This is a genomic window from Corallococcus sp. AS-1-6 (assembly GCF_020037015.1).
Classification (GTDB): domain Bacteria; phylum Myxococcota; class Myxococcia; order Myxococcales; family Myxococcaceae; genus Corallococcus.
In genome coordinates this window covers 57,672-114,631 of the sequence record NZ_JAIQDE010000010.1, presented here as the reverse complement: position 1 = coordinate 114,631, position 56,960 = coordinate 57,672, and the positions used below count along the sequence as shown (strand labels likewise).

General features: G+C 70.0%; 48 protein-coding genes and 2 tRNA genes (1 of these 50 only partly in view). 35 read left to right on the top strand and 15 right to left on the bottom strand.

Annotated features, from left to right (window positions below; translation table 11 throughout):
• From menD to K8612_RS15880, 6 genes are all read left to right on the top strand, one after another.
• Positions 1–1,540 carry the 3' portion of a 2-succinyl-5-enolpyruvyl-6-hydroxy-3-cyclohexene-1-carboxylic-acid synthase gene (gene menD, locus K8612_RS15905; protein ID WP_223762864.1) on the top strand. The gene continues 230 nt to the left of window position 1, outside the view, so only the last 1,540 of its 1,770 coding nucleotides appear in the window; the start codon falls outside the window, past its left edge; it ends in the stop codon at positions 1,538–1,540.
• Complete coding sequence (gene menH / locus K8612_RS15900) at positions 1,531–2,382, top strand: 2-succinyl-6-hydroxy-2,4-cyclohexadiene-1-carboxylate synthase (protein WP_223762863.1); 852 nt, start codon at positions 1,531–1,533, stop codon at positions 2,380–2,382. Before menD ends, menH begins: the two co-directional genes overlap by 10 nt.
• Entirely contained in the window at positions 2,379–3,299 is a 921-nt protein-coding gene (locus K8612_RS15895) for a 1,4-dihydroxy-2-naphthoate polyprenyltransferase (RefSeq protein ID WP_223762862.1), read from the top strand. The genes menH and K8612_RS15895 overlap by 4 nt, the downstream gene beginning before the upstream one ends.
• Before the next feature lie 9 nt (positions 3,300–3,308).
• Positions 3,309–4,463: an o-succinylbenzoate synthase gene (gene menC / locus K8612_RS15890; protein ID WP_223762861.1), complete on the top strand. Its 1,155-nt coding sequence runs from the start codon at positions 3,309–3,311 to the stop codon at positions 4,461–4,463.
• A 41-nt stretch (positions 4,464–4,504) separates the two neighbouring features.
• Positions 4,505–5,968, top strand: a complete 1,464-nt coding sequence (menE, locus tag K8612_RS15885) for an o-succinylbenzoate--CoA ligase (RefSeq protein ID WP_223763027.1) — start codon at positions 4,505–4,507, stop codon at positions 5,966–5,968.
• Between the two features lie 107 nt (positions 5,969–6,075).
• Positions 6,076–7,401, top strand: a complete 1,326-nt coding sequence (locus K8612_RS15880) for a cytochrome P450 (RefSeq protein WP_223762860.1) — start codon at positions 6,076–6,078, stop codon at positions 7,399–7,401.
• A gap of 69 nt (positions 7,402–7,470) precedes the next feature.
• On the opposite strand, the gene K8612_RS15875 is transcribed toward K8612_RS15880, so the two are convergent.
• A complete protein-coding gene (locus K8612_RS15875) occupies positions 7,471–7,671 on the bottom strand; it encodes a hypothetical protein (protein ID WP_120619305.1) in 201 nt (66 codons plus the stop codon).
• Positions 7,672–7,778: 107 nt separating this feature from the next.
• The gene (locus K8612_RS15870; RefSeq protein WP_223738142.1) at positions 7,779–8,573 is read right to left on the bottom strand and encodes a hypothetical protein; all 795 of its coding nucleotides are present in this window, start codon (positions 8,571–8,573) and stop codon (positions 7,779–7,781) included.
• Between the two features lie 443 nt (positions 8,574–9,016).
• Between K8612_RS15870 and K8612_RS15865 the strand changes: the two genes are divergently transcribed.
• Positions 9,017–10,657, top strand: coding sequence for a bifunctional 3-(3-hydroxy-phenyl)propionate/3-hydroxycinnamic acid hydroxylase (locus K8612_RS15865; protein WP_223762859.1), 1,641 nt, complete (start codon positions 9,017–9,019; stop codon positions 10,655–10,657).
• Between the two features lie 7 nt (positions 10,658–10,664).
• On the opposite strand, the gene K8612_RS15860 is transcribed toward K8612_RS15865, so the two are convergent.
• Both K8612_RS15860 and K8612_RS15855 read right to left on the bottom strand, forming a co-directional pair.
• Complete coding sequence (locus K8612_RS15860; protein ID WP_223738144.1) at positions 10,665–11,408, bottom strand: iron-containing redox enzyme family protein; 744 nt, start codon at positions 11,406–11,408, stop codon at positions 10,665–10,667.
• Positions 11,409–11,419: 11 nt separating this feature from the next.
• Positions 11,420–13,567, bottom strand: a complete 2,148-nt coding sequence (locus K8612_RS15855) for a hypothetical protein (protein WP_223738145.1) — start codon at positions 13,565–13,567, stop codon at positions 11,420–11,422.
• A 398-nt stretch (positions 13,568–13,965) separates the two neighbouring features.
• Between K8612_RS15855 and K8612_RS15850 the strand changes: the two genes are divergently transcribed.
• The 17 genes from K8612_RS15850 (at position 13,966) to rsmI (ending at position 29,847) form a co-directional block, all read left to right on the top strand.
• Positions 13,966–14,517, top strand: a complete 552-nt coding sequence (locus K8612_RS15850; protein WP_223762858.1) for a sensor histidine kinase — start codon at positions 13,966–13,968, stop codon at positions 14,515–14,517.
• Positions 14,518–14,696: 179 nt separating this feature from the next.
• A complete protein-coding gene (gene icd, locus K8612_RS15845) occupies positions 14,697–15,992 on the top strand; it encodes an NADP-dependent isocitrate dehydrogenase (protein ID WP_223738147.1) in 1,296 nt (431 codons plus the stop codon).
• Between the two features lie 29 nt (positions 15,993–16,021).
• On the top strand, positions 16,022–16,963 hold the full coding sequence (gene mdh, locus K8612_RS15840; RefSeq protein WP_223738148.1) for a malate dehydrogenase: 942 nt from the start codon (positions 16,022–16,024) through the stop codon (positions 16,961–16,963).
• Positions 16,964–17,191: 228 nt separating this feature from the next.
• Positions 17,192–19,069 carry a succinate dehydrogenase flavoprotein subunit gene (sdhA, locus tag K8612_RS15835; RefSeq protein ID WP_306799659.1) on the top strand — a complete coding sequence of 626 codons (1,878 nt, stop codon included), beginning with the start codon at positions 17,192–17,194 and terminating at the stop codon, positions 19,067–19,069.
• A gap of 88 nt (positions 19,070–19,157) precedes the next feature.
• Positions 19,158–19,964, top strand: a complete 807-nt coding sequence (sdhB, locus tag K8612_RS15830) for a succinate dehydrogenase iron-sulfur subunit (protein ID WP_223738150.1) — start codon at positions 19,158–19,160, stop codon at positions 19,962–19,964.
• Positions 19,965–20,232: 268 nt separating this feature from the next.
• On the top strand, positions 20,233–21,393 hold the full coding sequence (gene sucC / locus K8612_RS15825; RefSeq protein ID WP_223738151.1) for an ADP-forming succinate--CoA ligase subunit beta: 1,161 nt from the start codon (positions 20,233–20,235) through the stop codon (positions 21,391–21,393).
• Positions 21,394–21,425: 32 nt separating this feature from the next.
• Positions 21,426–22,322, top strand: a complete 897-nt coding sequence (gene sucD, locus K8612_RS15820) for a succinate--CoA ligase subunit alpha (protein WP_120546388.1) — start codon at positions 21,426–21,428, stop codon at positions 22,320–22,322.
• 42 nt (positions 22,323–22,364) lie between these two features.
• A complete protein-coding gene (ndk, locus tag K8612_RS15815) occupies positions 22,365–22,787 on the top strand; it encodes a nucleoside-diphosphate kinase (protein WP_120546387.1) in 423 nt (140 codons plus the stop codon).
• Positions 22,788–22,994: 207 nt separating this feature from the next.
• Positions 22,995–24,125, top strand: a complete 1,131-nt coding sequence (gene rlmN, locus K8612_RS15810; protein ID WP_223763026.1) for a 23S rRNA (adenine(2503)-C(2))-methyltransferase RlmN — start codon at positions 22,995–22,997, stop codon at positions 24,123–24,125.
• 102 nt (positions 24,126–24,227) lie between these two features.
• Positions 24,228–24,488, top strand: coding sequence for a 30S ribosomal protein S16 (gene rpsP / locus K8612_RS15805; RefSeq protein ID WP_014397299.1), 261 nt, complete (start codon positions 24,228–24,230; stop codon positions 24,486–24,488).
• Positions 24,489–24,511: 23 nt separating this feature from the next.
• Positions 24,512–24,796 (top strand): KH domain-containing protein, encoded by a 285-nt coding sequence (locus K8612_RS15800; protein WP_223738153.1) that lies wholly within the window; start codon positions 24,512–24,514, stop codon positions 24,794–24,796.
• On the top strand, positions 24,793–25,344 hold the full coding sequence (gene rimM / locus K8612_RS15795; protein WP_223738154.1) for a ribosome maturation factor RimM: 552 nt from the start codon (positions 24,793–24,795) through the stop codon (positions 25,342–25,344). The genes K8612_RS15800 and rimM overlap by 4 nt, the downstream gene beginning before the upstream one ends.
• Positions 25,341–26,078 carry a tRNA (guanosine(37)-N1)-methyltransferase TrmD gene (gene trmD, locus K8612_RS15790; RefSeq protein ID WP_223762856.1) on the top strand — a complete coding sequence of 246 codons (738 nt, stop codon included), beginning with the start codon at positions 25,341–25,343 and terminating at the stop codon, positions 26,076–26,078. Before rimM ends, trmD begins: the two co-directional genes overlap by 4 nt.
• Positions 26,079–26,197: 119 nt before the next feature.
• Positions 26,198–26,587: a 50S ribosomal protein L19 gene (rplS, locus tag K8612_RS15785; protein ID WP_223738156.1), complete on the top strand. Its 390-nt coding sequence runs from the start codon at positions 26,198–26,200 to the stop codon at positions 26,585–26,587.
• 101 nt (positions 26,588–26,688) lie between these two features.
• The gene (locus tag K8612_RS15780; RefSeq protein ID WP_223762855.1) at positions 26,689–28,599 is read left to right on the top strand and encodes an ATP-binding protein; all 1,911 of its coding nucleotides are present in this window, start codon (positions 26,689–26,691) and stop codon (positions 28,597–28,599) included.
• A gap of 35 nt (positions 28,600–28,634) precedes the next feature.
• Positions 28,635–29,000 carry a YraN family protein gene (locus K8612_RS15775; protein WP_171421594.1) on the top strand — a complete coding sequence of 122 codons (366 nt, stop codon included), beginning with the start codon at positions 28,635–28,637 and terminating at the stop codon, positions 28,998–29,000.
• 13 nt (positions 29,001–29,013) lie between these two features.
• On the top strand, positions 29,014–29,847 hold the full coding sequence (gene rsmI / locus K8612_RS15770; protein ID WP_223738159.1) for a 16S rRNA (cytidine(1402)-2'-O)-methyltransferase: 834 nt from the start codon (positions 29,014–29,016) through the stop codon (positions 29,845–29,847).
• 36 nt (positions 29,848–29,883) lie between these two features.
• On the opposite strand, the gene K8612_RS15765 is transcribed toward rsmI, so the two are convergent.
• The 5 genes from K8612_RS15765 to K8612_RS15745 all read right to left on the bottom strand — a co-directional run bounded on the left by K8612_RS15765 (position 29,884) and on the right by K8612_RS15745 (position 35,241).
• Positions 29,884–31,188: a hypothetical protein gene (locus K8612_RS15765; RefSeq protein WP_223738160.1), complete on the bottom strand. Its 1,305-nt coding sequence runs from the start codon at positions 31,186–31,188 to the stop codon at positions 29,884–29,886.
• Between the two features lie 78 nt (positions 31,189–31,266).
• Positions 31,267–32,298 carry a M23 family metallopeptidase gene (locus K8612_RS15760; RefSeq protein WP_223738161.1) on the bottom strand — a complete coding sequence of 344 codons (1,032 nt, stop codon included), beginning with the start codon at positions 32,296–32,298 and terminating at the stop codon, positions 31,267–31,269.
• A gap of 75 nt (positions 32,299–32,373) precedes the next feature.
• On the bottom strand, positions 32,374–33,798 hold the full coding sequence (locus tag K8612_RS15755; RefSeq protein ID WP_223738162.1) for a sigma-54 dependent transcriptional regulator: 1,425 nt from the start codon (positions 33,796–33,798) through the stop codon (positions 32,374–32,376).
• Positions 33,799–33,823: 25 nt separating this feature from the next.
• On the bottom strand, positions 33,824–34,696 hold the full coding sequence (gene encA, locus K8612_RS15750; protein ID WP_120566121.1) for an encapsulin nanocompartment shell protein EncA: 873 nt from the start codon (positions 34,694–34,696) through the stop codon (positions 33,824–33,826).
• Positions 34,697–34,752: 56 nt separating this feature from the next.
• Positions 34,753–35,241: a ferritin family protein gene (locus K8612_RS15745; RefSeq protein WP_223762854.1), complete on the bottom strand. Its 489-nt coding sequence runs from the start codon at positions 35,239–35,241 to the stop codon at positions 34,753–34,755.
• A gap of 201 nt (positions 35,242–35,442) precedes the next feature.
• Here K8612_RS15745 and murJ point away from each other — a divergent pair, with 201 nt between their 5' ends.
• The 4 genes from murJ to K8612_RS15725 all read left to right on the top strand — a co-directional run bounded on the left by murJ (position 35,443) and on the right by K8612_RS15725 (position 39,644).
• Positions 35,443–37,080, top strand: coding sequence for a murein biosynthesis integral membrane protein MurJ (murJ, locus tag K8612_RS15740; protein WP_223738164.1), 1,638 nt, complete (start codon positions 35,443–35,445; stop codon positions 37,078–37,080).
• A gap of 228 nt (positions 37,081–37,308) precedes the next feature.
• On the top strand, positions 37,309–39,315 hold the full coding sequence (locus K8612_RS15735) for a S1 RNA-binding domain-containing protein (RefSeq protein ID WP_223762853.1): 2,007 nt from the start codon (positions 37,309–37,311) through the stop codon (positions 39,313–39,315).
• A gap of 103 nt (positions 39,316–39,418) precedes the next feature.
• A tRNA-Met gene (locus K8612_RS15730) sits at positions 39,419–39,492 on the top strand.
• Positions 39,493–39,570: 78 nt separating this feature from the next.
• Positions 39,571–39,644: transfer RNA gene (locus K8612_RS15725), tRNA-Met, on the top strand.
• Between the two features lie 42 nt (positions 39,645–39,686).
• Here K8612_RS15725 and K8612_RS15720 read toward each other — a convergent pair.
• Positions 39,687–40,628, bottom strand: coding sequence for a LysR family transcriptional regulator (locus K8612_RS15720; RefSeq protein WP_223762852.1), 942 nt, complete (start codon positions 40,626–40,628; stop codon positions 39,687–39,689).
• Between the two features lie 110 nt (positions 40,629–40,738).
• On the opposite strand from K8612_RS15720, the gene K8612_RS15715 reads away from it, so the two are divergent.
• Positions 40,739–41,374 carry a pyridoxamine 5'-phosphate oxidase family protein gene (locus K8612_RS15715; protein ID WP_223762851.1) on the top strand — a complete coding sequence of 212 codons (636 nt, stop codon included), beginning with the start codon at positions 40,739–40,741 and terminating at the stop codon, positions 41,372–41,374.
• Between the two features lie 60 nt (positions 41,375–41,434).
• On the top strand, positions 41,435–42,646 hold the full coding sequence (locus K8612_RS15710) for an alpha/beta hydrolase (protein ID WP_223762850.1): 1,212 nt from the start codon (positions 41,435–41,437) through the stop codon (positions 42,644–42,646).
• 9 nt (positions 42,647–42,655) lie between these two features.
• On the opposite strand, the gene K8612_RS15705 is transcribed toward K8612_RS15710, so the two are convergent.
• From K8612_RS15705 to K8612_RS15690, 4 genes are all read right to left on the bottom strand, one after another.
• The gene (locus K8612_RS15705) at positions 42,656–43,720 is read right to left on the bottom strand and encodes a patatin-like phospholipase family protein (protein ID WP_223762849.1); all 1,065 of its coding nucleotides are present in this window, start codon (positions 43,718–43,720) and stop codon (positions 42,656–42,658) included.
• 39 nt (positions 43,721–43,759) lie between these two features.
• Positions 43,760–43,954 carry a hypothetical protein gene (locus K8612_RS15700; RefSeq protein ID WP_223738170.1) on the bottom strand — a complete coding sequence of 65 codons (195 nt, stop codon included), beginning with the start codon at positions 43,952–43,954 and terminating at the stop codon, positions 43,760–43,762.
• Between the two features lie 113 nt (positions 43,955–44,067).
• Positions 44,068–44,799 carry a 2OG-Fe(II) oxygenase gene (locus K8612_RS15695; protein ID WP_223762848.1) on the bottom strand — a complete coding sequence of 244 codons (732 nt, stop codon included), beginning with the start codon at positions 44,797–44,799 and terminating at the stop codon, positions 44,068–44,070.
• A 79-nt stretch (positions 44,800–44,878) separates the two neighbouring features.
• Positions 44,879–45,934 carry a DNA topoisomerase IB gene (locus K8612_RS15690; protein WP_223762847.1) on the bottom strand — a complete coding sequence of 352 codons (1,056 nt, stop codon included), beginning with the start codon at positions 45,932–45,934 and terminating at the stop codon, positions 44,879–44,881.
• Between the two features lie 220 nt (positions 45,935–46,154).
• Between K8612_RS15690 and K8612_RS15685 the strand changes: the two genes are divergently transcribed.
• From K8612_RS15685 to K8612_RS15665, 5 genes are all read left to right on the top strand, one after another.
• On the top strand, positions 46,155–46,967 hold the full coding sequence (locus K8612_RS15685; RefSeq protein WP_223762846.1) for a hypothetical protein: 813 nt from the start codon (positions 46,155–46,157) through the stop codon (positions 46,965–46,967).
• 117 nt (positions 46,968–47,084) lie between these two features.
• Complete coding sequence (locus tag K8612_RS15680) at positions 47,085–49,247, top strand: SPFH domain-containing protein (protein ID WP_223762845.1); 2,163 nt, start codon at positions 47,085–47,087, stop codon at positions 49,245–49,247.
• A gap of 39 nt (positions 49,248–49,286) precedes the next feature.
• Complete coding sequence (locus tag K8612_RS15675; RefSeq protein ID WP_223762844.1) at positions 49,287–54,821, top strand: DNA repair ATPase; 5,535 nt, start codon at positions 49,287–49,289, stop codon at positions 54,819–54,821.
• Positions 54,822–54,890: 69 nt separating this feature from the next.
• Entirely contained in the window at positions 54,891–55,481 is a 591-nt protein-coding gene (locus K8612_RS15670; protein WP_223738176.1) for a hypothetical protein, read from the top strand.
• A 79-nt stretch (positions 55,482–55,560) separates the two neighbouring features.
• Positions 55,561–56,160 (top strand): hypothetical protein, encoded by a 600-nt coding sequence (locus tag K8612_RS15665; RefSeq protein WP_223762843.1) that lies wholly within the window; start codon positions 55,561–55,563, stop codon positions 56,158–56,160.
• A gap of 33 nt (positions 56,161–56,193) precedes the next feature.
• On the opposite strand, the gene K8612_RS15660 is transcribed toward K8612_RS15665, so the two are convergent.
• Positions 56,194–56,886: an expansin EXLX1 family cellulose-binding protein gene (locus K8612_RS15660; RefSeq protein ID WP_223762842.1), complete on the bottom strand. Its 693-nt coding sequence runs from the start codon at positions 56,884–56,886 to the stop codon at positions 56,194–56,196.
• Between the last annotated feature and the right edge of the window lie 74 nt (positions 56,887–56,960).

Genomic DNA, 56,960 nt, shown 5'->3' with positions numbered 1-56,960 from the left:
CGCGACGAGCGGCTCCGCGGGCGCGCACTTCTTCCCGGCCGTCATCGAGGCGGCCATGGCCCAGGTGCCGCTGATCATCCTCACGGCGGACCGGCCGCTGGAGCTGCAGGGCTGGGGCGCGCCGCAGACGGTGCCCCAGGGGCGCTTCTACGGTGACTTCGCGCGGCTGTACGCGGACGTGGGCCTGCCCGAGGCAACCAGCCCCGCCATCGCGCACCTGCGGGCCACGGCCGCCCGGGCGGTGAGCACCGCGTGCCGCGCACCCCGAGGCGCCGTGCAGCTCAACGTGCCGTTCCGCGAGCCGCTGGCGCCCATCGCGCAGGACTTCGGCGCGGAGAAGCTGACGGCGCTCGCGAGGGAAGGGCGGACGGACGCGCCCCTCACCCGCATCGCGCAGGCGTCGCGGGCCCCGGACGCGGCGGTGCTGGAGGACGTGCGCGCGCGCATCGCCGCCACCGAGCGCGGCGTCATCGTGTGCGGCCCTCGCGACGAGGACGACGGCTTCGCGGAGGCCATCACCGCGCTGAGCCTGGCGACGGGCTACCCGGTGCTCGCGGAGGCCACGTCGCAGGCGCGCTACGGGGGCGGTCCGCTGACCGTGTCGCTCTACGACGCGCTCCTGCGCCATGAGCCCTTCGCGCGGAGCCACACGCCGGAGCTGGTGCTGCGCTTCGGCGGAGGCCTGACGCCCAAGTCGCCGCAGCAGTGGCTGGACGCCTCCGGCGCGGACATCACCGTCTTCAGCGACGAGGGCGCGCTGTACGACCCGGCGCACCGGGCCGCGCGGGTGGTGGAGGGCAACGCGGTGCTCGCGTGCCGCGCGCTGACGGAAGGGCTGTCGCGAGGCCCCGGCCGCTGGGCGCGGGACTTCGTGAACGCGGAGCGGGTGGCTCGCAGCGCGCTGGAGACGGCGCTCGGTGAACAGCCGGACGCGCTGACCGAGCCCCGGCTGGCGCGCGAGGTGGTGGCGGCGCTGCCGGCGAACGCGCTCTTCTTCGTGTCCAGCAGCATGCCCATCCGCGCGGTGGACGCGTTCGCCCACGGCGGCGGCGTGCCGCTGCGCGTGCTGGCGAACCGCGGGGCCAACGGCATCGACGGCATCGTGTCCAGCGCGGCGGGCATGGCCGCGGCGGCGGGCAGGCCCGCGGTGCTCCTGTCCGGCGACCTGGCGCTGCTGCACGACGTGGGCGGGCTCGTCTCCGCGGCGCGGGCGCGCGTGCCCCTGACGGTCGTGGTGGTGAACAACGACGGCGGCGGCATCTTCTCCTTCCTGCCGCTGGCGCAGGTGGCGAAGCCGGACGAGTTCGAGGCCCTCTTCGGCACGCCGCACGGCATGGACCTGTCGCACGCGGCGGCGCTCGCGGGCGCTCGCTTCGAGCGGCCCACGACGCCCACGGCCCTGCGCGCGGCGGTGCGCACCGGGCTGGAGGGAGGCCTCCACCTGGTGGAGGTCCAGGTGGACCGGGCCACCAACGTGGATGCGCACCGACACCTCTTCGCGCGGATGGCCGCCGCACTGGGAGAAGGACCATGGGCGTGACGCTCGCTTATGACATCTGGGGGGACGGCCCCCATACGCTCCTGGCGCTGCACGGCTTCACCGGCAGCGGCGCTTCATTTGAGCACCTGCGTCCGCTGCTCGGCCGCTCCGTGCGCGTGGTGGCGGTGGACCTGCCCGGTCACGGCCGCACGCCGCTGCCGGAGAAGACAGGCCGTGACGGCTTCCTGGAGACCGTGGACGCCGTGGTCCGCCTGTCCCGCGAGCTGGGCGGCCCGGTGGATCTGCTCGGCTATTCGCAGGGCGCGCGGGTGGCGCTGGGCGCCGCGGTGCGCGCGCCGGAGTGCTTCGGCCGGCTGATCATGGAGAGCGGATCGCCCGGACTGCACCGCCGCCAGGAGCGCTCCGAGCGGCGCGAGGCCGACGCGAAGCTCGTGGACTTCATCCGCGCGAAAGGCGTGGACGCCTTCGTGGAGCGGTGGGAGGCGCTGCCCCTCTTCGACGGACTGCGCCGCCTGCCGGAGCCGGAGCAGGCCGCGCTGCGCGAGCGCCGCAAGGCATGCACGGCGCAGGGGCTGGCCGGAGCGCTGGAGACCCTGGGCCTGGGCGTGCAGCCGGACTACTGGCCGGCGCTGCACCGCCAGCGCCTGCCCACGCTGCTGCTCACCGGGGCGCTGGACGTGAAGTTCACGAACCTGGCGCGGCGCATGGCGGCGGAGCTGCCGGTGGTGTGGCGCCACGCGTTCGCCGGGGTCACCCACGCCCCGCACCTGGAGGCGCCGGAGGCGTACGTGCGCGAAGTGCTCTCGTTCCTCCAGACGCCCTGGTACGAAGCGCCGCAGTTCGAACACGCCATCCTGGCGCGAGAGGCGATCCACTCGTGACGACCCTGGTGAGCACACCCCCTGATGCGGCGCGTCCCAGGCCCACGCTGAAGACGTGGCTGATGGCGGTGCGTCCGAAGACGCTGACGGCCGGCGCGGTGCCGGTGCTCGTCGCCACGGCGCTCGCGTACGGTGACGGCGTGGGGCGCCTGCTGCCCGCGCTCGCGGCGCTCGTGGGCGCGGTGCTGATCCAGATCGGCACCAACTTCATCAACGACTTCTATGACTTCAAGAAGGGCGCGGACACCGAGGAGCGCCTGGGGCCCAAGCGCGTGACGCAGAGCGGGCTCATCGCGCCGGGCACGGTGCTGCTGGGCGGGCTCGGGTGCTTCGCGCTGGCGACGCTGGTGGGGCTGTACCTGGTGGCGGTGGGCGGCTGGCCCATCGTGGCCATCGGCGTGGCGTCGCTGGTGTGCGGCTACGCGTACACGGGCGGCCCGTTTCCGCTGGCCTACCTGGGCCTGGGCGACCTGTTCGTGCTCATCTTCTTCGGCATCGTCGCGGTGACGGGCACGTACTACGTGCAGGCCGGCGTCGTGAGCCCCGCGGCCTGGTGGGCGTCGGTGCCGGTGGGCGCCATCGGCACGTGCCTCATCGTCGTGAACAACCAGCGCGACGCGAGCACGGACGTGAAGGCCGGCAAGCGCACGATGGCGGTGCGCTTCGGCCAGGGCTTCGGCCGGTTCGAGTACGTGCTGCTGCTGGTCGTCTCCTACGTCACGCCGTTCGTGCTGTACGCCCGGGGCGATGCGAGCGCCTGGGTCTTCCTGCCGCTCCTGAGCCTGCCGCTGGTGGTGCCGCCGCTGAAGCTGATGCTGAAGGCGCAGGGCGCGGCGCTCAACCCCGCGCTGGGCGGGACGGCGAAGCTCCAGATGGTGTTCGGGCTGCTGTTCGCGGTCGGGCTGTACCTGCGCTGAAGGGGCGTCATGCGCATCATCGAGGCGACGCTCACTCCGCTGCACCTCACGCTGGTCCACCCCCTGAAGACGGCGAGGGGCTCCTACGCCACGCGCGACGGGTTCCTCGTGCGGCTGCGGGACGAAGAAGGCCACGTGGGGCAGGGTGAAGCCATGCCCCTGCCCGAGTTCGGCACGGAGTCCCTGGCCATGACGCACACGGTGCTGCGCGCGTGGCTGAGCTCGCTCCGGGGGCAGACGCTGGAGGACAGCATCGAGGGCGTGGAGGCCACGCTCGTCCCGTCCGCCAGCGAGGAGGTGCGCCAGCGCGGCGCGCGGATCCGAGGCATTGATCCGGAGGAGCCCGTCCCCGCCGCGCAGCATGGCCTGGAGCTGGCGCTGCTGGATCTGGTGGCCCAGCGCAAGGGCGTGCCCCTGTGCTGGCTGCTCGCGGAGGAGGCGCGGCAGGAGGTCCTGGTGAACGCGCTGCTGAGCGCGGAGGAGCCGGAGGCGCTGGCCCAGGAGGCGCGAGCGGCCGTGGAGGAGGGCTATCAGACGCTGAAGGTGAAGGTCGCGGGCCGCTCGCTGGACGCGGACGAGGCGCGGGTCCGGGCCGTGCGCGACGCGGTGGGGCCGCGCGTGCGCCTGCGTCTGGACGCGAACGGCGGCTGGACGGAGCCCGAAGCCAACCGCGCCCTGGATCGGCTGGGCTGGTACGACCTGGAGCTGGTGGAGCAGCCCACGCCTCCGGAGGACCTGCAGGCGCTGTGGCGGGTGCAGCGCCGCGCCCCGTGCATCATCGCCGCGGACGAGACGCTCGCCACGCCCGCCGCGGTGCGCACGCTCCTCACGATGGACCTGGGCGGCGGGCCGGCCGTGGGCGCGGTGGTGATCAAGCCGATGGTGCTCGGAGGGCTGCTGCCCTCCATGGTGGTGGCGCTGCGAGCGGCCCGCCTGGGCATGCACGCGTACGTCACCAGCTCCATCGACGGCGTGGTGGCCCGGGCAGGCGCCGCGCACCTGGCCTCCGCGCTGCCGTCAGGAGAGCTGGCCTCCGGCCTGGCCGTGGGACGGCTCTTCGCGGACGAGCCCAAGGATCATCCCTATCAACCCCAGCAGGGACTCGTGCGGCTGCGCGACATGCCCGGGCTGGGATTGAACCCGGACCTCATCTGGGACCGCTAGGCCGGGAGCCGCGGCCGTTCCACGCACGGAGCTGCATGGCCATGATCTACGACTGCCCCATCCGCGGAGGCGCGCGGCAGCATCCCCATGCGGAGGCGCTGCGCTTCACGGGTCAGACCTGGACCTACCGCGCGCTGGACGAAGAGGTGACGCGCTGGACGCAGGCCCTGTCCGCGCGAGGCATCTCACAGGGTGACCGCGTGGCGCTGCTCTCCACGAGCCACCCGGCGGTGACCTTCCTCTTCTGGGCGCTGGGCCGCCTGGGCGCGATCTTCGCGCCGCTCAACGCCCGGCTCACACCGGCGGAGCTGCGGCCCCTGCTGGAGGACGTCGAGCCCCGGCTCACGCTGGCGCTCGGTGCCCTGCGCGACAGGCTCCCGGAGGCGGAGCCCCTGGAGTCCTTCCCCGACGGCGTGACGGGGGACTCCGTGCCCGAGCGCGCCTGGGACGCGGACACCTCCCGGGTCATCCTCTTCACCAGCGGGACGACAGGCCGGCCCAAGGGGGCCGTCCTCACGGAAGGCGCCTTCCGCGCCTCATGCCGCGCCTCCGCGGCGAACCTGGGCGCGCACCCCGCGCCGCGCTGGCTGGGCACGCTGCCCCTGTTCCACGTCGGGGGCCTGGCCATGCTCACGCGCACCGCCTACGAAGGCGGCTGCCTCCTCCTGCACGAGCGCTTCGACGCGGACGCCGTCAACCACGCCATCGACACGGAGGGCGCGTCCCACGCCAGCTTCGTCGCCACCACGCTGGAGCGGGTGCTGGACGCGCGGAGGGATCGCCGGCTGCCCTCGACCTTCCAGTGCGCGCTCATCGGCGGAGGTCCCGTCCCCACGGCCCTGCTCACCCGGGCACGGGCCGCGGGACTCCTGGCCCTCCAGACCTACGGCCTCACCGAGGCCTGCTCCCAGGTCACCACCGAGCGCCCCTCGGAAGCGGATGGCCGCACCGCGGGGCCGCCCCTGCCAGGGCTCGAGGTCCGCATCGTCGGGACCGACGGCGCGGCGCTCGGTGAAGGACACGAAGGGGACGTGGAGGTCCGCGGCCCCACGCTCATGGCCCGCTACTGGCGCCAGCGCGAGGCCACGCGCGACGCCTTCCATGACGGCTGGCTGCGCACCCGCGACGTGGGCGTCCTGGACGCGAAGGGGCGCCTCACCCTCCTGTCGCGCCGCACGGACCTCATCGTGCGGGGAGGGGAGAACCTCTACCCGGCCGAGATCGAAGCCGTCCTCGCCAACCACCCGGCCATCCTGGAGTCCGCCGTCGTCGGCGTGCCGGAGCCCCAGTGGGGCGAGGTCCCCGTCGCCTTCGTCGTCCTGCGCCCCGGCCACGCCCTCCCCGAGGACCTGGACGCCTGGTGCCGCCAGTCGCTGGCGCGCTTCAAGGTGCCCACCCGCTTTGTTGCAATTGAAACATTGCCTCGGAACGCCATGAGCAAGGTGGAGCGCCCCGTCCTAAGGGAACGCGCCCGGTCTCATCCCCCGTATCAGCCAGGGTCCTAGCAACCCTGTTTTCCTGATGGGTGGGGTTCACAGGACTCGCTGAGAAGACCTGTCAGGTCGGGTTATATAATATTCCGTTGTGGGGGGATCCTGAGAGGAAGCTCACGGTGAGTACCGCAGTGGAAGCAGTGAAGGTGGAAGGGCAGTCCGAGGCGATCCACATCGACACGCACGCCGGCAACGCCGCTGGCGCGATGAAGTGCCCCCATCTGGGCGCCCAGTACAACCCGTTCGCGGGGCCGCACGTCGAGGACCCACATCCGTTCTACGCGCAACTGAGGCGGGACGCGCCCGTCAGCTACAACCCCATGCTGGGGATGTGGCTGGTGAGCCGTTACGAGGACATCTGCCACGTGCTGAAGGATCCGGCGCGCTACTCGTCGGCGGACCTGGGCAACATGGGCTCCGTGCTGTCCCCGGCGACGCTCGCGGTGCTCGCCGAGGGCTATCCCCTGGCGGACAGCCTGATCAACTCGGATCCGCCCGCGCACACCCGGCTGCGCAAGCTGCTGGGGCGCGGCTTCTCCGCCCAGCGCATCTCCGCGCAGGAAGCCCCCATCCGCGCCGTCTCCGAGGAGCTCATCCAGGCCTTCGCGCGCAAGGGACACGCGGACCTGGTGACGGAGTTCGCGTACCCGCTGCCCGTGCGGGTCATCCTGGGCATGGCGGGCGTGCCCCAGGAGGACATGGCGGACATCAAGCGCTGGTGTGACGACTTCTTCCGGATGATCTTCACCCGCGTCCCCGCGGAGGAGCAGCCGCCGCTCGCCCGGAGCTGGGTCACCTTCCAGCACTACGTCGCCCGCCTCATCCGCGACCGCACGGACGAACCGCGCGACGACCTGATCAGCTACCTGGTCACCACCGACGCGGACGGCGAAGCGCTCACGCTGCCGGAGCTGATCATCGCCATCGCCGGGAGCATGCTGGCGGCGGGCCACGAAACGACCACCGCGCTGCTCGCCCAGTGCTGGAAGCAGGCCCTGCTCCAGCCCGGCCTCTGGCAGCGGCTGCGCGAGGACCGCTCGCTGGTGCCGCACCTCATCGAGGAGACGCTGCGCTTCGACTCCGTGGCGCACGGGATGATCCGCACCACCCTGGAGGACGTGGAGCTCGCGGGCGTCGCGCTGCCCAAGGGCTCGCGGCTGCTCCTGCTCTACGCGTCCGGCAGCCGTGACGCCGCGCTGCTCGCGGACGGCGACCACTTCGACATCTCCCGGCACCACCCGACGCACCTGGGCTTCGGCCGGGGCATCCACTTCTGCATCGGGGCGCCGCTCGCGCGGCTGGAGGCGCTCATCGCCACCAACCTGCTGCTGGATCAGCTCCCGGACCTGAAGCTGGAGGAGAACCCGGACTTCGGCCACACGCAGTCGCTGACCATCCGCACCATCCAGCACCTGCGCGTGAACTGGACCCCCGCCGGGACCTGAACGCCGCCCGCCCGGCTCCCGCCCCGCCCGTGGTGCCCCCACGGACGGGCCGGGTGCTTCATCCGCGGCTCAGCACTCCGACGCGGGGTGCCCCCAGGGGTTGCTGCGCGGATACTGGCGCAGCAGCGTGCACAGGCGGTGCGCGGCGACCATCGTCGCGGACGGCCGCGGCGGCTCGGCGTGCATCGCTGTCTGGCCCAACCGGGCCGCCTGCAGTGCCAGCGCGTGCTGGACTTCGGGAGACCAGCGCTTGAATTCAAGCCATTCCATGAGCCTGCTCCTCGTTGAAGGAGCGGCCATTGAACCCACTTCAAACCTGGAAATCACGACGCCCCGCGTCGGCCCGGGGCGTCAGTGACCTCCTGCTGACAGCCCACTCAGGCTTTCGAGGGGGTGGCGGGTCGGCCAATGAGCATCATCAGGCCGAAGGGGTTCCCCGGGTTGGTGAGCCGGTCGATGTCCCAGACGTAGTCGTCGCTCAGGCCGTGCGTGAGTTCGCGCATCTCCTCCACGGAGTACGTGCGCAGACAGGACACCACGCCGTCGAACGCCGCCGCGATGGGGATGAGCGGCATGAGGTAGGTGAGGGCGAGCCTGTCCGCGCGCACGGGGCGGATGAACGGCGTCGTCAGCGGCACGTTGATCAGCGCCGCCGCCGTCATCGCGATGGCCGGCCCGCGCCGCTCCACCAGTTCCATGATGGCGATGCCCCGGCGTTGGGCCACGGCGTCCGCCAGCACCTTGCGCGCCATGTCCGGCGGCAGGTGGTGGAACGAATTGCACATGATGCGGAAGCCCTTGTACGTCGCGGGCACCGCCGTCGCGTCCACCGGCGTCGTCACATAGTCGATGCGGCCGGGGTTCGCCGCCTTCGCCTTCTCGAACGCGGAGACCTCCGGGTACAGGTCCGTCAGCAGCGCCGTCGCCTGGTAGCCCTCCTGCGTCTCCAGCATCTCCAGCAGCTTCGGCACCGGCCCCGCGCTGCCGGACGCCATGTCCAGCAACTGCGTCTCGCCCATCGCCGCCATCGCGCCCTTGAGCCGCTTCACGAACTCCGAATAGCGGTCATCCGACAGGCTCCACACGTACGCGAGGAAGTCCGTCACCCCCCGGCGCAGCACCTTCGGGAACCAGGGCTGATCCTCCAATTCAAAAAGTTGCAGTCTGGGCATAATCGCTGGGCGCTCCAAGGGGCTCAGGGGGGAGACAACTCCCGCACTGTCCCGCAGTCCCGCGCGACGTACAAGGGGCGCCTTCCAGGGCCATCCGCACACATCCGCAGTGCGGGGGATCCCAACAAACCCTTCATTTCCTGCCGCCGCCACGAAACTTTGAAGCCTTGCAGGAAAACACTGCACGAAAGGCAGACATCCGAGCCACGGGATGATCCGCCGCCGCAAGGTTTCTGAAGGGGTGCGTTTGATTATCAGGCAGTCGGAGTGACGCCGGCCGGGTGTTTCTGACTCGGGGGCGGGCAACCCGGAACGCGCTGAAACAGCGTATCCAGAGTGGGGTTGCCGGAGTTTATAGGTATTATTACTTACGACCGAGGGGGGCTTCGGTCGTCCGGTCGCTCGGTTCAACGCGGATAGCTGGCACACAACGGGAGGGAGTAATGGCTCCGGAATCTGTTGATGTGATCGTCGTCGGAAGCGGCCCGGTGGGTGCCATGGCGGCCAACCTGCTTGGCCAGTACGGCCTGCGCACCGTGGTCATCGAGAAGGAGACCACCGCGCACACCCAGTCCCGCGCCATCAACGCGGACGACGAAGCGCAGCGCATCTTCCAGGCCGCGGGTCTCACGGGCGAGCTGGGGCCGGGCTTCCACCCGTGCCTGAAGATGACCTACGTGGATGACGAGATGCGGATGCTCGCCGAGGTGGACTTCACCAAGGTGGAGCGCCCCAACGGCCACTACATCGGCGCGCTCTTCAACCAGCCCCGGCTGGAGGCCTCGCTGCACCGCGGCCTGGAGCGCTTCGCGCACGTCACCATGTGGCGCGGCCACGAGGTCGAATCCTTCATGCAGGACGACGACGGCGTGTCCGTGCGCGTGAAGGACAACGTCGCCGGCCGCACCATGACGGTGCGCGCGCGCTACCTGCTCGCGTGCGACGGCGCCAAGAGCGGCATCCGCCGCCGGCTGGGCCTGAAGCTGGAGGGCACCACGGCGCTGGAGCACGCGCTGGCCATCTCCGTGGAGACGCAGTCGTCCGCGCCGGACTTCACCTACTACCCCTGCGGCCCGGAGCGCGTGGGCATCGTGACGCGCACCGCGCACGACGAGATGCGCTTCGACACGGTCATCAAGCCGGGGCAGGACCTGGAGCAGGTGAAGACGCCCGAGTACGTGCGGAGCATCATCGCCCCCTTCATCGACCCGGACACCGTGAAGGTGAAGAGCGTCAACCTCTACGCCTACCACAGCCGCATGGCGGAGAAGTGGCGCGTGGGCCGGGTGTTCCTGCTCGGAGACGCGGCGCACCTGATGCCGCCGTTCCTGGGCCAGGGCCTGTGCTCCGGCCTGCGCGACGCGGCGAACCTCACCTGGAAGCTGGCGCACGTGCTGGGCGGCGCGGCGGACGCGTCGCTGCTGGACACCTATGAGGTGGAGCGCCGGCCGCACGCCGCGGAGATGATGCGGCTGTCGGACTCGCTGGGCTCGATGCTGGCGTCCGGCGGCCCGTTCATGGCCCGCGCGCGCAACGCCTTCATCAAGCTGCTGTACCGCATGCCCGTCACCGGCCCCTTCATCCGCGAGTACAAGATGAAGCCGAACCTCTTCCACGCGGAGGGGTTCCTCTTCGGCGGCAAGCGCGGCAAGTCCAAGCAGGCGGCGGAGGGCGCCTACTTCCCGCAGCCGCGCGTGGAGCACGGCGAGGAAGGGGAGCGCCCGCTGGATGACATCATCGGCCAGCGCTTCGCGGTGCTGACGCGGCCGGGTGCGCCGGCGGAGGTCCAGCAGGCCGCCAGGACGCTGGCGGAGGACATCGGCGGCGTGTGGCTGTCCGTGGCGCCGGCGGCGCGCTCCGGCGCGGGCCGCTCCGGCGAGGTGGTGGACCTGGAGGGCAAGCTGGGCGAGTGGTTCGCCCAGCACGGCTCGGACCTGGTCGTCCTGCGCCCGGACCGCTACGTCTACGCGGCCACGAACAGCGCGGGCGTCGCGCAGGTCCACGCTTCGCTGAAGCAGGCCATCCGCCCGCTCACCCGCTGGGGTAACCGCAACTCCCGGCGGGCGGCGCAGCTCGGGGCCTGATGCTTCTTCAGGCGGCGGCGGACTGGAGCAACTGCTTCGCCTTCGCCATGCAGTCGCCGTAGAAGCGCAGGTAGATGTCCAGGGCACGGGCGCCCGTCTTCGCGATGGTCGCCGCGTGCTCGGGCTTCTGGCCCAGCAGCTTGTTGAGCATGACCTCGTTGAGCGCCGTGTGGCCCACGTCCAGCTCCACGTGCTCCTTGATGAACGACAGCGAGTTCATCACGTCCGGGCCCAGCACGCGCTTGCACTGCTCGATGAGCCGGGGCGCGAACACCACCGACAGGTTTTCAATCTCGTACTCGATGGCGACCTGGCCGCCCGGCATGGGGCCCGCGATGGTCTCCTCGTGGATCTCCCGGTACTCCTGCATGGCCCGGGTGGGGGCCTGCGCCATCAGGGCCTCCGCGTCCAGCTTGGGGAAGCGGCGCGCGTTCCAGCCCGCCACCAGGTTCTTCGTGTCCTCCACCATCATCAGGTGGTGACCGGCCTCGTGCTTGGCGTGGGTGATCAGCTTCTCGCCCACGTCCACCATCCCCGCCTTCACGCACGCCTCACCGGCGCGGCGGATCCACCCGTCCACGGGCTCCGTCATGTAGACGCCCAGGGCACACAACTGGATGAGGAAGGCCTCCAGCAGGGCGGGCTCCACGTTGGGGTCCAGCAGCGTCGTCACGTGGGGGCCGGTCGCCAGCAGGTTGCGGACGTCGGTGACGTGGGGGAGGTACTGCTCTTCGACGAGGGGCTTGTTCATGGGGGGGATCCTCAACGGGAGTGGGCACCACGGCGCCCGATGGTGAGTTCGCTGATGTGCTCCAGGAAGTCCGGGACGAGCTTGGCGGAGATGATCCACAGGTAGGGATCCGGCCCGTCGTGCAGGCCGCACTCCTGCACGTAGTCGCCGCCCTCGTCCTCGCGCAGGTAGAGGAAGGAGGGGCGGTTGCGCGCGGCGTACCAGCGGCGGGCCGCGTCCAGGAGCGCCGAGTACGCGCGCGTCCCGTCTCCCAGCAGGGAGAACAGGCGCGTGTTGTCCAGCAGGCGGAAGAGGTTCGCGCCCAACTGGCCCAGCTCCACCACGGCGGCGGCGTGGGGGACGCCGTCGCGGCGGGCGACCAGGACGGTGCGCTCGCGCTCCATGCCGAAGCTCTTCCACTTCGCCGTCACCGGACCCATGTCCAGCCGGTCGCGGGTGAGGTCCAACGACTGCACGTAGCACTCGGGGAACTGCTGCGCGATGGTCGCCGCCAGCAGGCTCAGCTCGCTCGCGGTGGCGGGGCCCACCGTGTACGGGTGCACGCGGCCGGTCAGCTCGTTGCTGAAGGCCTTCATCTTCTGGATCTTCCGCGTGTAGGCCAGGGGAGAGCCGGCCTCCATCTGGCGCTGCGCGTACTTCACGTGCGCCTTGTTGATCCACGGGTTGAGCGCCTCCACGTAGGCCACCACCCAGTGGAAGTCCGGGTCGCTCTGCGGGTGCTCGAAGGTGCGCAGGTAGAGGTCGCGCATGATGGCGCCCGCCTCCTTCAACCCCTCCGGCGGCTTGCCGGGCCGCTTCGCCACCTGGTGGCCCAGCCACGCGTTGCGGTACGGCTTGGTGAAGGACAGCGTCGCTTCAATGCCGCGCTCGGACGGCCACACCGCGTTGCAGAACAACTGCGGCACCTCCGCGGCGCGCTTCGCGAGCGACGCGAAGTTCTGCTTCAGCTCCTCGAACTCCGCCGGGGTGCTGCCACCCAGGCTGAAGAAGCCGGAGCGGTTGAACAGATCCCAGAGCTGATCCACCAGGCCCTCGCTGGTGCGGGTGGCGGGGGACAGCGTCTGCGACACGAAGCGCACCCAGCGCGCCTCGTCGGAGGAGTAGGGCAGCACGCTCAGGCCGCACAGCACGGTGCCGTCCGCGCGCAGGCTGCTGACGTAGCGGACCTCGCCGCGCACGCTGACGCGCTGGCCGTCGCCCAGCTCCAGTTCGATGAGGGGCGGCAGCAGGCCGGGGAAGAGCAGGTCCTGCGGCTGGCAGCGCATGCACAGGCCGGAGAAGGAGATGTCCAGCACCTCGCGGCGCAGCAGCCCCTGCTCCCGCCAGAGCGGGTGGTGGAACCGGGCGTGCACGCCATCGGGGGCGGGGACGCGGCGGTGCCAGCGGTGACGGATGCGGAACAGCTCCGCGGGCAGCGAGGTGAAGAGGCGGTCGCCCTCGGTCCGGCCCGTCTCCGCGCGCAGGCGGTAGGCGGAGTTGTAGCCGATGACGTCAATGTCGTACGCCGGCTCGCCGAAGTCCGGGGTGGACTCCTCCGTGCGCCACTCCAACTGCCCGGAAGAGGCGTGGAAGCGCTCCAGCACCATGCGCACCACCCGGCCCTGGCGGCGCAGCACGCCCTTGTTCCCGGACGCGCAGATGGCGGTGAAGATGGAGCGGATCCGCTCCGGGTCCGTGATGATGTCCTGCACGGGCAGCGCGGAGGCCGCCGGCACCGCCACGCCCTGGCGCAGCGCGTCCGCCAGGAAGCCCAGGATCTGCCGCCCCTGCTCCAGCGTCACGCCCACCAACTGCAGCCCCACCGGCGCGTTCGGGACGTCCATGTCCGTCCGGATGAAGGCGCCATTGAGTGGTCCAATCGTGGCGCCGTTGCACGCCAGGTACACGGGGAAGGTGCGCGACTCGGTCGTGTCCGCCAGCGGCTGCCGCGGGGCCACCCACACCACCGTCGGGGACAGCCGCGTCACGTCACCCAGCACCGCGTCCGGCCGGCCCACCGCGCAGGTGATGGCCGTGGGGCCGCTGCCGTGCAGCGAGTAACCCGAGTCATCCAGGGCGGCTTCAGCGGGGGGAAGGGGAATCACGTTGTGCAGCGCGTCGCCACTGCCGAATTCGATCGCATGCCGGAACTTCGAGGACGCCGGGAAGCCTCCATCCATCGTCAGGACTCCCCTCTTGCGGGCAGCGCTACCATTCGTGGTCGGCGATGTTGCGAGCACAACACTTCCTCCCTGATTCACTGGAGACGCTGACGGCTCTGGATTCTGGGAGGACATATTGGAGATCTCGGCCGTAACAGTCAAATCGAATTTATATGCCTGGGCTGTTTTTCCGCCGGACCCCCTGACTCACCCTGGGTCGTGATTGACCGTGGATATAAGGGTTTTCCGAGGAGTGATACGGACCCAGCGTGCGCATTCTTACCAGCAAAGTGGCGCAGAGCTGTAACCCTCCTTCACATGGAAAAGCGGGCGAGACCCGGGGCTGACGGGCAATGGACCGTGTCAGGGGTGGCCGTTAAGGTCGGGTGCTTCTGGGCAGGGGAAGGGAGCCGCGAATGAGCGCAGCGCTGGATGTGGTGGGGTTGCCAGGGGGCGCGGGAGCCTTCCCTGGTGGACAGGGGCTCGAGCCCGTGGACCTTCCGGAAGTCTTCCAGGTGGACGTGTCGCGGTGTGTGCGCGACGTGCTGCAGTTGCTCCGCGCGACACGCCGGCTGCACGACGTGGAGGTGGCGCTGGAGCTCCCCGAGGACCCGGTGATGGCCCGGGTCAGCGGGCGCCGCGTGGAGCAGGTCCTGCTGCTGCTGGTCGCCCACGCCGCGGACATGGCCCCGCCACAGGCCCCCGCCGTGCGGGTGGTGGTGGATCCGCCGGACGACTTCGGGGACGAGGGCCCCCGCTTCCAGGTGGTGATGCCGGGCGTGAGCCTCTCCGAGCGGGAGACGCATTCGGTGGTGCTGTCGCCCCTGCGGGTGGGCAGCCCCCAGCGCAAGCTGGCCCGGGCCCGGGAGCTGGTGGATTCCATGGGCGGTGAGTTCGCGCTGGAGCGGCTGGACGGAGGGACGGCGGTGCGCGTCCAGTTGCCGGCGCCCGGGCTCGCGAGCTTCTAGCCCCGGTCCAAATCCGGAATAACGATCCTGCTTCCGGACCATTGGCTGCGATAAGCGCGGCACGCCCTGGGTGCGTCCAACCCAGGGGGACGTGCGGCCAAACTCCTTGACGACCGGGGGCGGGTTCCGGACTATCCGCCGCCTCTCAATACCCCGGTCTCAATCAGGAGTTTGCGTTCATGGCGCCTCCCTCTGGCGAGAAGATCACCCTGCAGAACGGCAAGCTGACCGTTCCGAACAACCCGATCATCCCCTACATCGAGGGCGACGGCACCGGCCGCGACATCTGGAAGGCCTCGCAGGCCGTGTTCGACGCGGCGGTGGAGAAGGCGTACGGCGGCAAGAAGAAGATCTCCTGGTACGAGGTGCTGGCCGGCGAGAAGTCCTTCAAGCAGGTGAACAACTGGCTGCCGGACGAGACGGTCGCCGCGTTCCGCGAGTACCTGGTGGGCATCAAGGGCCCGCTGACGACGCCGGTGGGCGGTGGCATCCGCTCCCTGAACGTGGCGCTGCGCCAGATGCTGGACCTGTACGTCTGCCTGCGCCCCGTGCGCTACTTCAAGGGCGTGCCCTCTCCGGTGAAGCAGCCAGACAAGGTGGACATGGTCATCTTCCGTGAGAACACGGAGGACATCTACGCGGGCATCGAGTTCGAGGCCGGCACCGCGCAGGCGGAGAAGTTCCTGGGCTGGCTGAAGCAGGAGTTCCCCAAGGAGGCGGGCAAGATCCGCTTCCCCGCGAACGTGGGCATCGGCATCAAGCCCGTGTCGAAGGAAGGCACGGAGCGCCTGGTGCGCGCGGCCATCCAGTACGCGGTGGACCTGAAGCGCAAGAGCGTCACCCTGGTCCACAAGGGCAACATCATGAAGTTCACCGAGGGCGCGTTCCGCAAGTGGGGCTACGACCTCGCGGCGCGTGAGTTCGGTGACAAGGTCTACACCTGGGATCAGTGGGAGGCCACCAAGGCCGCCAAGGGCGAGGACGCCGCCAACGCCGAGCAGAAGGCCGCGGTGTCCGCCGGGAAGATCATCGTCAAGGACTCCATCGCGGACATCACCCTGCAGCAGGTGCTGACCCGTCCGGACGAGTTCGACGTCATCGCCACGCTCAACCTCAACGGCGACTACCTGTCGGACGCGCTCGCGGCGCAGGTGGGCGGCATCGGCATCGCGCCGGGCGGCAACATCAACTACGTCTCCGGCCACGCCGTCTTCGAGGCCACCCACGGCACCGCGCCGAAGTACGCGGACCTGGACAAGGTGAACCCGGGCTCCGTCATCCTCTCCGGTGAGATGATGCTGCGCCACATGGGCTGGCACGAGGCCGCGGACCTGATCATCAAGGGCATGGACAAGGCCATCGCGGCGCGCACCGTGACGTACGACTTCGCGCGCCTGATGAAGCTGGAGACGAAGGAGACCGTGTCCGAGGTGAAGTGCTCGGAGTTCGGTCAGGCCATCATCAAGCACATGTAGTCCCCACCCCAAAGCAGGAGGGCGAAACCATGGCTCACAAGAAGAAGAAGATCGGCCTCATTGGCGGCGGTCAGATCGGCGGCAACCTGGCGCTGCTGGCGGTCCAGAAGAACCTGGGCGACGTGGTGCTGTACGACATCCCGGCCGCCGAGGGTCTGGTCAAGGGCAAGGCGCTGGACATCAACCAGTTGTCCGCGGTGGACGGCTACGACTGCCGCGTCACCGGCTCCACGGACTGGAAGGACGTCGCGGGCTCGGACGTGATCATCATCACGGCCGGCGTGCCCCGGAAGCCCGGCATGTCCCGCGAGGACCTGCTGGACGTCAACCTGAAGATCATGAAGGACGTGGCGGGCAACATCAAGCAGCACGCCCCGGACGCCTTCGTCATCAACGTGGCCAACCCGCTGGACGCGATGGTGTTCGCGCTCCACAAGATCGCCGGCCTGAAGGACAACATGGTCGTGGGCATGGCGGGCGTGCTGGACACCAGCCGCTTCAAGTGCTTCGTGGCCGAGGCCCTGGGCGTGTCCATCCGTGACGTGGAGGCGCTCGTCCTCGGCGGCCACGGCGACGACATGGTCCCGCTCGTGCGCCACAGCACCGTGGGCGGCGTGCCCCTGACCCAGCTCATCGCCAAGGACAAGCTGGACGCCATCATCGACCGCACCCGCAAGGGCGGCGCGGAGCTGGTGGGCCTGTACAAGACGGGCAGCGCCTACTTCGCCCCGGCGTCCTCCTCCATCGCCATGGCGGAGAGCTTCCTCTTCGACCGCAAGCGCGTGCTGCCGGCCGCCGCCCTGCTCAAGGGCCAGTACGGCATCAAGGACTTCTTCTTCGGCGTCCCCGCGCAGATCGGCGCGAACGGCGTGGAGAAGATCATCGAGGTCGAGCTGAACGACGCGGAGAAGGCCGAGCTGAACAAGTCCTTCACCTCCGTGAAGGGCACCGTCGAGCTCGTGAAGCTGTAGTCCCCGGCACGTCGGCCGGGCCCGCCGGAAGCTTGCTGGCGGGCCCGCCTGATGCCGTGAATGATCCGGGCTTATCGCCCGGCGCACCGTCGTTGCGGCGGTATTTTTCCAAGTTAACTAGCGTGTTGGACTGTACCTGGCACGGGTGCGGGGCAGCGTCGCGAAGCAGGACTTCAGCGGCCCCCCGTGAAGGCACCCCCCCGGCAGCCGGTGCTCAAGGAGACGATGATGGCGGCAGCAGCGCGATTCACGGTGGTGGGCGGCGGTCTGGCCGGGCTGATGACGACGATCAAGCTGGCGGAGGCGGGTCACCAGGTGGACGTGCTCTCGCTCGTCCCCGTCAAACGCTCGCACTCCGTCTGCGCCCAGGGCGGCATCAACGGCGCGGTGAACACGAAGGGTGAGGGCGACCACCCGGACATCCACGTGAAGGACACGCTGCGCGGCGGCGACTTCCTCGCGGAGCAGGTGTCCGTGAAGGGCATGTGCTACGCGGCGCCCGGCATCATCTACCTGCTGGACCGCATGGGCGTGACGTTCAACCGCACGCCGGAAGGCCTGCTGGACTTCCGCCGCTTCGGCGGCACCCTGCACAACCGCACCGCGTTCGCGGGCGCCACCACCGGCCAGCAGTTGCTCTACGCGCTGGACGAGCAGGTCCGCCGCTACGAGGCGGAGGGCAAGGTCACCAAGTACGAGTACTGGGAGTGGCTGGGCACGGTGAAGGACGAGTCCGGCCGCTGCATCGGCAGCGTGGCCATGGACCTGCGCACCATGGAGATCCGCACCTTCCCGGCGGAGGCGGTGTGCCTGGCCACGGGCGGCCCCGGCATCGTCTTCGGGCGCTCCACCAACTCCATCATCAACACCGGCACCGCCGCGGGCCGCGCGTACATGGAAGGCGCGCTGTACGCCAACGGCGAGTTCATCCAGGTGCACCCCACCTCCATCCCGGGCGAGGACAAGCTGCGCCTGATGAGCGAGTCCGTGCGCGGCGAGGGCGGCCGCGTCTGGGTGCCCCGGAAGAAGGGTGACACGCGCAACCCCCGGGAGATCCCGGAGAGCGAGCGCTGGTACTTCCTGGAAGAGAAGTACCCCAAGTACAAGAACCTGGTGCCGCGCGACGTGGCCACGCGCGAGATCTTCATGGTCTGCCGCGACCTGGGCATGGGCCTGAACGGGCGCGACGGCGTGTACCTGGACGTGACGCACATCCCGGCCAAGACGCTCGACGCGAAGATCAAGGGCGTGATGGAGATCTACGAGAAGTTCGTCGGAGATGATCCGCGCCACACGCCCATGGTCATCTTCCCGGGCATGCACTACTCGATGGGCGGCCTGCACGTCTCCTTCGAGGCCGACCCGCGCACCCAGACGCCGCTGGACGGCAGCCCGGTGAACCAGAGCACGCGCATCCCGGGCCTGTACGCGGCCGGCGAGGCGGACTACGCCTTCCACGGCGCGAACCGCCTGGGCGCCAACTCGCTCCTGTCCTGCATCTACTCCGGCATGATCGGCGGCCCGGCGATGGCGTCCTTCGCCAAGAACCAGACGACGAGCGCCGCGGCGATGCCGGAGAAGTACTTCGCGGACGCGAAGAAGTACTGGCAGGACCGCTTCGCCACCATCAAGGCGATGAACGGGCAGGAGAACCCGTACCAGATCGCCAAGGAGCTGGGCGAGGTGATGACGGAGAACTGCACCGTCGTCCGCTACAACGACCGCCTGAAGAAGACCATCGAGCGCGTGCGCGAGCTGAAGGACCGCTGGAGCCGCGTCAACGTGCTGGACACCGGCGTGGTCGCCAACCGCGCGCTGTCGTACACCAACCAGGTGTGGAACATGCTGGAGCTGGGCGAAGTGATCGCCACCAGCGCGCTCCTGCGCGACGAGAGCCGCGGCGCCCACTACAAGCCGGACTTCTCCCTGCCGGAGCCCAAGACGAAGGATCCGCGCGAGGATCCGCAGTGGATGGACCTGTGGCGCCAGCGCCACGAGAAGTGGGCGAAGACGACCATCGCCACCTACGCCGCCCAGGGCCCGCAGATCTCCTACCAGGACCTGCCCACGCCGGTGCTGGAGCCCGAGCCCCGCTGGTACGCGTAAGGGCGTTCGTTTGCTTTCCGGGCCCGCGCGCGGTGAGGCGCGGGTTTCCGCCACCTGATCTGGCAGTGAAGGGAAGGGCAGCCGCACCATGGACACCGCACAGGCGAGCGCCGTCAGCTCCAAGACCATCTCCTTCCGCATCTGGCGGCAGGATGATCCGAACAAGCCGGGCCACTTCGAGGAGTTCAAGGTTCCCTATACGAAGGGCGCCAACGTCATCTCCTGCCTGATGGAGATCCAGCGCAACCCCGTCACCGTGGAGGGCAAGAAGGTGGCCCCCGTGGTGTGGGACTCCGCGTGCCTCGAGGAGGTGTGCGGGAGCTGCGCCATGAACATCAACGGCCGGGTGCGCATGGCGTGCTCCGCCCTGGTGGACAAGCTCCAGCAGCCCATCACCCTGGAGCCCATGAAGAAGTTCCCGGTGGTGCGCGACCTCACCGTGGACCGCGACCGGATGTTCGAGTCGCTCAAGCGCGTGAAGGGCTGGGTCCCCGTCGACGGCACGTACAACCTGGGCCCCGGCCCGCGCCAGTCGCAGAAGGATCAGTCCGTGATGTACGTGCTGTCCACGTGCATCACCTGCGGAAGCTGCCTGGAGGCGTGCCCCCAGGTGACGTTGGACAACGACTTCATCGGCGCCGCCCCCATCAGCCAGGCCCGCCTGTTCAACATGCACCCCACGGGCAAGCTGAACGCGGAGGAGCGCACGCGCGCCCTCATGGGCCCCGGCGGCATCCAGGACTGCGGCAAGGCGCAGAATTGCGTGAAGGTCTGCCCGAAGGAGATCCCCCTCACGACCTCCATCGCGGTGATGAACCGCGAGGTCAGCAAGCTGATCATCAAGGACATCTTCTTCAAGGAAGAGGAGCAGAAGGCCTCCGCCGGTCCGGGTTGACCCTCTCGGACGCTCTCCTGGCTTGCTCGCGGCCCCGTGCCTGCGCCCCTTGTCTCTGGGGCGCCGGGCGGGGCCGTGTCCGTTAGGGTGAAGGCCGCCTCATCCGCCCGGACACCGGGTGTTATTGGTGAGAGGCGGAGCCTGTGTCCCGTCGCGACGCTGGAGGCCAAACGGCCTTGCCATCCGTCGTTTTCTGCGCAATGAGGGCCCGCGTTGACGCCCCGTGTAGGGGCTGTCCTCGTCTCCCCTCGTCCCACCCGGAGATTCGATGAAGATCCACGAGTACCAGGGCAAGGAACTCTTCCGGAAGTATGGCGTGCCCACGCCGCGCGGCATCCTCGCGCTCTCTCCCAACGAGGCGGAGGCCGCGGCGAAGGAGCTGGCCACGCCCGTCGTCGTCGTGAAGGCGCAGATCCACGCGGGCGGCCGCGGCAAGGGCGGCGGCGTGAAGCTGGCCAAGAGCCCCGCGGAGGCCAAGGAGCTCACCCAGCACATGCTGGGCATGATGCTCAAGACCATCCAGACCGGCCCGGAAGGGCAGAAGGTCAACAAGGTCTACATCGAAGAGGGGCTGGACATCGGCCAGGAGCTGTACCTGGGCGTGACGCTCGACCGCGCCACCAGCCGCATCACCTTCATGGCGTCCACCGAGGGCGGCGTGGAGATTGAAGAAGTGGCGGAGAAGCACCCGGAGAAGATCCTCCGCGCCGTCGTGGACCCCGCGATCGGCTTCGCGGACTTCCAGGGCCGCGAGCTGGCCTTCGGGCTGGGCCTGACGGGCCCCACGGTGAACAAGTTCGTCCAGTTCTGCAGCGCGCTCTACAAGATGTACGTGGAGACGGACGCGTCGCTCGTGGAGATCAACCCGCTGGTCATCCGCAAGAGCGGCGGCGTGGTGGCGCTCGACGCGAAGGTGAACTTCGACGAGAACGCGCTCTACCGGCACAAGGACCTGCTGGAGTACCGCGACCTGGCGGAGGAGGAGCCCCGCGAGACGCAGGCCAAGGAGTACGACCTGGCCTACATCGCGCTGGACGGCAACATCGGCTGCATGGTGAACGGCGCGGGTCTGGCCATGGCCACCATGGACACCATCAAGCTGGTGGGCGGCAACCCGGCCAACTTCCTGGACGTGGGCGGCGGCGCGAGCAAGGAGAAGGTGACGGCGGCCTTCAAGCTCATCCTCGCGGATCCGCAGGTCAAGGCGGTGCTCGTCAACATCTTCGGCGGCATCATGAAGTGTGACGTCATCGCGGAAGGCATCATCGCGGCGGCGAAGGAAGTGCAGTTGAAGATCCCGCTCGTCGTGCGCCTGGAAGGCACCAACGTGGAGCAGGGCAAGGAGCTGCTCCGCAACTCGGGCCTCGCCATCACCCCCGCGGACAACCTGCGCCAGGCGGCCGAGAAGGCCGTGGCGGCCATCAAGTAGGGCCTTCGCCCCCTCTTACCTGAAAGATCGCCATGAGCATCCTCGTCAACGAGAACACGAAGGTCCTCGTCCAGGGCATCACCGGTTCGGCGGGCTCGTTCCACGCCAAGCAGATGCTGGAGTACGGGACGAAGATTGTGGGCGGTGTCACGCCGGGCAAGGGCGGCACCTCCTTCGAGGGCAAGGTTCCCGTGTTCAACACGGTCGCCGACGCGGTGAAGCAGGCGGGCGCGAACACGTCCGTCATCTTCGTGCCGCCGCCCTTCGCCGCGGACTCCATCATGGAGGCCGCGGACGCCGGCATCTCCCTCATCATCACCATCACCGAGGGCATCCCGGTCAACGACATGGTGCGCGCCAAGCGCTACCTGCAGGGCAAGCCGGGCGTGCGCCTCATCGGCCCGAACTGCCCGGGCGTCATCACCCCCGGCGCCAAGTGCAAGATCGGCATCATGCCGGGCCACATCCACAAGCCGGGCCGCATCGGCGTGGTGTCCCGCTCCGGCACGCTGACCTACGAGGCCGTGCACCAGCTCACGCAGTTGGGCCTGGGCCAGTCCACCGCGGTGGGTATCGGCGGCGACCCGGTCAACGGCACCAACTTCGTGGACGTGCTGAAGCTCTTCCAGGCCGACCCGGAGACGGACGCCGTCATCATGATCGGTGAGATCGGCGGCAGCGCGGAGGAAGAGGGCGCCGAGTACGTCAAGCGCGAGTTCACCAAGCCGATCGCCGGCTTCATCGCCGGTCAGTCCGCGCCCCCGGGCAAGCGCATGGGCCACGCGGGCGCCATCATCTCCGGCGGCAAGGGCACGGCCTCGGAGAAGATCAAGGCGATGGAGGGCGCGGGCATCCTGATGGCCGCCAGCCCCGCCGAGCTGGGCACCACGCTGCAGGCGGCCGTCAAGCGCGGCCCGCCGAAGCGCTGAGCCGAACCTTTCACACGACCCACACACGAGGAGCCAAACACCATGGCCATCGAGCGCACGCTGTCCATCATCAAGCCCGACGGAGTGAAGAACAACCACGTCGGCGAGATCATCGCCCGGTTCGAGAAGGCGGGCCTGAAGCCCGTCGCCATCCGCCGGCAGCAGCTCTCCCAGGCGGAGGCCGAGGGCTTCTACGCCGTCCACAAGGCCCGGCCGTTCTTCAAGGACCTGGTGTCCTTCATGATCTCCGGCCCGGTGGTCCTGATGGCCCTGGAGGGTGAGAACGCCGTCCAGAAGAACCGCGACCTGATGGGCGCCACGGATCCGAAGAAGGCCGACAAGGGCACCATCCGCGCGGACTTCGCCCAGAGCATCGACGCGAACACGGTCCACGGCTCGGACAGCCTGGAGAACGCGAAGAACGAGGTCGCGTACTTCTTCCGCGAGACCGAAATCCACGGCTGAGCAGCCTCCAGCCTGGTGACAGCGGCCCGGTGTCCACGCCCCACGCGGCGCGGACCCGGGCCGTCGTCATTTCCGGAGCTCCGCGCTGCCTTCCCGGGCACCCGGACTCGAAGGGGCCGGCAGGGAAGGGGGCGGGCACTCCTTTGACTTGCCGTGCCTTCTTGTGGGAAGCACGCCCCATTGCCCTCCGTTAGCCCCGACTGAATGATGTCCGAGCCCACCGCCACAGCCCTCCCAGTCACCGAGCCCCTGCCGGTGCCGGCCCCCGCGAAGCTGGTCGACGTGGCCAGCCTGTCGCGCGAGAAGCTCGCGCTGTTCCTGAGCGAGCAACTGGGCGAGCGCCCGTTCCGCGCGGCGCAGCTCTACCGCTGGCTGCACCAGCGCGGCGCCACGACGTTCGACGAGATGACGGACCTGTCCAAGGCCCTGCGCGACAAGCTCAAGGTCCAGGCGGAGATCGTCCCGCTGGTGAAGGACCTGGAGCAGCGCAGCGTCGACGGCACCATCAAGTACCGCTTCAAGACGCGCGACGGGCGCTTCATCGAGTCCGTCTACATGCCGGCGGAGGACCGCAAGACGCTCTGCGTGTCCACCCAGGTGGGCTGCGCCATGGCCTGCTCGTTCTGCATGACGGGCACGCTGGGGTTGAAGCGCAACCTCACGCCCGGCGAGATCGTCGCCCAGGTGCACGCGGTGAACCGCGAGGTGCGCGCCAACGAGGGCCTGGAGACGCTCCGCCCGCTCACGAACCTGGTGTTCATGGGCATGGGCGAGCCGCTCCACAACTTCGAGAACCTCAAGACGGCGCTCTCCATCCTCCAGTCGGAGGAGGGGCCCAACTTCAGCCACCGGCACATCACGGTCTCCACCGTGGGCCTGGTGCCCATGATCGAGCGCTTCGGCCAGGAGACGGACGTCAAGCTGGCCATCTCGCTCAACGCCAGCACGGACGAGCAGCGCAGCAAGACGATGCCGGTGAACCGCAAGTGGAACATCCAGGCGCTGCTGGATGCCTGCCGCAAGTTCCCCCTGCGTCAGGGCCGCCGCATCACCTTCGAGTACGTGCTGCTCAAAGGGTTCAACGACACCGACGAGGACGCGCACCGGCTGAAGGAGCTGTTGCGCGACATTCCCGCGAAGGTGAACCTGATCCCCTACAACGAGAACCCTGGCCTGGGGTTCCAGACGACCGGCGAGCAGCGGGCCGAGGAGTTCCGGGCCATCCTTGCCGAGGCCCACGTCGCGGCATACATCCGGAAGAACCGGGGCCGGGACATCGCCGGGGCCTGTGGCCAGCTCGCCAACCGCGACGAGACGGCCGCTGAAGCCCCGGTGTGACATAAGCACCCGAGCTTCCTTGACAATCCAGTCGGCGGGGCGCTAAGAGCGCCCCCCTCCGCCTGTTACCGTAGAAGTCACACGATTTCGCTGGAGCGTTCCATGGCCGTTGTCCTCCGTCTTGCCCGCGCGGGCGCCAAGAAGATGCCGTACTACCACGTGGTTGCCACCGACTCGCGCAGCCCGCGCGATGGCAAGTTCCTGGAGCAGGTCGGTTCCTACGACCCCAACCACAGCCCCGCGAAGGTGCAGTTCAACGAGGAGCGGCTGAACTACTGGCTGAAGAGCGGCGCGCTGCCCTCCGAGACGGTCGCGGACCTGATCAAGACGGCGAAGAAGCAGGCCCCGGCGACCACCGCCTGAGCACGCCCCCGTCTGGACAAGACGTGGAGCCGCTGCTCACGTATCTGGCGAAGGCCCTGGTTGATCAACCCGACCAGGTCACCTTGCGCATCTCCGAGGCGGATGGCGGCCGGCTCTATGAGCTGAAGGTCGCCCCCGAGGACGTCGGCAAGGTCATCGGACGTGATGGGCGCACCGTGAACGCCCTCCGGACGCTGATCAACGCCGCCGCCCAGAAGCAGGGCCAGAAGGTCCGCCTGGAGATCCTTGACGATCGCCGCGCTCCGGGTTCTCCCCCGGCGCCGCCCACTCCGGACGCCGCGCGGTGAGCGCGCAGGCCTGTCTGGAGCTGGGCTACGTGGCCCGTGCGCACGGGCTGCGCGGCGAGGTGGCGGTCAAGAGCTTCGACCCCGCCTCGGAGACGCTCGGCACGGTCGAGCGTGTCCGGCTGCGCCTGCGCTCCGGGGAAGAGCGCGAGTACGCCCTGGAGACCTTCCGCCCCGCGAACAAGGAAGACCTCGTCTGCTTCGAGGGCGTGGAGTCCCGCACGGCCGCGGAGGCGCTGGTGGGCGCGAAGGTGTTCGTCTACCGCGAGGACCTGGAGCCGCCCGAGGAGGGTGAGTTCTTCCAGGGTGACCTCGTGGGGTTGAACGCCGTGGACGAGCAGGGCGCCTCCCTGGGCACGGTGGAGGAGGTCTGGGCCACCGGTGAGGTTCCCAACCTGGTGATCCGTGCGAAGGGCCGGCCGGAGCTGGTGGTGCCCTTCGCGGACGAGTTCGTGCCGGCGGTGGATGTGCCCGCGGGGCGCATCGTCATCCGGCCCCCGGAGTACCTGGATGCGGACGATTCGCCGGGGAAGTCTGGAGACGGCGGGTGAGCTACCGGGTGGAACTGCTCACGCTGTTCCCCGGGATGGTGTCCGGCTACCTGGGCGCGAGCATCCTCGGGAAGGCCCAGGAGAAGGGGCTGCTCTCCGTCACGCTCACCGACGTGCGCGACTACGCCGAGGGCAAGCACCGCGTCACCGACGACGCGCCCTACGGCGGCGGCGCCGGCATGGTGATGAAGCCCGAACCCCTGGTGGCCGCCATCGAGGCCGCCCGGGCCCGTCTGCCCGGGGCGAAGGCGCTCCTGATGAGCCCCCGGGGGCCCACGTTCACGCAGGCGACGGCGCGCGAGCTGGCTCGGCACGATGCCGGGCTGATCCTCGTGTGCGGCCGGTACGAAGGCGTGGACGAGCGGGTGATGCCCTTCCTGGACGGCGAGCTGTCCCTGGGCGACTTCGTCCTCACGGGCGGGGAGGTCGCCGCCCTGGCGGTGGTGGACGCGGTGGCGCGGCTGGTGCCGGGCGTCCTGGGCAACGAGGCGTCCTCCGTGGCGGAGAGCTTCGAGGAAGGCCTCCTGGAGCACCCGCACTACACCCGGCCGCCCGTCTTCCGGGGCGCCGAGGTGCCGGCCGTCCTCCAGTCCGGCGATCACGCCCGCATCGCCCGCTGGCGCCGGTGGAAGGCCATCAAGCTCACACAGGAGCGGCGGCCGGACCTGTTCGCGCGGCTGGTGTTCAGCAAAGCGGATCAGAAACTGCTCGCCAGGGAAGAAGAAGCGTTGTAACCCTGCGTGTTCTCGCGGAACCTTTTGTTGCAGGCTTGTTCGTCCCGGCGGTCTCTGCTAGGACGGCCCGCTCTTTTCCACGCGTCCTACGCGTCAAGTTCCGCTTTCTGGAGTCCGTCATGCGCCGCAGCCTCATCGAGCACGTCGAAAACAAGTTCCTGCGCAAGGACATCACCGCGTTCCGCACGGGTGATTCCGTTCGCGTCCACTGGAAGGTCAAGGAAGGCGAGAAGGAGCGCGTGCAGGCCTTCGAGGGCGTGGTCATCCGCAAGACCAAGGGCACGAACCGCGCGACCTTCACCGTGCGCAAGATGTCCTTCGGCGTCGGCGTGGAGCGCATCTTCCCCATCCACAGCCCGCGCTACGAGAAGATCGAGGTCCTCACCCGCGGCGACGTGAACCGCAAGCGCCTGTTCTACCTCCGCGAGCTGAAGGGCAAGGCCTCGCGCGTGGACGTGCAGGTGGACCCGGACAAGGCCGCCGCCAAGGCCGCCGCCGCCCGGGGCTAGTAGGTCCTCAGAAACCCTCTCGCGGCCTTCGCGGCCGCGTGCGAGAAGGAGCGTCCGTCACTGGACGCTCCTTTTTTCGTTCGGGCTAGACTGCGCGCGCCATGCACTTCGTCGAGGTCGCCATCCAGAACGTCCGCGGGTTCTCTCCCGCCGGGCGTTTCCCGCTGAAGACCGGATACCTCATCCTCAAGCCGCCCACGGCGGACGTGCTGCCGCTGGCGAACCTGGCGCTGTCGCTGTTGTTCGCGGATGGCCGGGGCGGGGACGCGAGCCTGGTGGGCTCCGCGGGGCGCTCCGGCAAGGCCGCGCTGACGTTCGTGGGGCAGGACGGGATGACGTACCGGGTGTTGCGCGAGCTGGGCGGCTCTGGATCGCTGCACCGGCTCAACCCCGCCACGAGCCAGCCGGAGCTGGTGTCCACGGACGTCTCGGAGATCAACCAGTACCTGCGCGGCCAGGCGGGACTGCCTCCGCGCACCACCTTCGAGCAGGTGTACTGCCTCCAACTGGTGATGCTGCCGTCGCGCCGGCCTCGCAAGAGCCTGGCGAAGGCCGCGGCGGCCGCGGGCGCGAGGGCCTCCGGGGCCACGCCGTCGCTGGCGACCGCTTCCCAGGTGCTCCCGGCGGAGGACGTGCCGGCGGCCGAGGCGAAGGTGAAGGTGCTGGAGAAGGAACTCGTCACCGCGAAGGCGGTGGATCAGCTCCAGTTCAAGGTGGACGAGCTGGCGTCGCTCATCTTCGAGGCGGACTCCAAGCTCAAGGGCGGGGAGGGGCTCAAGGAGGCCATTGCCCAAGCGGAGGCCGCCTGGCGCGCGGCCCCCTCGCCGGAGTCGCTGGGGCTGCCCCTGGACATCCTCTCGCGCGTGAAGCGCTACCCGAAGGTGGTGGCGCGGCGGGACGAGGCGCTGGCGCGGCTGGAGACGGACCGCGATCCAGAGCTGGAGGACGCGTCGCTGAAGGTGCCGCCCCTCACCCAGAACCGCTACTTCTGGGGCGGCCTGGGCGCGGGCGTGCTCTTCATGGGCCTGAGCGTGGGCCTGGGCATCGTCGCGGCGCAGCCCATGTGGCGCTACCTGGCGCTGGTCAACATCCCCGCCTTCGGCGCGGCCGCGTGGATGGCGCTGCGCTACGTGGATGACCTGCAGCACGCCACGCGCAAGGGCTCCAAGGACAACCGCAAGGACGCGAGGCAGAAGAAGATCCTCGACGAGTTCGAGCTCGAGGACGCGCCCGTGCGCATGGCCGTCAAGGCCCTGAACCTGGAGAGCTACACGGAGATCCCCGCCGCGCTGGAGCAGAAGGACCTGCTCGGCATCCGGCTGGGGGAGCTGCAGACGCAGTTGGAGGAGTTCGAGGCCTCCGAGGAGTACCAGGGCGCCATCCGCGACGGACAGGAGCTGCGCGCGCAGCAGGAGGCCCTCAACGCGGAGCTGTCCGCCAAGGGCACCTACGTGCGCGACCTGCGCGAGGTGGAGCGGGAGCTGTCCCGGCTGAAGGAGTCCATCGCGCTGGCGAAGGCGCCCCCGGTGCCGGTGGCCGCGGCGCCCGGCCAGACGCCCGCGCCGGTGGATCCGCTGGAGGACCCGTCCCCCCTGGTGCTGTCGCAGGCCGCGGACGTGCTCACGACGGACATGCTCTCGGTGCAGGCGCTGCTGAAGGACCGCTGCGTGCAGTACCTCACCGCGCTCACGGACCGGCGCTACCAGGGCGTGGAGTGGGACCGCGAGGGCAACGCCTTCCTGCTCGCGCAGAACAACCGCATCCCGGTGGGCGAGCTGTCCCCGAAGGACATCGACCTCTACTACCTGGCGCTGCGCATGACGGTGGTGGAGAAGACGTGCGCCCGGGTGAAGCGCCCCTTCCTCCTGGACGACGTGCTGACGGGCGTGGACGAGGCGAAGCTGCCCCTCGTCGCCCGCATGCTCAAGCACCTGGGCACGCTCACGCAGGTGCTGCACGTCACCGCCCACCCGGGCTTCGGCCAGATGTCGGACGGCACCGTTAACGTCTAGCCGCCGCCGGAGGTCCAAGGGGCGGCGGGGACGGAATGGGGACGCGGCGGGACGTGGGGGACGTGGCGGAGTCGCAGGGCGTGCGCCTGCTGGAGTCGCAGGGCTTCCGGGTGGTGGCGCGCAACTGGACGTGCCGCTACGGCGAGCTGGACATCGTGGCGGAGCAGGGGGAGCTCATGTGCTTCGTGGAGGTGCGCATGCGCTCCACGGCGGCGTGGGGAGACCCGTCGCACACCGTGTCCTTCGCCAAGCAGCGCCGGGTGGTGAAGGCCGCGCTGCACTATCTCTTCCAGAACGGCATCGACGGGCGCATGGTGCGCTTCGACGTCATCTCCGTCGTGGGCCAGGGCGAGCACGCCCGGGTGGAGCACCTGCCCGCCGCCTTCGACGCTGGCATGTAAAGGAATCCGTCCCTTGGCTGGAACGCTCTACCTCGTGGCCACGCCCATCGGGAACCTGGGGGACGTCACCGCCCGGGCCCTGGAGACGCTGCGCACCGCCGGCTTCCTCGCGTGCGAGGACACCCGGCACTCGCGCATCCTGTTGGACCACTTCGGCATCGCCGGGAAGGACCTGGTGAGCCTGCCCGCCTTCGCGGAGGGGCAGCGCGCCGGGCGCATCCTGGACCGCATCGAGGCGGGGGAGGACTGCGCGCTCATCACCGACGCGGGCAGCCCCGGCATCAGCGACCCGGGGGAGAAGCTGGTGGCGGAGGCGCTGGAGCGCGGCCTGAAGGTGGAGCCGGTGCCCGGCCCCACGGCGCTGGTGGCCGCCCTGAGTGCGTCAGGCCTGCCCACCGGGCGCTTCCACTTCCTGGGCTTCCTGCCGCGCAAGGGGCCGGAGCGCCGGGCCATGCTGGATGAAGTGGCGCCCCTGTCCGCCACCTGCGTCCTCTACGAATCCCCGCGCCGCCTGGCGGAGACGCTGGTGGACCTGCAGGAGGCCTGGGGCGACCGCCGCGCGTGCGTGGCGCGCGAGCTGACCAAGCTGCACGAGGAGTTCGTCCGGGGCCCGCTGTCCGCGCTCGTGGCGCGCTACGCGGGCGAGGAGACCCGGGGCGAGGTGGTGGTGCTGGTGGAGGGGCGCACCGGGGAGCAGCGCTGGAGCGAGGACGAGCTGCTCCGGGCGCTGGAGTCGGGCCTGGCTCGCGGCGAGAAGCTCAAGCCGCTGAGCACGGAGCTGGCCCGCCGCGCGGGGTGGCCCGGCCAGGAGGTGTACCGGCTGGGCCTGGGGCTGAAGCAGCGGTAGGGGAGGCCCACCGCCGCGGTCATCCGGCGCGGGCCTTCAGAAGCTGAAGGTCGCGCCCAGGTCGAAGCGGAACGTGGTGCTCTGGATGGCCCGGAAGCGGCGGGACACCAGGTCGTAGCGCCAGTCGAACGTGGGGTTCAGCTCGTCCGAGCCCGGGGCCGTGTCCACGGTGCCGTCGCCGTTCAGGTCCTGGCCAATGGCCTCGGTCGTGAGCAGGTGGTCCGTGTTGTAGAGGAAGTTGCCGGAGGCCCGGATGGTGAAGGCCTGTGCGGCGCGGGCGGTGACGCCCACCTGGCCACCCACCTGGAAGTAGTCGTCGGAGGTGAGCAGCTTGCGCAGCGCGGAGCTCAGCTCGTTGTAGTACCGGCCGCGGCCCACGTAGTTGCCCAGCAGCCGCAGGTCCAGGGCGAACTTCTGGGACCTGGCCGCGTTCTCGAAGGGCACCAGCTCCATGCCGAAGGTGAGCGCCGTCTGCGAGGGGGCCTGGATGCCCGTCTCCTTCCGGGTCCACGGCTCCTTGTAGCAGTTGTACGGCGCACCCAGGTTGGGCCGCCCGTCGCCGAAGTTGGGCGGGGGAGTGACGGACTGGTCGCAGTTGGAGTAGGCGCCGGGGCCGCGCACCGGGATGGTGTAGGACGCCTTGAAGTACGGCTCCGCCACGCCCATCTTCCGCGAGAAGGACGTGTAGAGCTGGTACTTGTGGACGCGGTCGCCCACGTTGCCGCGGTCGCCGTCCGGGTCCGTGTTGTCCAGGCTCGGGTCGCGCTGCTTGGCGGTGGGCGCCTCGTAGTCGATGCCGACGATCCACGTGGGCTTGGTGTCGTCCTTCTCCTGGTTGAAGAAGGCGTACGCCAGGCCGAAGTGCACGTTGCCCAGGCCGCCGCGGTAGCTCTCCTGGGGCACCTGGAACAGCCGGCCCTTGCAGCCCTCGGCGGAGTAGGGCGAGCCGTCCGCGTTGTAGCAACTGTTGGTGATGGTGGAGTTGCCCTGGGTCGTCCCCGAGACGAAGTCCCAGGTCTCGTTCTGCTGGAAGACGATGGGCAGCTTGAAGCTGAACTCCAGGTCCTTCCACAGGCCGAAGGCCACGGCCAGGTTCAGCCGCGCGTCCACGCCCTTGTACCAGAGCTCATTGACGTCCGGGACGCTGGTGGCGTCACCGTCGCTGAGCTGCTCGCGGACGATCTTCGCGCGCGTCTGCGAGCGCTCGAAGCCCACGTCGAGGAAGAGGTCGAACGGATCATCGTCCTCGAACGAGGAAGCAATCCGGGTGATCTCCGCCGCGCTGGCGGCGAACGGCACGCCCAGCGTCAGCGCGGCGATGACGGCGCGAAACCTGTGCATCCACTACCTCCGACGACCACGGCCCAGGCCTGCCAGCTAGCCGTGCCGTCGGAGGAGTGTCAAGAAATGGGTGGGGCTTTACTTCCCCGCGACGGAGGTTCCCAGCAGTCCGTCCAGCCGCTGGACCTCGGTGTCGAAGGCGCCCTTCTGGGCGGCCGCCAGGGACGCGCGGAAGGTCTTGTGCTGGTCGAAGGGGTCCAGGACCCGGTTTTCGCCCAGCATGAGCTGGTAGTGCAGGTGGGGGGCGAAGGAGTGGCCCGTGTTGCCGCTCTGGGCCAGGACCTGGCCCGCGTTCACGCGCATCCCGGGCTGGATGCTCTTGGGCAGCTCCGCCAGGTGCAGGAAGAGGGCGCGGCGGCCCTTGCCCCCGGACTCCACCAGCTCGATGCAGTTGCCGTTGCTGCCGAAGTTCCAGTTCTTGCGCTTGATGACGCCCGCGAAGGGCGCCCGGACCGTCGTCCCCACCGGCGCGCGGAAGTCCACGCCCTTGTGGCCGCGGCCGTCGCGCAGGAGCGAGGTGATCTGCTCGTAGCTGTCGATGGGCGACTTCTCCATCCGCAGCTCCAGCTCGTCGCCGCCAGGCAGGTAGTAGCGGGCGTTCTGCTCACCCGCGGGCGTGAAGCGGTAGGCGCGGTGCGTCTGGCCCGTCTTGCCGCTCACGAAGCGCACCGCGTACACCAGCGGCTCCTCGTTGGGGCGGCGCTGGTAGAGCACGTCCAGGGTGTCCCCCCGGAGGATTTCACCGGGGACGCGCACCCACCACACCAGCGTGCGCGTCACCACCTGCGCCAGGGCGGGGCCCACGGTGGCGTCGGAGGCCTGGACGAGCGCCGTCTCCAGCGGGCCCTCGATGCGGATGGACACGCGCTCCAGGCCCGCGGCCTTCACGGGGTCGGTGGGCGCGGGCGGGGCCACGGGGGCCTCGGCCACGGTGCCGGCGTCCAGCGCGGACGCGGTCTGCGAGGCGACGTCCAGGGGGACATCCGCCATGCGCTGTTTCCACCACCACACGCCACCCGCGGCCGCGCCGAGGATGACGGAGACGGCAACCACCGGTCCGAAGGGATTGCGCTTCGGTGGTCCACCGAGGGTGGGAAGATTCGGCCGCATTCAGGCTCCCTGAGGGTAAGAAGGTACGCGGGGGCCGAAACCGCCGGGAAGAAGGCGATATTTCGGCGCCCCGGGCTACTCGTCCGGGCCGTCTTCCTGACCGTCCGGGGTGGTGTCGCGCAGGCCGAACTCCTTCATCTTCGTCTGGAGCGACTTGCGGCTGATCTGCAGGAGGCGCGCGGCGCGCGTGACGTTGCCGCCCGTCTCCTCCAGCTTCTTGACGATGAGGTCGCGCTCCAACTCCGCGGCCTTCATGCGCACGATGTCCTTGAGGCCTACCTCGCCCACGGGGACGTCCAGCGTGCCCAGCGAGGCGGCGACCTGGGCCCCCGCCTGCACGCCCGCTCCCCCGCGCACCGGCTCCGGCAGGTCCCTGGCGGTGATGAGGGGGCCGTCCGCGAAGAGCAGCACGCGCTCGATGAGGTTCTCCAGCTCGCGGATGTTGCCCGGCCACGCGTACGCCTGGAGCAGCGCGAGCGCGTCGTCGGCGATGCCTTCGATCTTCTTGTGGAGCCGCCGGTTGTACTTGTCCACGAAGTGCGCGGCGAGCATCGGGATGTCGCCCCGGCGCTCGCGCAGCGCGGGCAGCACGATGGGCACCACGGCCAGCCGGTAGTACAGGTCCTTGCGGAAGCGGCCCGCCTCGATCTCCGCCTGGAGGTCGCGGTTGGTGGCGGCCACCAGGCGCACGTTCACGCGCGTCGTCTTGATGCCGCCCACGCGCTCGAACTCGCCCTCCTGGAGCGCGCGCAGGAGCTTCACCTGCATCTCGACGGGGATCTCGCCAATCTCGTCCAGGAAGAGGGTGCCCTCGTCGGCCAGCTCGAAGCGGCCGGGCTTGGACGTGACGGCGCCGGTGAAGGCGCCCTTCTCGTAGCCGAACAGCTCGCTCTCCAGGAGCGTGGCGGGGATGGCGGCGCAGTTGATCTTGATGAACGGCTTGTCGCGGCGGCTGGACGCACCGTGCAGCGCGGTGGCGATGAGCTCCTTGCCCGTGCCGCTCTCCCCGGTGATCAGCACCGTGGAGGGCGTGTCCGCGACCTTGTCGATGATCTTGTAGACGTCTTGGATCTGCGGCGACTCGCCGATGATGGCGGACCGGGCCTTGTGGTCCGCGCGCACGGAGCGCTTGGCGCTCTCGTTCGTCTTGGCGGCCTTGGCCACGACGGAGGACAGCTCCGCCTGATCAAACGGCTTGGTGATGTAGTCGAACGCGCCCGCCTTGATGGCCTCCACGGCGGAGTCCACGGTGCCGTGCGCGGTGATGATGATCACCGGCACGTCCGGGTTGGCGGTGCGCACGGCGGCCAGCACCTCCATGCCGCCCAGCTTGGGCATCACCAGGTCGGTGACGACGATGTCCGCGCCGTTCTTGTGGAACTCGGCCAGGCCCTGCTCGCCGTTCTCCGCCACGGTGACGTCGAACCCGTCGCGGCGCAGCAGGGCGGCCAGCACCTTGCGCAGGTTCGTCTCGTCGTCGATGACCAGGACCTTGGCCATGAGTCTTTCGCGCGGCGACCGCGACCTAGCGGCGCGCCGGGGGAGCGGCGGGGGTGGCGCCTTCCAGCGTGCAGATGGCGTCCGGGTGCTTGATGCGCAAGAGCAGCGACTCCAGCACGCGGAACGGGTGGTTCATCTTGCTGGCGCCCAGGTAGGCCGCGACCATGTCCATGGCCACCGCCAGGTCCATGTTCTCCCGGCCCGTGGACACCACCACGCCGGACTCACCGCGCAGGCGGTTGGACTGGTAGACGCCGTCCGCCGCGAGCTGGCTGATGGTCTGGATCTCCAGCACGCCCGTCTTCTCGTAGATGCGGTGCAACTGCGAGTACAGGCGCGGCGACAGCACCACGGCGTAGGGGCCGAAGTGGCCGGCCTCGTTGAGCTTGCGCGTGGCCTCCACGATGGTCTGGAAGCCGCCGCCCGGCGCCGTCCAGTCCCCCAGCGTGGCGGTGAGGCGGCCGTTGGCCGTCATCAGGCCCTCGTAGCCCAGGCGCTGGTCGCCGTAGAAGATGAGCTCGTCCTCCTGCTGCGCGCACAGCGCCGCGGCGCCAGCGGCGGCGGACACGTCCAGCGGCATGTTGTGCGTGCGCGCCGCCTCGATGTCCCGCCAGTGCAGCAGGAAGTCCTTGTAGATGATGGGGATGGTCTTGAACTTGCGGACGTCGGTGAAGACCATCGCGGTCTCCTGCTCCCCGACGATGTCCACCGCGCCCGGGGACACGCCCTGGAACTCGTCGTACGCCACCGTCTGCACGCCCGCGCCCAGCGGCCCGTAGATGTCCAGGATGCGGCGGCCCACCAGCGACCGGCGAGCCACCTGGATCACCGTCTCGTTGAGGCGCGCCCACTCCTCTTCGCGCAGCGGGTTCTCGGCATGTCCAAGGAAGTCAGGCATCTGTGTCTCCGTCACGAGCGGCGGCAGAGGAGGGGAAGGCAGGAAGCAAGAGGGTTCTAACGACCGCCACCGGAGCCACCGCTTCCACCGCCGCGGCGCAGGCTGCCGATGGTGAGCGGGTGGCCGTTGGCGGCGGGCGGCGGCGCGGGGACGCCGTAGATCAGGCGCTGGGGCGGCAGGGACGTCAGGGGCTCGTTCGCCAGGCGGCCCACCGAGGGCGGCGCGCGCGTCACGACGGGCGAGGGTTCAGCGGCGGGCGGGGCGGGCTCCGGGGAGCCCCCCCCCGTGGCGGCCTGGAAGTGGCCGGGGACGAAGGGCTTCGCGAAGTGCGCGTCCTGACCCTTGTCGAGCATGCGGAGCATGTGGGTGGCCTCGGACACGTGCTCCTTCTCCTCCGCCGCCAGGTGGAGGAAGAAGGCCTTGACCTCCGGGAGGGAGGAGTCCTCGGCGTACGCCTCGTACTCGTTGATGGTCTCGAGCTCGCGCGCCAGGACGGCGCGGATGCGCGCGACGTCGGACCGCTCGGTGTCGGACTTTCCGGCCATTGAGGGCGGACCCTCGCAACCCGTGGGGAGACCGTCAAGTGAAACAGCGGTCGAAGGGTTTCCTGCTGCATGCCGAAGAACGCCGGACGTAGAGTCCGCCCCTTCGTGACCGCCCCCGCACCCGCCTCGCCCCCCCGGCCCGACGCTCCGGCCGCCCCGCCACCGTCCGGCCCTGAACGCAGCGCGGGAGGCCGTGGCGCGATGCTGGTCGCCATTGGCATCCTGGCGTCACGGCTGATGGGGCTGGTGCGCGAGCGGGTCTTCGCGCACTACCTGGGCAACGCGGAGGCCGCCGCCGTCTTCAAGGCCGCGCTGCGCATCCCCAACTTCCTCCAGAACCTCTTCGGCGAAGGCGTCCTGTCGGGCTCCTTCATCCCCGTCTACGCCCAGCTCCTGGGCAAGAAGGACGCGGACGAGGCGGACCGGGTCGCGGGCGCGGTGTTCGGCCTGCTGGCCCTGGCCACCGGCGTGATGGTGGCGCTGGGCATGCTGGCCACGCCGCTGTTCGTGGACCTCATCGCGCCGGGCTTCCAGGGCGGCGAGCGCGACCTGGCCGTGCGGCTGGTGCGCATCCTCTTCCCGGGCACGGGCTTCCTGGTGCTGAGCGCGTGGTGCCTGGGCATCCTCAACAGCCACCGGCGCTTCCTCCTGTCCTACCTGGCGCCGGTGGTGTGGAACGTCGTCATCATCGCCACGCTGCTGGGGGTGGGCCGCGTGCAGGGCACGTCCGGGGGCCGCGCGGCGGAAGAGGCCGTGACGGAGTGGCTGGCCTACGGCGTGGTGCTGGGCAGCTTCCTCCAGTTCGCGGTGCAGGTGCCCACGGTGATGCGCCTGTTGGGCCGCTTCCGCCCGGTGCTGTCGCTGGCGAGCGCCTCCGTGCGCCAGGTGCTGAAGAACTTCGGCCCGGTGGTGCTGGGGCGCGGCGTGGTCCAGTTCAGCGCGTGGGTGGACACCGCCTTCGCGTCGCTCATCTCCAACCGCGCGCTGTCCTCGCTGCTCTACGCGCAGACCATCTACCTCATCCCGGTGAGCCTCTTCGGCATGGCGGTGTCCGCCGCGGAGCTGCCGGAGATGGCGCGCGCCACGGCGGAAGGGGAGGCCCAGGCGCACACGAAGCTGCGCGGCCGCATCGACGCGGGCTCGCGCCGCATCGCCTTCTGGGTGGTGCCGTCCGCCGCCGCGCTCCTCTTCCTGGGGGACCTGGTGAGCGGCGCGCTCCTGCAGACGGGCCGCTTCGGCGCCTCGGACTCGCGCTACCTCTGGTACCTGCTGATGGGCGCCGCGGTGGGCCTGGTGGCGTCCACCGTGGGCCGGCTCTACGCGTCCGCCTTCTACGCGCTGAAGGACCCGAAGACGCCCTTGCGCTACGCCATCGTGCGCGTGGCCCTGGGGACGGTGAAGGCCTGGTTCCTGGCGCTGTGGCTGCCGGAGCGCCTGGGGCTGCCCCGGGAGCTGGGCGCGGCGTTCCTCACCCTGTCCAGCGGCATCGTCGCCTGGGTGGAGACCACGCTCCTGCGCCGCAAGCTGCGCTCCATCGTGGGGCCCGTGGGCCTGCCCTCGGGGCTGCTGCCCCGGCTGTACGGCGCGGCGGTGGTGGCCGGGCTCGTGGCGTTGGCCGTCAAGCAGGGCCTCACCGGACTCCTGGGCCCCATGCCCGGGGTGGGGGTGGAGTGGGGAGGGACGCTGCTGGTGCCGCCCCGGCTGCACCCGGTGCTGGGCCTGATGGCGACGGCGGTGCCCTTCGGCGTCGTCTACTTCGCCGTGTCCGCCGCGCTGGGGGTTCCGGAGGCGGGCGCCGTCTTCCGCAAGGTGGGCCGGCGCCTGGGGCTCGCCCGGTAGACGCGGCGCGGCGCCCGGTGGGGCGGCTGCCCGGCGGGCGGTGCCTGGGAGCTCAAACGGAATGCAGGACAGGGCCCTTTCCGTTGCGATAGGAGGCCCTTTGTGGAGGGGATGGCCGCATGCGGCTTCCTCCGGGCATGGCGCGCGTGTAGAGTGCGCCGCCTTTTTCAAGAGGCCCTGACTTCAAGGAAGTCCCGGGTCGGAAATCGTCAACGGAAGGTCTCGGCAGTGAGCGACGAGAAGAGCGGCGGAAATTCGGGCGGTCCTGGCGGTTTCGGTCCCAAGAAGCCGAAGGCCACGTTTGGCGACGTGATGCTGGGCATCCCCTCGGGGGGCCAGGGCAACGAGCGCGGCGGTGGCCGTGGCGGCCGCGATGAGAAGAGCGGGCAGGGCCGCGGTGATCGCGGTCCTCGCGACGCCCAGTCGCAGCCCCGTCCCCAGGGCGACGCGCCCCGTGGCGGCGGCGAGCGCGGCGGTGGCCGTGGCGGCGAGCGCCGGGGAGGTGGCGGAGGCGGCGAGCGCCGTCCATCCGGTCCCATGGTGGTCGTGAAGCGGGCCTCGGGCTCCATCGAGACGCGCGCCCTGGAGGGTGAGAAGCCCGCCGAGGCGACCGCGACCGCGGAGCAGACGGGCGCCGACGCGCAGGCCTCCGCGGCCTCCACGCCGGCTCCCGCGCCGCGTCCGGTGACGCCGGCCCCCGCGCCGTCCAGCCCGCTGTACGACGAGGTCCCGGAGACCGAGTCCTTCGCGGACATGTTCGAGGCGCAGGTCAAGGACGGTGGCGCTCCGGGCCGCCGCGGCGTGCGCATTGGCGAGAAGGTCGCCGGCACCATCTTCCAGTTGGGCGCGGACACCGCGTTCGTGTCGCTGGACGGCTCCGCGAAGTCGGAGGCGATGATCGAGCTGCGCGAGCTCAAGGACGACGAGGGCATCCTGCGCTTCGGCGTGGGCGACCGCCTGGAGGCGCACGTCGTGGAGATGGGCGCCAAGGGCATCATGCTCAGCCGCGCGCTGGCCAAGGGCAACGCGTCCTTCGCCATGCTCGCGGAGGCCCGCGCCTCCGGCATGCCGGTGGAGGGCCTGGTCCTCAGCGTGAACAAGGGCGGCGTGGAAGTCGCCATCGGTGAGACGCGCGCCTTCTGCCCCATCAGCCAGTTGGACATCCGCTTCGTGGAGAAGCCGGATCAGTTCATCGGCGAGAAGCTCCAGTTCCGCGTGACGGAAGTGCGCGACCGCAACGTGGTGCTGTCGCGCCGCTCGCTGCTGGAGGACGAGCAGCGCCGGCTGGCCACGGAGACGCGCAAGAACCTGGCCGTGGGCAAGACGGTCAAGGGCAAGGTCTCCGGCGTGCGCGACTTCGGCGTGTTCGTGGACCTGGGCGGCGTGGAGGGCATGGTCCCCGTCTCCGAGCTCTCCTACACGCGCGTCGCGCACCCCAGCGACGTGGTGAAGCAGGGCGACGAGGTGGAGGTGGAGATCCTCCGCATGGAGGAGGGCCAGCCCAACTCCCCGGACAAGGCCAAGCAGAAGGAGCGCATCACCCTGTCGCTGCGGTCGCGTCAGGAGGATCCGTTCAAGAAGGCGCTGGAGGAGATCAAGGAGGGCGACCGCCTGCAGGGCAAGGTCGTCCGGCTCCAGCCCTTCGGCGCGTTCGTGGAGCTGCGCCCGGGCGTGGACGGCCTGGTGCACATCTCCGCGCTGAGCGACCGGCGCATCGCGCACCCGCGCGACGCGGTGAAGGAAGGCGAGGTCATCTGGGTCTCCGTCGAGAAGATCGACCCCAATGACAAGCGCATCGGCCTGCGCCGCATCTCCGAGGAGGAGGCCCAGCGTCCTCCCGAGGAGCGTCCGGCGAAGGAGGCGCAGCCCTCGGCGCCCAAGGAGCCCGCGGCGCCCCGTCCCAAGGTGGGCGCGGTCGTCGTCGGCAAGGTGGACCGGCTGGAGCCCTACGGCGTGTTCCTCGCGTTCCCGGGCGGCAAGGGCCTCATCCCGGCCAGCGAGACGGGCACGGATCGCGGCACGGACATGCGCAAGCACTTCGCCATCGGCCAGGAGCTGAAGGTGGCGATCATCGACATCGACGCCTCCGGGAAGATCCGCCTGTCCATCCCCGCGGCCATCCGCGCGGAGGAGCGCGCCGAGGTCGAGGCGTGGCAGAAGACGCAGCAGCCCGTGGGCGGCGGCAAGAAGGGCTTCGGCACCTTCGCGGATCTGCTCAGCAAGCTGGGCAAGTAGTGACGTCACGCCATCTCGGCGCTCGCACGCGACAATGCGAGGGGGCGCCGAGATAGGTGTTGACGGTAGCGAGGGGCTTCGGTACTTACCCTCTCGTTCTCGCCGCGGGGTGGAGCAGCCTGGTAGCTCGTCGGGCTCATAACCCGAAGGTCGCAGGTTCAAATCCTGCCCCCGCAACTTGAAAAGCCCGGGGTCGAAATGAAAGTTTCGATCCCGGGTGTTCAAATCGAGAATCGCAGTACCGCGTCACGGTGACGCGGGGTGGAGCAGCCTGGTAGCTCGTCGGGCTCATAACCCGAAGGTCGCAGGTTCAAATCCTGCCCCCGCAACTAGAGAGGGCCCCGGTGGAAACGCCGGGGCCCTTTCGCTTTTCAGCGTCTGGCTTTCCCGCCCGCATGCCCGGGCGGGCGCCATGCTTCGACGGGCCGCAGTGGGTGCTCCTCGAAGTGGCGGCGGGCCGTGCGGACGAACGCGCCCACGTTCGCGGAGGCGCTGCGGCGGCCAGGGTAGATGACGCTCACCGGGACGGGAGGCGGCGCGAACGCCCCCAGGAGCAGGACCAGCCGCCCCGCGAGCACGGCGTCCGCCACCTGGTACGAGAGCGTGCGCGCGATGCCAACCCCTTGCTCCGCCGCCGCGATGGCCGCGTCCGCGCTGTTGAGGATGAGCCGGGGCTGGACGCGCACCGGCTTCTCCCTTTCGCCGAACCGCCACTCGTTCGTCGCGTCGAGGTTCTCGAAGGCGATGAGCTCATGGCGGCTCAGCTCCGCGGGCGAGCGGGGTGTCCCGCGCTGCTTCACGTAGTGGGGGCTGGCCACCAGCACGCGCCGGACGGCGCCGACTTTAAGGGCGATGAGGCTGCTGTCCTTCAGCTCCCCCAGGCGGACGGCTGCGTCGATGCCTTCGTCCACGAGCTGCTGGTTCCTGTCCGACAGGTGCAGGCGGACGGACAGGGCCGGATGTGCCGCGAGCAGCTTCTGGACCACGGGCAGGACGTGGAGCCGTCCGAAGACGATGGGGGCGGAGAGGTGCAGCTCGCCTCGCGGCTCGGCGTTCTCCCCCCGGACGCGGCGGTCGGCCTCGTCCAGGTCCTCCAGCAGCCGCTGGCAGCTCTCCAGGTAGACCTGCCCCCGTTCGGTGAGGCGCACGGAGCGCGTCGTGCGCGTGAGGAGCGCGAGCCCGAGCCGCTCCTCGAGCTGGGCGATGGCCCGGGTCGCCACCGAAGGAGAGATGCGCAGGTGGCGGGACGCGGCCGTGAAGCTTCCCTGCCTGGCGACGGCGACGAACGTCCGGAGCGTGAAGAGCTGGTCCATGATTCTTGCGAAGTTGGCAATGAAGTCTTGCCTGCCCGCCTGATTATTTCACCTGCCCCGGTGGCTATACGTGGTGCATCGGCAATTCCGCCGTGTCGCCAGGAAGAGCCATGGGCCGATTCGCCAGACTCGCCTTCACGCCCGCGGTGAAGGCGTTGCAGGAGCAGCATGGGAGCCGCGCGGCCTATGCGCGGATGGAGAGGGCAGGGGACGCGCCGGACGTGCTCACCCCCGACGAGGAAGAGTTCCTGGCCCGGCGTGACAGCTTCTACATGGCCAGCGTCGGTGCGAACGGCTGGCCCTACATCCAGCACCGGGGCGGTCCGCCGGGCTTCGTCCGGGTGCTGGACCCCCACACGCTGGGCTTCGCGGACTACCGGGGCAACAAGCAGTACATCTCCGCGGGCAACGTCAGCGAGAACGACCGGGTCGCGCTCATCTTCGTGGACTACCCGAACCGTGCGCGCCTGAAGGTCCTGGCGCATGCGACCGTCATCACCCGCGAGACGGACCCCGCGACGATGGAGCGCCTGGAGGTACCCGGAGAAGGCACGAAGGCCGAGCGCGGCTTCGTGCTCCGGGTGGAGGGCCATGACTGGAATTGCCCCAAGCACATCACGCCCCGGTTCACCGAGGCGGAGCTGGACGAACTGCTGCGGCCGGTGTCGACCGAGCTCCAGACGCTGCGCTCGGAGAACCGCTCCCTGCGCGAGGAGCTTGCTCGCTTGAAGCGTTCCCCCGTTTGACCCTGGACCTACGGTTGGGTAGGTTACGGTCTGGTAGGTATGGCCATGGAGGCACGAGCCATGAACAGCCAGTCGCCAGGCGTACGGACGAACGCGGAGGCCCTGCGGGGGGCCAGCCGCCTCGTGGTGCAGGGCACCCGGGGCGTGATGGGGCTCGTCGAGGAGGTGCACTGCACCATCGCCAGCGGGCCGTCCGTCCTGGGCAGGCCGCTGGAGCGCCCGGCGCGAGCCGTGACGAGCTTGATCTACTCGACCCTCCAGGAGGTCACGCGGCACGTCGGGGCAGGGCTCGATGCCGTGCTCGCGCGGCTCTCTCCGTGGCTGGGGGACAGTGCTCCGGGACCTCAGCGGGAGGCGGTGGTCTCCGCGCTGAACGGGGTGCTGGGGGATGCGCTGGAGGCGCAGGGCAACCCGCTCGCGATCCCGATGGCGTTCCGGGTCCACGGGCAGCCGTTGTGCCTGGAGCCCGAGGCCCTGCGCGCCGCCCTCCCGGAGGCAGGGAGCCGGCTGCTCGTGCTGATTCATGGCTCCTCGATGAACGACCTTCAGTGGAGCCGGCGGGGGCATGACCATGGCGCGGCGCTGGCGCGCGACCTCGGCTACACGCCGGTCTACCTCCACTACAATAGCGGCCTGCACATCTCCCGGAACGGGCGTGCGCTCTCCGGGCTGCTGGAACAGCTCGTGGCCTGCTGGCCCGTGCCGCTCGAATCGCTGACGCTCCTGGGCCACAGCATGGGTGGACTGGTGGCGCGGAGCGCGTGCCTCGCGGCGGAGGCCGAGGGCCAGGGGTGGCGGTCCTTGTTGCGAGGGCTCGTCTGTCTTGGGTCGCCCCATCATGGGTCGCCGCTGGAGCGCGGTGGGAGCTGGGTGGACGTGCTGCTGGAGCTCAGTCCGTACAGCGCGCCGTTCGCGCGCCTGGGACGGATCCGCGGTGCCGGGGTCACCGACCTGCGCTTCGGCAACGTGCTCGACGCGCACTGGGAGGGGCGGGAGCGCTTCGGATGGGGTGGGGATGCGCGTCGCGGCCTCTCGCTGCCGGAGGGCGTGGCCTGCTACGCGGTCGCGGCCACCACCGCGAAGGCGTTGGCGGAGCGGCTGCCCGGTGACGGGCTGGTGCCGGTGGACAGCGCGCTCGGGCGCCATGCCCAGCCGGAGCTGACGTTGCGGTTCCCGGAAGCGAACCAGCGCATCATCCCGGGCGCGAACCACCTGGACCTGCTCGACCACCCGGAGGTCTACGCCGCGCTTCGAGCGTGGCTCGCCTGCTGAGCGGCTCCGTTAAAGCGACTGGACGTGCTCCGCGATGCGCCCCGAGGCAAGCAGCTCGCGCAGCTCATCCGCCATGCGGTCGCCCTCGGTCAGCACCTGTCTCCACGCGCGGATCCGGTCCGCGTCCTTCAGCTTCGTGAAGTCGGAGCGGTCCGGGATGCGTCCACCGGGCAGCCGTGCCAGGTGCGCGGGGGATGGCGTGATGATCAGCGCGCGGCGGAAGTTGAGCGGTCCCGCGCGCCGCCACTTGAGCGACTTGTCGAACCAGCCGGGCACCACGTACGGATAGAAGTGCGGATAGAGCACCAGCCCGTCGCCCGCGCCGTAGTCCACGTCCAGGTGGTAGTCGACGACGCCGCCGTCGCGGTACGTGCCAGGAGGCGCGCCCGGGATGTCATGGACGCCCGCGAGCACCATCGGGATGGATCCCGACGCGATGAGCGCGGGGCGCAGGTTGTCGCGGGTGAGGGGACGGTGGACCGACGGCAGGTCCTTGAGCCCGGCGAAGGGGCTGGTGTCCCCGGCGGTGTGGAACACGACGCGCTCCATGTGGAGCCCGAGCGTCCGGCGGCTCACCGCGTTCGCCAGCGCGCCCAGCACGAAGCCCATGAGCTGCACGCTGGACTGCTCCACCGCGAGCAGCCCCTTGCACCGGGTCGTCACCACGTGCAGCCGCGCCCACGGGTGCGTGAGGATCTCCTCCATGCCGTCCGGCCCCAGGAGGGAATCCAGGATCGTCGCGCTCCTCTCACTGACCAGCGAGGGCGGAGGCTTGGGCGGATAGCGCTGCTCCAGGTACGCGTCCGCGAAGCGCTTCAGCGCGGCCACCGGGTCCTTCTGCGCCAGACACGCCAGCCGCCAGCTCCCGATGGAGCTGCCGATGAGGTGCAGCGGCCGGGTGCGCGGCTGCTGGAGGAGCTCGCCGAACAGCACGCGGTCGATCCCCTCCAGCCCCAGCCACTTCGGGCCACCGGAAGCGCCCGGAAGGATGTCCACGTCCTCCGCGCGCAGCCCGCGCTCCCGGAGGATGCGCAGGGCGTCGGGGCCCGCAAGCAGGGTCAGGCTCTGGCTCATCGCGGGGGCGGACCCTAGCAGTCCGGCACGGACGGAGGCTCAGCGCTCGTCGTCCGGACGCTCCGAATCCAACGGATGGAGCGTCACCACCTGGTGGCCGTCCTCTGGTTCGGTGCGCGCCTCCTCCAGCTCCTCGGGCGTCCGGGGCGCCCGCTCGGAGAACTCGTCGTTCTCCAGGTGCCGCTGGCGCTGCTCACTGGTCTCCCCGTAGCCCTCCAGCTTCTTGCCCGCCATGGTCGTCCTCCCATCAAAACGTGAACCTCAAGCCTTGGGATGACACCCGATGGGCGCAAGCGGTGGTCTGCCCGGGCGGACGCACGCTCCAGGAGCGGGGCTCCAGCGGGCGCTCACTCCTCCAGCGTTCCCACGGAAGGGGGCGCGCCGTCGCGCTCGCGCTGGGCCTCCAGGTAGGCGGAGAAGCCCGCCTTGGACTGGATGCGGAACACCGGCAGCCGGGGCAGCACGTCGTCCGCGAACGCGTACTGCTCGCAGACGAGGCTCGCGCGCAGGGCCCCCTCCGGTCCGCCGGTGAAGGCCTGGACCTCGTGCTGGAGGTTGCCACGGAAGTGGACCAGCAGGCCCGGCCTGGGGCGCACCTCGCCCTGGAGCTGGTTGTCGCGCAGCAGCCGCAGCGCGCCTCCCCGCGCGCCTTCCGGAACCCGCAGGTACAGGACGCTCACGTGCTCCGGTGTCGCGTCCGGGACGCCGCTCGGCTCCTGCAACGTCGCGTCGATGTGCCGTCCCACCGGCGTGCCCGCGTCCAGCAGCAGCAGGTTCAGGTAGAACGCATTGGGACGCGGACGCGTGTCCTTGCCCCCGAACCAGCGCTGCGTCCAGGGCAGGAGCCCGCGCGCGCTGTCGTCATCCAGGATGCGGCGCAGGTAGACGGACAGGAACGGGAAGCGGGCCTCCAGCGTCGCGCGGCCTTCTCGCGTGAAGATGAACGCGAAGCCCCGGCTCGCGCGGAACGTCCCCATCAACGGACTGCGCGCGACGAAGCGGGAGCCGAGCAGGGCATCCCCCAGGGCCTCCAGCGCCGCGCGGGGCAGGGCGTCGCGGTGGGTCACGTACTCGGGCACGGACCGGACGCTAGCGCCTTCCCGGCGCGCGCGAGAGGAGAACCACCACCGCCCGCCTCCCTCCCGGCCGAGCCCGGGGCTACAGGCTGGCCTGCTTCACGCCGCCCTTCGACCTGCCCAGCATGTGCAGCAGCGCCTTCTCCGAGCAGTGCATGCCTTCGCCCGCGCTCGCCGCCAGCTCGTCCACGGACTTGAAGTAGCGGTCCACCACCTGGCCCCGCTCGAACAGGACGAGCACGGACGGGTAGATGTACGACGCCTTCGCCACGGCGGGCGTGTTGCCCAGGTGCTCGGAGGCCTCGCGTACCGCGGCCACCATGCTCTTCTTGAGCACGGTCTTCTTCACCGGGCCTCCGTCGCCGTCCTCCACGCGCTCACGGGCCCTCGCCAGCGCGCAGGCGCAGATGAGCGTGCCCGCCCAGGTGCGGAAGTCCTTCGCGCTGAAGCCCGGGCCCATCACCTGCTGGATGTACTCGTTGATGTGCCGGCGCCGCACGTCCACCACCGCGCCGTCGTCGAGCACGAACTTGAAGACATCCCGCCCGGGCACCTTCAACAACTGCCGCACGAGCGTCGCCACGCGCCGGTCCTTCAGCTCGCGGTGCTGCCGCACGCCGGACTTGCCCGGGTAGTCGAACACCACCGTGTCGCCCTGCACCTTCACGTGCCGAGAGCGCAGCGTGGCCAGCCCGAAGCTGCCGTGCTCCTCGGCGTAGCGCTCGCTGCCCGGACGGATGAAGCAGGTCCCGAGGATGCGCAGCATCCCCGCGAGCACCCGCTCCCGGCCCAGGCCCCGCCGGCGCAAGTCCTTGTTCACCTGGCGCCGCATCTTCGGCAGCGCCTGCGCGAAGCCCACGATGCGCTGGTACTTCGCGTCCCGCTGCTTCTGCGTGTGGGCCTCGCTGTAGCGGTACTGCCAGCGGCCCGCGCCGTCCCGGCCCACCGCCTGGAGCCGCGCGGAGGCCTTGGGCGAGATGGCCACGTCCGTCCAGGCGGGCGGCAGCCGCAGCGCGTCGATGCGCTCCCGCTCCGCTGGCGGCACCGCCCGGCCCCGCGCGTCCACGTAGCGGAAGCCTCGCTTCATCGTCCCCAGCCGGCGGTGACCGTCCTGCCGGAGGCGCTCCAACTGGGTCATTCCGCGGCGACTCGCGGGCGGGACGCGCTCGGATCCTGGAACGGTGGCGTGGGAGGGCATCGCCTCCTGTAGTGCGCAGCCCACGCCGGGGCGGCAATCCGGGTGCCCCCTGGCGGCCCGCACAGCAGGCGACCGGAAAAGCCCCGGGTGGCATTTTCGGATGGGGGTGCAGTCGTTTAGAGTTCGTTGCGACTCCCACCTCTCAATTTATTCCCGAGGCATGACGACCTTCCTCGACGCCCTCCTGGCGTTCCCGACCGCGATCTTCACCATCCTCCTCGGTGTGGTGCTGGCCTACTGGCTGTGCGTGATCATCGGCGCGGCGGGCATCGACATGCTGGATGGCGACGTGGACCTGGAGGGCGGCGCCAAGGCGGTGAGCGGCGCGTTCGAGGGCGGCGCCAAGGCGACCTCGGGGCTCCTGGAAGGGGGCGCGAAGGCCGTCGGAGGCCATGACGTCGGCCACGCGGGGCACTCGCACCTGCACGACGCGGAGGCCGCCACCGGCCTGCTCGCGATGCTGGGCTTCGGCGGCATCCCCGTCACCGTGTCGGTGAGCCTGGTGGTGTTCCTCTCCTGGTCGCTGTCGCTGCTCGGCGGACAGGCCACGCACGCGGCGCTTTCCATGTTGCCCTCGTGGCTCGTGAGCACGGGCCTGGGGCTCGTCTGCGCGACGGTGGGGACGGTGGCGGGCGGGCTCGCGGTGCGGCCCCTGCGCCCCATCTTCATCGCCAAGAAGGCCCCGGGCCGTGAGGCGCTGATGGGCCGCGTGTGCACCATCTCCAGCGGCAGCGTGACGGCCAGGGATGGCCACGCCACCTTCGACGATGGGGCCGCGGGCCTCATCCTCAACGTCTTCTGTGACAAGCCCAACCAGCTCAAGCGCGGCCAGCCGGCGTTGATCCTCGGCTACGACGCGGAGCGGGGCGTGTACGAGGTGGAGCCGGTGGACTGGCTCCTGCCCCAGGAAATGGAGCAGCTCCGGGATCCGCTGAAGGCCGCGGCCATCGCGCGAGCCCGCGCCCAGCGATGAACATTGGCGTCCTCCGGGCTCCTCCGGACGGGCGCGGCAATCGGCACCGGGTGGCTTTCGCGGGGGACCCCGAGTGCTTGGAACAAGGCCCGCCCAACGGACTTCACAGGATAGGCCATGGATCTGATCACCACTGCGGCAATCGCCGGCGTCGCAATCATCATCCTCTTCGGCATCTTCGTCAGCGTGGCCAAGTTCTACCGCCAGGTGGATCAGGGCAAGGTGCTCATCGTCAACACCATGAAGACCGAGCCCACGGTCACCTTCACCGGCGCCGTGGTGCTGCCCATCGTCCACCGCGCGGAGGTGATGGACATCTCGCTGAAGACGGTCGAAATCGACCGCCGCGGCAAGGAGGGCCTCATCTGCCAGGACAACATCCGGGCGGACATCAAGGTCACCTTCTTCGTGCGCGTGAACAAGACGCGTGAGGACGTGCTCAAGGTGGCCCAGTCCATCGGCTGCGCCCGCGCGTCGGACCAGGAGACGCTGGAGAACCTCTTCGAGGCCAAGTTCTCCGAAGCCCTCAAGACGGTGGGCAAGTCCTTCGACTTCGAGCAGCTCTACACCAAGCGCGACGAGATCAAGGACAAGGTGGTGGAGACCATCGGCCGCGACCTCAACGGCTACATGCTGGAGGACTGCGCCATCGACTTCCTCGAGCAGACCCCGGTGGAGATGCTCGACAAGGACAACATCCTGGACGCGCAGGGCATCCGGAAGATCACCCAGCTCACCACCGAGCAGAACGTCTTCACCAACGAGCTGCGGCAGACCGAGCGCCTGGCGGTGACCAAGCGCAACGTGGAAGCCGACGAGGCCATCTTCTCCCTCGAGCGTCAGCGCGAGGAGGCCGCCGCCAAGCAGCGCCGGGAGATCGACAGCATCCAGGCGCGTGAGACGGCCGAGGCCGACCGCGTGAAGAGCGAGGAGTTCGCCAAGGCGCAGTTGGCGCGCATCAAGGCGGAGGAAGAGATCGCCATCAACGAGGAGAACAAGCAGCGCCAGGTGCAGGTGGCCCAGAAGAACCGCGAGCGCGTGGTGGGCGTGGAGTCCGAGCGCGTGGAGAAGGACCGCGCCCTGGAGGCCATCAACCGCGAGCGTGAGACGGAGCTGCAGCGCATCGCGAAGGAGAAGGCGCTGGAGTCGGAGAAGAAGGCCATCGCCGACGTGGTCCGCGCCCGCATCGCGGTGGAGAAGACCGTCGCCCAGGAAGAGGAGAACATCAAGGACCTGCGCGTGACGTCGGACGCCAGGCGCACCAAGGAGGCGATCATCATCACCGCCCAGGCGCACGCGGAAGAGGCGTCCGTGAAGGACGTCACCGCCGCGGACGCGAGCGCGAAGATCGCCGTGTTCATGGCCAAGGAGAAGCTCACCCTGGCGGAGGCCGACCTGGAGGCCGCGGACAAGCAGGCCAAGGCGAAGATGCGGCTGGCGGAGGGCATCCAGGCCGAGTCCGCCGCGGCGGGCCTCGCCACCGTGCGCGTGCGTGAAGCCGACGCGGTCGCCACGGAGAAGCTGGGCATGGCGCAGGTGCGCGTGAAGGAGGCCGAGGCCTCCGTCATCGAGAAGCAGGGCCAGGCGCAGGCCGCCGCGGTGCGCGAGAAGCTGCTCGCCGAGGCCGCGGGCGCGGAGCAGAAGGGCCTGGCGAACGCCCGCGTGCAGGAGGCCGAGGCCACCGCCATCCACAAGCGCGGCGAGGCGGAGGCGTTCGCCACGCGCGAGAAGCAGTTGGCCGAGGCCGCCGCCATCCAGGAGAAGCTGATGGCCGAGGCCCGGGGCCTGTCGGAGAAGGCCGCCGCGATGAAGGCCCTGGACGGCGTGGGCCGCGAGCACGAGGAGTACCGCCTGCGCCTCCAGAAGGAGCGCGACGTGGAGCTGGCCGCCATCAACGTCCGCAAGGAGATCGCCCAGGCCCAGGCCACCGTCCTGGCCCAGGCGTTCAGCAACGCGAAGTTCCAGATCGTCGGCGGCGACGGGAAGTTCTTCGAGAACTTCATCAAGGCCGTGTCCGTCGGCAGCTCGGTGGACGGCGCGCTGGAGCACAGCGAGTCGCTGAAGAAGGCGCTCGGCGGCTACCTCAACGGTGAGAAGGACCTGCCGGCGGACCTGAAGGAGATCCTCTCCAAGCCGGGCCTCAGCAACGACGCGCAGAACCTGGCCGTCGCGGCGCTGCTCAACCGGATGTCGGTGAGCCCCACGGAGACCACCGCCGCCGGCATCAAGGCGCTGGTGCAGTCGGAAGCCGCGGCCCTCGCGCAGAAGCAGCAGGGCTGAAGCGTCCCGCCAATCGCAACTCCTTTCCGGTGAACATCCATGGCAACTGACAGCACCAAGACCCCGGGCGCCCAGGCGCCCGGGGGCGAGGCGACGCTGGAGGGCGGCAGCTACGAGGTCATCCGCGCGCGCCTCCTCTCCCAGGCGGACGCGCTGGCGACCCAGGCGAACGACCTCAACGCCCGGCGCAAGGCGCTGTTCGGCGGCACGGAGCTCACCGTCATCGGCAATGAGCGGGTGCGCACGGAGAACAACTGCGTCCCCCGCGACATCGTCAGCGTCGGGAAGTACCTCCTCTTCGGCTACAACGTCTTCATCGGCCTGAAGAAGGAGACGACCGTCTCGGACGTCTTCTCGCTGCACCGCTTCGAGAAGACGGCCGAGGGCTTCGACCTCTCCGCCGTGCCTCCCACGGAGGCCGGCGGCTTCCTCGCGGACCCCCGGTTCGTGAAGGACTTCAGCGAGCTGTACAAGTACTACAAGGACACGAAGCTCTTGCAGCTCAGGCGCCGGGACTCGCGCCTGCTCGCGGTGTTCCAGACGGGCCAGTCCGCGCGCGACCTGAAGGTCTTCCGCTTCAACGTGGACGTGGAGGGCCGCGCCACCTACGTGGACAACCAGGGCGAGCGCGACCACGTCTACCCGCCGTCACACGACTTCGAGTGGACGGTGGCCACGCGCGAGCAGTACGTGCTGGGCCAGCACCCGCACGTCAACGTGCTGGATCAGGTCTTCGTGGAGACGGTGAAGGGCGACCTCACCGTGAAGGTGGAGGACAACACCACCACCGGCCTGGGCATCTACAGCGAGCCGGTGGAGGACCCGGACCAGTCGCTGGACGACGCGGAGTTCGCCTGGACGCAGGTGGGCGGGCTCATCCTCCTGCGCATCCTGCCGTTCCGGGAGAAGGCGCACCGCTACCTCGTCTTCAACGCGCGCACCCAGCACGTGGTGCGCATCGACGCCATCGGCCAGTCCTGCGTGCGGCTGCCGGAGGACCAGGGCATCGTCTTCCCGGGCGGCTACTACCTCCAGACGGGCGACTACAAGGTCTTCGACGGCGCGTCGGAGGGGATGGAGTTCCACCAGGCGGTGCGCTCGCCCAACGGGGAGGACGTGCTCTACGTCTTCCACCGCCGGGATGACGGCGCCTACGTGCTCTTCCCGTACAACCTGGTGCGCAAGGAGGTGCAGACGCCGCTGCAGGCCAACGGCATGAGCCTCTTCGCGGACGGCGGGCTGGTGGTGTTCCGCGCCTCGTCGCAGGAGCCCACGCGCGTGCACCCCATGCAGGTGTGGCAGACGCCGTTCGTCTCCGACGAGCACGCGGCGAAGCTGCCCCCCGCGCCGGGCTATCTGGGCAAGGTGGGCAACGCGGAGCTGGTGCGCGGCATCAGCGACGCGCTGACGCTGCCGCGCGTGGCGAGGACGGACAGGCCCACGCGCCGCACCTACGAGGACCTGGTCTCCGCGGCCACGCGCGCCCTGGACGCGTACTACTGGCTCTCCCACGCGGAGGTGGGGCTCCAGGAGCCCATCGAGCTGCTGCGCCGCACCTCCGAGCTCATCATCGATGAGTTCGAGAAGGTCCTCGCGATGCGCAAGCGCGCGGAGGAGTCGCTCGCGCAGGCCCTCCAGACGCAGGAGACGCTCCTGCTCAACGCGCAGCCGGAGGGGCTCACGGACGCCGAAGGCTTCATGCGCGCCCTGGCGGACCTGCGCCGGCACCGGGGGCACCTGATCACGCTGAAGGACGTCCGCTACATGGACCTGGGGCGCGTGGACGCCCTGGAGCAGGCGGTGGTGGCCGCGTCCGACGCGGTGAGCACCGCGTGCGTGGACTTCCTCCAGAAGGGGGAAGCGCTCCAGCCCCTGGCCTCGCGGCTCGAGGGGCTCCTGGAGCGGCTGGAGCCGCTGGCGACGACGGCGGAGCTGGCCCCGCTGGCCGAGGACCTGGAGCGCACCGGCCAGGGCCTGGAGGTGCTGGGCGAGGTGGTGGGCGGACTCCAGGTGGGCGATCCGCTGGCCCGGGCCCGGATTCTTGAGGGCATCTCCGAGCTGTTCAGCCGCCTGAACCGCGTTCGCGCGGGGCTCCAGGCGAAGCGCAAGGAGCTGTCCGGCAGGGAGAAGCGCGCGGAGTTCGGCGCGCAGTTCAAGCTCCTGGGGCAGAGCATCGAGAACGCGCTGTCGCAGGCGGACTCGCCGGAGAAGTGCGACGAGGCGCTCTCCAAGCTCACCGTGCTGCTGGAGGAGCTGGAGGGCCGCTTCGGCGAGTTCGACGAGTTCCTGGGGCAGATCACCCAGAAGCGCGAGGAGCTGCTGGAGGCCTTCGGCGCGCGCAAGCAGGCGCTGGTGGACGAGCGCCAGCGCCGGGCCTCGGGCCTCTTCAGCGCGGCGGAGCGCATCCTCCAGGGCGTGCAGCGCCGGGCGAAGTCGTTCAAGGCGGACGACGAGCTCAACGCCTACTTCGCGTCCGACGCGATGATCCTCAAGCTGCGGCAACTGTCCGAACAGTTGCTGGCGCTCCAGGACAGCGTGCGCGCGGACGAAGTGCTGTCGCGGGTGAAGTCCGCGAAGCAGGACGCCCTGCGCGCCCTGCGCGACAAGCAGGACCTGTTCGAGGGCGGCGAGGGCCTCATCAAGCTGGGGCAGTACCGCTTCCACGTCAACACGCAGCCGCTGGAGCTGACGCTCGTTCCTCGCGACGGCGCGCTGTACCTCCAGCTCACCGGCTCCGACTACACGCAGAAGGTGGAGGACCCGGAGCTGCTGAAGTACCGCGAGCTCTGGGAGCAGCACCTGGTCTCCGAGACGCGCGACGTGTACCGCGCGGAGTACCTGGCCGCGGGCCTGCTGATGGACGCGGAGGAGGGGAAGGGCGGCCTCACGCTCGCGGCGCTGTACGAGGCCGGCGCGCAGGGGCAGTTGATGGAGCGCGTGCGCGCGTACGCCGCGGACCGCTTCGACGAGGGCTACGAGCGCGGCGTGCACGACGCGGACGCGACGGTGCTCCTGGAGAAGCTGCTCGCGCTGCACCAGGGCGCGGGCCTGCTGCGCTTCGCCCCGGGGCCTCGCGCCTGGGCCGCGCTGTACTGGGCTTTTGATCCGGACGACGCGCTCCGGGGCGTGTTCCACCGGCGGGCGCGCAGCCTCGCGCGGCTGCGGCAGGCGTTCGACACCGGCTCGGACCTGGTGGCGCTGGGGGATGAGCTGGGCGAGCGCGTGCTCGCGTTCCTCCAGGGTCACGGGCTCGCGGCCTCGCCCGCGGAGGGCCGGCAGGCGGGCCGCTACCTGGTGGAGGAGCTGGCGGTGGACCGCCCGCGCTTCACCACCAGCCGCGAGGCCCTGGCGCTGAAGGACGCCTTCCTCGCGCACCTGGACCGCCACGGTTCGCGCACCGCGTTCGACGACGACCTGCGCGGCCTGGAGAAGAACCTGCCGGAGCGCCTGCGCATCGCCCGCGCCTGGGTGGACGCGTTCCTCGCGAAGCGCGAGGGCGGCCCGGGCGAGGCGGCCCACGTCGCGCTGGAGACGGCGGTGGTGCTGCTCACCGAGCGCAAGCTGGACCGCGAGACGGCGGGCGCCCTCACGGCCACGGAGGCCACGGGCCTGCTGGGCAGCCACCCGCGCATCCAGGACCGCAAGCTGTCCCTGCGCCTGGACGAGTTCCTGTCGCGGCTGGGCGAGTTCCGCCAGGTGCGCGTGCCCGCGTACGTGGCCTACCGCGCGTACCTGCGCGACCTGCTGGACCGCGAGCGGCGCAAGCTGCGGCTGGAGGAGCTGACGCCCAAGGTGCTCACGAGCTTCGTGCGCAACCGGCTCATCGACGAGGTGTACCTGCCACTCATCGGCGCGAACCTGGCCAAGCAGTTGGGCGCGGCGGGCGAGGGCAAGCGCACGGACCGCATGGGCATGCTGCTGCTCATGTCGCCGCCGGGCTACGGCAAGACGACGCTGATGGAGTACGTGGCCAGCCGCCTGGGCCTCACCTTCGTGAAGGTGAACGGGCCGGCGCTGGGCCACTCCGTGAAGTCGTTGGATCCCGCGGAGGCGCCCAACGCCACCGCGCGGCAGGAGGTGGAGCGCATCAACCTGTCCTTCGAGATGGGCAACAACGTGATGCTCTACCTCGACGACATCCAGCACACGGACCCGGAGCTGCTCCAGAAGTTCATCTCCCTGTGCGACGGCCAGCGCCGCGTGGAGGGTGTCTGGAATGGCCAGACGCGCACGTATGACCTGCGCGGCAAGAAGTTCTGCGTGGTGATGGCGGGCAACCCCTACACGGAGACGGGCGAGCGCTTCCGGATCCCGGACATGCTCGCCAACCGCGCGGACACCTACAACCTGGGTGACATCCTGGACGGCAAGGAGGAGCTGTTCGCGCTCAGCTACCTGGAGAACGCGCTCACCTCCAACCCGGTGCTCGCGCCGCTGGCCACGCGCGACCCGCAGGACGTGCACCGCCTCATCCGCATGGCCCGGGGCGAGGAGGTCCCCTCCGGCGAGCTGAAGCACGGCTACGCGGCGGCGGAGCTCCAGGAGATCATCGCCGTCTTCCAGCGGCTGTTCCGCGTGCAGCAGGTGCTGCTCAAGGTGAACCTCCAGTACATCGCGTCCGCCGCGCAGGACGAGCGCTTCCGCACGGAGCCGCCGTTCAAGCTGCAGGGCAGCTACCGCAACATGGGCAAGCTGGCGGAGAAGGTCGTCTCCGCGATGACGGACGACGAACTGGAGCGCCGCATCGACGACCACTACCAGGGCGAATCCCAGACGCTCACCACCGCGGCGGAGCAGAACCTGCTCAAGCTGGCGGAGATGCGCGGGCGCCTGACGCCGGAGAAGGCGAAGCGCTGGGAGGAGATCAAGCAGGGCTTCGCCCGCGTGAAGCGCATGGGGGGCAAGGAGGACGACCCCGTGGCGCGCGTCACCGGACAGCTAGGCGCCATCGAGGAGCAACTGGGCTCCGTGCGCGACGCGGTGGTGCAGGCCGCCGCGCAGGCGAACGCCCCCAGCGACGACACGCCCGTGGCCCCGCACCTGGAGGCCCTGCGCGAGGCCGTGCTGGAGGTGGCCCGCGTCAGCCGCGAGGCCGCCCAGAAGCCCCCCGCCCCGGTGCAGGTGTCCCTCCCGGCCGCGCCCCAGGCCCAGGCGCCCGCCACGGACCTGGCCCCGTACCTCAAGCACCTGGCGCAACTGCTCAAGGCCCTCACGGAGCGCGTGGCCGCGCAGGCGGAGGAGGCCCCCACGCTGCGCAACGCGCCCATGCCCCAGGCGCCCGCGCCGGACTTCGGCCCGTACATGGCGCAGCTCTCCAAGGCCATCACGGCCCTGGCGGACCGGCCCGTGTCGGTGTCGCTGCCCACCCCGGTGGAGTCGCTCCAGCGCGCCGCGAACGGTCCGTCTCCGGCGGAGCTCAGCCGGCAGATCGAGCTGGTGGAGGGAGCGCTGCTGCCCCTGGAGCGCGCCGCCCGCCGCAACGTGCAGGGCGAAGGGGAGGGCATCAAGGCGCTCCAGGTCTGGCAGGGGGTCACGGAAGCCCTGGAGCTGCTGCGCGGCATGCTGCGGCGCTGATTCGATTTGCATGTCTGGCGTTTGCCTTTAAAGGGGTTGGCGCGGTTCCAACCCCTGGAGGTCAATGCCATGCAATTCTTCAAGTCGGCTGTTTCCCTGGGTGCGCTCGCCGTCGTCATGGCGTGTGGTGGAGCGGAAGAAGCGGGGGCGCTCGCCACCCAGAAGGCCGCGCTGGTGACCGGGACGTCCCAGGGCTGCACCTTCACGGTGTCGTTCGTGCAGCGCGTCCCGGTTCCCCCCATCTTCGACATCAAGCTCACGCGCGAGGCGAGCGCGACCTGCCCCTGGAGCGCGAGCACCGTGACGGTCGGGTACTCCAACGCCAATCCGCCCTCCATGGTGTCGCTGGCGGCCAACGACCTGGGCGTGGCCGTGGGCTACACGTACCGGACGGGCGGCCCGTCGCCCATGGCGGTGGCCATCAAGCATGTGGCGCCGGACTCGCTGGCCATCGTCCGCTCCGCGGGCCTGATGCCCGTCGCGCTGGGGACGTACATCTGGTCCGCGGACCTGGGCATTGGACCGGATGGCACGACGCTGATCGCCACCGGCACCAAGAACGTCCCCATCTCCGGAGAGACGGGCTCCGGGGACCGCTACGTGGCCGTCTTCCCTGACTTCTTCACCAGCACCCTGGCTCCCACCATCGTCGCCTATTGAAAACAATCTGTTTCCAATGTCTGACGTCTGCCTTTATAGGGGGCGCCGCGGTTCCACCCCAACCCTGGAGTGCAATGCCATGCTGGACGTCAAGTCTGTTGTTTCCCTTTGCGCGGTCGTGGGCCTCACGGCCTGTGGCGCTGGCGTGGAGGGGGAGGAGGGCCTCGCCACCCAGGAGTCCGCGCTGGTGACGGGCACCTCCCAGGGCTGCACGTTCACGGTGTCGTCCGCGGCGCAGCCGGGCACGCTGCCTCCCATCTACGACGTCATCGTCACGCGCGCGGCGGACGCCACCTGCGCGTATGGCGCGGGCAGCGTCGTGGTGGGCACGTCCACCGGCACCGCGCCCTCGCTGTCGCTGGCGGCCAACGACCTGGGCGTGGCCGTGAGCTACACGTACAAGACCAGCGTCAGCGGCAGCGCGCCCCAGTCCCTGGGCATCCGGCACGTGGCGCCGGACACGCTGGACATCGTCCGGTACGCGGGCCTGTCCGTGTACCTGGGCCGGGGCTCCATCTACTCGGGCAGCCTGTCCATCGCCTCCGACGGCACCACGCTGACCGTCTACGGCACGAAGAACGGCACCATCTACGGCCAGACGGGCACGGGCAACACGTACCTGGCCAGCTACCCGGACTTCTTCACCAGCACCACGGCCCCGTCCATCATGACGTTCTGATGCCGTGACGGACGGGGCGGCGGGGCGCGCGGCCTACTTCTGGGGCGCGAACTGCTCCGCCCCGTCCACGGTGTCGTCGTCCAGCACCTTCTCCACGGAGTCCACCAACTGCTGGCCGTCACTGGCGGTGACGCGCAGTTGGAAGCGGCCCTCGCCGATGCCCTCGAAGACGAAGTAGTTGTAGCTCTGGCGCTCCAGCGCCTTCCAATCCCCGTCGCGCCGCCACTCCAGCTTCTTGATGGGCAGCCGGTGGTTGCGCACCTGGATGGCCGTCCACCAGGGGTTGCTGCCGTCCTTGAAGTGGTACTTCACCGGGCCGGCCACGTCGCAGGACACCGGCGTCCAGGTGATGTCCACCCGGCCGTCCTTCCGCTCCGCGACCTTGTCGAAGGCCTCCACGGACAGGTCCAGGTGGCCCTTCTCGCACTCCGGGCACTGGTCCACGATGCGCACGCGCGCGCTGCCCTTGGGCCCCACGATGTCCACGCACTGCCCGCAGGCGGCGCTGTTGTCGTACTGCTCGCGGTTCATCGCGGCCACCATCAGGTCGCCGCTCGGGTCGTAGCTGCAGTTGCCGCCCCCGTTGGCGTCGTAATAGGTCGCAATCCCTTTCTGCTCGGAGCCCAGGGCCACGCCGCCCCCGGAGGCGGAGTCTCCGCAGGCCCCAAGGGGCAGCGAGGTCAGGGCCAACACCCACGCATTTCGCAACGAAGCGGGTCGGTTCATACCGCGCATCATACACGCGGCGCTCCGCGTCAACGGCAGACAGGACTCCGCGTATTGGTTCCGCCAGGCAGGAT

Coding starts and splice junctions, on each gene's coding strand:
- menH (WP_223762863.1), top strand. CDS start 1,531: ATGGGCGTGACGCTCGCTTATGACATCTGGGGGGACGGCCCCCATACG.
- menC (WP_223762861.1), top strand. CDS start 3,309: ATGCGCATCATCGAGGCGACGCTCACTCCGCTGCACCTCACGCTGGTC.
- menE (WP_223763027.1), top strand. CDS start 4,505: ATGATCTACGACTGCCCCATCCGCGGAGGCGCGCGGCAGCATCCCCAT.
- K8612_RS15875 (WP_120619305.1), bottom strand. CDS start 7,671: ATGGAATGGCTTGAATTCAAGCGCTGGTCTCCCGAAGTCCAGCACGCG.
- K8612_RS15870 (WP_223738142.1), bottom strand. CDS start 8,573: ATGCCCAGACTGCAACTTTTTGAATTGGAGGATCAGCCCTGGTTCCCG.
- K8612_RS15865 (WP_223762859.1), top strand. CDS start 9,017: ATGGCTCCGGAATCTGTTGATGTGATCGTCGTCGGAAGCGGCCCGGTG.
- K8612_RS15860 (WP_223738144.1), bottom strand. CDS start 11,408: ATGAACAAGCCCCTCGTCGAAGAGCAGTACCTCCCCCACGTCACCGAC.
- K8612_RS15855 (WP_223738145.1), bottom strand. CDS start 13,567: ATGGATGGAGGCTTCCCGGCGTCCTCGAAGTTCCGGCATGCGATCGAA.
- K8612_RS15850 (WP_223762858.1), top strand. CDS start 13,966: ATGAGCGCAGCGCTGGATGTGGTGGGGTTGCCAGGGGGCGCGGGAGCC.
- icd (WP_223738147.1), top strand. CDS start 14,697: ATGGCGCCTCCCTCTGGCGAGAAGATCACCCTGCAGAACGGCAAGCTG.
- mdh (WP_223738148.1), top strand. CDS start 16,022: ATGGCTCACAAGAAGAAGAAGATCGGCCTCATTGGCGGCGGTCAGATC.
- sdhA (WP_306799659.1), top strand. CDS start 17,192: ATGGCGGCAGCAGCGCGATTCACGGTGGTGGGCGGCGGTCTGGCCGGG.
- sdhB (WP_223738150.1), top strand. CDS start 19,158: ATGGACACCGCACAGGCGAGCGCCGTCAGCTCCAAGACCATCTCCTTC.
- sucC (WP_223738151.1), top strand. CDS start 20,233: ATGAAGATCCACGAGTACCAGGGCAAGGAACTCTTCCGGAAGTATGGC.
- sucD (WP_120546388.1), top strand. CDS start 21,426: ATGAGCATCCTCGTCAACGAGAACACGAAGGTCCTCGTCCAGGGCATC.
- ndk (WP_120546387.1), top strand. CDS start 22,365: ATGGCCATCGAGCGCACGCTGTCCATCATCAAGCCCGACGGAGTGAAG.
- rlmN (WP_223763026.1), top strand. CDS start 22,995: ATGTCCGAGCCCACCGCCACAGCCCTCCCAGTCACCGAGCCCCTGCCG.
- rpsP (WP_014397299.1), top strand. CDS start 24,228: ATGGCCGTTGTCCTCCGTCTTGCCCGCGCGGGCGCCAAGAAGATGCCG.
- rplS (WP_223738156.1), top strand. CDS start 26,198: ATGCGCCGCAGCCTCATCGAGCACGTCGAAAACAAGTTCCTGCGCAAG.
- K8612_RS15780 (WP_223762855.1), top strand. CDS start 26,689: ATGCACTTCGTCGAGGTCGCCATCCAGAACGTCCGCGGGTTCTCTCCC.
- K8612_RS15775 (WP_171421594.1), top strand. CDS start 28,635: ATGGGGACGCGGCGGGACGTGGGGGACGTGGCGGAGTCGCAGGGCGTG.
- K8612_RS15765 (WP_223738160.1), bottom strand. CDS start 31,188: ATGCACAGGTTTCGCGCCGTCATCGCCGCGCTGACGCTGGGCGTGCCG.
- K8612_RS15760 (WP_223738161.1), bottom strand. CDS start 32,298: ATGCGGCCGAATCTTCCCACCCTCGGTGGACCACCGAAGCGCAATCCC.
- K8612_RS15755 (WP_223738162.1), bottom strand. CDS start 33,798: ATGGCCAAGGTCCTGGTCATCGACGACGAGACGAACCTGCGCAAGGTG.
- encA (WP_120566121.1), bottom strand. CDS start 34,696: ATGCCTGACTTCCTTGGACATGCCGAGAACCCGCTGCGCGAAGAGGAG.
- K8612_RS15745 (WP_223762854.1), bottom strand. CDS start 35,241: ATGGCCGGAAAGTCCGACACCGAGCGGTCCGACGTCGCGCGCATCCGC.
- murJ (WP_223738164.1), top strand. CDS start 35,443: ATGCTGGTCGCCATTGGCATCCTGGCGTCACGGCTGATGGGGCTGGTG.
- K8612_RS15720 (WP_223762852.1), bottom strand. CDS start 40,628: ATGGACCAGCTCTTCACGCTCCGGACGTTCGTCGCCGTCGCCAGGCAG.
- K8612_RS15715 (WP_223762851.1), top strand. CDS start 40,739: ATGGGCCGATTCGCCAGACTCGCCTTCACGCCCGCGGTGAAGGCGTTG.
- K8612_RS15710 (WP_223762850.1), top strand. CDS start 41,435: ATGAACAGCCAGTCGCCAGGCGTACGGACGAACGCGGAGGCCCTGCGG.
- K8612_RS15705 (WP_223762849.1), bottom strand. CDS start 43,720: ATGAGCCAGAGCCTGACCCTGCTTGCGGGCCCCGACGCCCTGCGCATC.
- K8612_RS15700 (WP_223738170.1), bottom strand. CDS start 43,954: ATGGCGGGCAAGAAGCTGGAGGGCTACGGGGAGACCAGTGAGCAGCGC.
- K8612_RS15690 (WP_223762847.1), bottom strand. CDS start 45,934: ATGACCCAGTTGGAGCGCCTCCGGCAGGACGGTCACCGCCGGCTGGGG.
- K8612_RS15685 (WP_223762846.1), top strand. CDS start 46,155: ATGACGACCTTCCTCGACGCCCTCCTGGCGTTCCCGACCGCGATCTTC.
- K8612_RS15680 (WP_223762845.1), top strand. CDS start 47,085: ATGGATCTGATCACCACTGCGGCAATCGCCGGCGTCGCAATCATCATC.
- K8612_RS15675 (WP_223762844.1), top strand. CDS start 49,287: ATGGCAACTGACAGCACCAAGACCCCGGGCGCCCAGGCGCCCGGGGGC.
- K8612_RS15670 (WP_223738176.1), top strand. CDS start 54,891: ATGCAATTCTTCAAGTCGGCTGTTTCCCTGGGTGCGCTCGCCGTCGTC.
- K8612_RS15665 (WP_223762843.1), top strand. CDS start 55,561: ATGCTGGACGTCAAGTCTGTTGTTTCCCTTTGCGCGGTCGTGGGCCTC.
- K8612_RS15660 (WP_223762842.1), bottom strand. CDS start 56,886: ATGAACCGACCCGCTTCGTTGCGAAATGCGTGGGTGTTGGCCCTGACC.